The 42,515-nt window shown below is 58.7% G+C and carries 38 protein-coding genes and 1 tRNA gene; 23 read left to right on the top strand and 16 right to left on the bottom strand.

The window, feature by feature from the left end; genetic code table 11:
• Positions 1 to 279 precede the first annotated feature (279 nt).
• Complete coding sequence (locus ACB035_RS19650) at positions 280 to 1,329, bottom strand: porin (RefSeq protein WP_371167963.1); 1,050 nt, start codon at positions 1,327 to 1,329, stop codon at positions 280 to 282.
• Positions 1,330 to 1,724: 395 nt separating this feature from the next.
• Between ACB035_RS19650 and dinG the strand changes: the two genes are divergently transcribed.
• The 3 genes from dinG to ACB035_RS19635 all read left to right on the top strand — a co-directional run bounded on the left by dinG (position 1,725) and on the right by ACB035_RS19635 (position 5,677).
• Positions 1,725 to 3,797: an ATP-dependent DNA helicase DinG gene (dinG, locus tag ACB035_RS19645; RefSeq protein ID WP_371167962.1), complete on the top strand. Its 2,073-nt coding sequence runs from the start codon at positions 1,725 to 1,727 to the stop codon at positions 3,795 to 3,797.
• Positions 3,798 to 3,939: 142 nt separating this feature from the next.
• A complete protein-coding gene (locus tag ACB035_RS19640; RefSeq protein ID WP_058056075.1) occupies positions 3,940 to 4,599 on the top strand; it encodes a DUF2057 domain-containing protein in 660 nt (219 codons plus the stop codon).
• A 181-nt stretch (positions 4,600 to 4,780) separates the two neighbouring features.
• Entirely contained in the window at positions 4,781 to 5,677 is an 897-nt protein-coding gene (locus ACB035_RS19635; RefSeq protein ID WP_100654043.1) for a histone deacetylase, read from the top strand.
• Between the two features lie 157 nt (positions 5,678 to 5,834).
• Here ACB035_RS19635 and ylqF read toward each other — a convergent pair whose 3' ends face one another.
• Positions 5,835 to 6,785, bottom strand: a complete 951-nt coding sequence (gene ylqF / locus ACB035_RS19630; RefSeq protein WP_005334061.1) for a ribosome biogenesis GTPase YlqF — start codon at positions 6,783 to 6,785, stop codon at positions 5,835 to 5,837.
• A 323-nt stretch (positions 6,786 to 7,108) separates the two neighbouring features.
• Between ylqF and ACB035_RS19625 the strand changes: the two genes are divergently transcribed.
• The 8 genes from ACB035_RS19625 (at position 7,109) to ACB035_RS19590 (ending at position 15,785) form a co-directional block, all read left to right on the top strand.
• A complete protein-coding gene (locus ACB035_RS19625) occupies positions 7,109 to 8,506 on the top strand; it encodes an alkaline phosphatase (RefSeq protein ID WP_204478926.1) in 1,398 nt (465 codons plus the stop codon).
• Positions 8,507 to 8,517: 11 nt separating this feature from the next.
• Positions 8,518 to 9,909: an alkaline phosphatase gene (locus ACB035_RS19620; RefSeq protein ID WP_371167961.1), complete on the top strand. Its 1,392-nt coding sequence runs from the start codon at positions 8,518 to 8,520 to the stop codon at positions 9,907 to 9,909.
• Positions 9,910 to 9,981: 72 nt separating this feature from the next.
• Entirely contained in the window at positions 9,982 to 10,668 is a 687-nt protein-coding gene (locus ACB035_RS19615) for a hypothetical protein (protein WP_005359576.1), read from the top strand.
• 82 nt (positions 10,669 to 10,750) lie between these two features.
• A complete protein-coding gene (locus tag ACB035_RS19610; RefSeq protein WP_371167960.1) occupies positions 10,751 to 11,488 on the top strand; it encodes a substrate-binding periplasmic protein in 738 nt (245 codons plus the stop codon).
• Between the two features lie 245 nt (positions 11,489 to 11,733).
• Entirely contained in the window at positions 11,734 to 12,129 is a 396-nt protein-coding gene (gene rnk / locus ACB035_RS19605) for a nucleoside diphosphate kinase regulator (RefSeq protein WP_005334070.1), read from the top strand.
• Between the two features lie 192 nt (positions 12,130 to 12,321).
• The gene (gene uhpA / locus ACB035_RS19600; protein ID WP_371167959.1) at positions 12,322 to 12,912 is read left to right on the top strand and encodes a transcriptional regulator UhpA; all 591 of its coding nucleotides are present in this window, start codon (positions 12,322 to 12,324) and stop codon (positions 12,910 to 12,912) included.
• A complete protein-coding gene (gene uhpB, locus ACB035_RS19595) occupies positions 12,909 to 14,429 on the top strand; it encodes a signal transduction histidine-protein kinase/phosphatase UhpB (protein ID WP_371167958.1) in 1,521 nt (506 codons plus the stop codon). The genes uhpA and uhpB overlap by 4 nt, the downstream gene beginning before the upstream one ends.
• Positions 14,430 to 14,450: 21 nt before the next feature.
• The gene (locus ACB035_RS19590; protein WP_371167957.1) at positions 14,451 to 15,785 is read left to right on the top strand and encodes an MFS transporter; all 1,335 of its coding nucleotides are present in this window, start codon (positions 14,451 to 14,453) and stop codon (positions 15,783 to 15,785) included.
• 92 nt (positions 15,786 to 15,877) lie between these two features.
• Here ACB035_RS19590 and ACB035_RS19585 read toward each other — a convergent pair whose 3' ends face one another.
• On the bottom strand, positions 15,878 to 17,011 hold the full coding sequence (locus ACB035_RS19585) for a GGDEF domain-containing protein (RefSeq protein ID WP_194496711.1): 1,134 nt from the start codon (positions 17,009 to 17,011) through the stop codon (positions 15,878 to 15,880).
• A 520-nt stretch (positions 17,012 to 17,531) separates the two neighbouring features.
• Here ACB035_RS19585 and ACB035_RS19580 point away from each other — a divergent pair.
• From ACB035_RS19580 to ACB035_RS19560, 5 genes are all read left to right on the top strand, one after another.
• A complete protein-coding gene (locus ACB035_RS19580; protein WP_005334079.1) occupies positions 17,532 to 18,332 on the top strand; it encodes a transporter substrate-binding domain-containing protein in 801 nt (266 codons plus the stop codon).
• Between the two features lie 99 nt (positions 18,333 to 18,431).
• A complete protein-coding gene (locus tag ACB035_RS19575; protein ID WP_371167956.1) occupies positions 18,432 to 19,391 on the top strand; it encodes an amino acid ABC transporter permease in 960 nt (319 codons plus the stop codon).
• On the top strand, positions 19,375 to 19,497 hold the full coding sequence (locus ACB035_RS19570) for a hypothetical protein (protein ID WP_005350727.1): 123 nt from the start codon (positions 19,375 to 19,377) through the stop codon (positions 19,495 to 19,497). The genes ACB035_RS19575 and ACB035_RS19570 overlap by 17 nt, the downstream gene beginning before the upstream one ends.
• On the top strand, positions 19,481 to 19,603 hold the full coding sequence (locus ACB035_RS19565; protein WP_265324038.1) for a hypothetical protein: 123 nt from the start codon (positions 19,481 to 19,483) through the stop codon (positions 19,601 to 19,603). Before ACB035_RS19570 ends, ACB035_RS19565 begins: the two co-directional genes overlap by 17 nt.
• Positions 19,587 to 20,330, top strand: coding sequence for an amino acid ABC transporter ATP-binding protein (locus tag ACB035_RS19560; protein ID WP_371167955.1), 744 nt, complete (start codon positions 19,587 to 19,589; stop codon positions 20,328 to 20,330). Before ACB035_RS19565 ends, ACB035_RS19560 begins: the two co-directional genes overlap by 17 nt.
• 106 nt (positions 20,331 to 20,436) lie before the next feature.
• Here ACB035_RS19560 and ACB035_RS19555 read toward each other — a convergent pair whose 3' ends face one another.
• Complete coding sequence (locus ACB035_RS19555) at positions 20,437 to 21,228, bottom strand: ABC transporter substrate-binding protein (RefSeq protein WP_162516410.1); 792 nt, start codon at positions 21,226 to 21,228, stop codon at positions 20,437 to 20,439.
• Between the two features lie 168 nt (positions 21,229 to 21,396).
• Between ACB035_RS19555 and ACB035_RS19550 the strand changes: the two genes are divergently transcribed.
• Positions 21,397 to 22,236 (top strand): sterol desaturase family protein, encoded by an 840-nt coding sequence (locus ACB035_RS19550; RefSeq protein ID WP_371167954.1) that lies wholly within the window; start codon positions 21,397 to 21,399, stop codon positions 22,234 to 22,236.
• A 109-nt stretch (positions 22,237 to 22,345) separates the two neighbouring features.
• On the opposite strand, the gene ACB035_RS19545 is transcribed toward ACB035_RS19550, so the two are convergent.
• From ACB035_RS19545 to tadA, 9 genes are all read right to left on the bottom strand, one after another.
• Complete coding sequence (locus ACB035_RS19545; protein ID WP_371167953.1) at positions 22,346 to 23,761, bottom strand: basic amino acid/polyamine antiporter; 1,416 nt, start codon at positions 23,759 to 23,761, stop codon at positions 22,346 to 22,348.
• Positions 23,762 to 23,770: 9 nt separating this feature from the next.
• The gene (locus ACB035_RS19540; protein ID WP_129504297.1) at positions 23,771 to 24,673 is read right to left on the bottom strand and encodes a homocysteine S-methyltransferase family protein; all 903 of its coding nucleotides are present in this window, start codon (positions 24,671 to 24,673) and stop codon (positions 23,771 to 23,773) included.
• Positions 24,674 to 24,953: 280 nt separating this feature from the next.
• Positions 24,954 to 25,496 (bottom strand): hypothetical protein, encoded by a 543-nt coding sequence (locus ACB035_RS19535; RefSeq protein ID WP_206876211.1) that lies wholly within the window; start codon positions 25,494 to 25,496, stop codon positions 24,954 to 24,956.
• A 19-nt stretch (positions 25,497 to 25,515) separates the two neighbouring features.
• The gene (locus tag ACB035_RS19530; RefSeq protein ID WP_139406437.1) at positions 25,516 to 26,835 is read right to left on the bottom strand and encodes a hemolysin family protein; all 1,320 of its coding nucleotides are present in this window, start codon (positions 26,833 to 26,835) and stop codon (positions 25,516 to 25,518) included.
• A 190-nt stretch (positions 26,836 to 27,025) separates the two neighbouring features.
• Positions 27,026 to 27,736 carry a phosphate signaling complex protein PhoU gene (gene phoU, locus ACB035_RS19525; protein ID WP_005334097.1) on the bottom strand — a complete coding sequence of 237 codons (711 nt, stop codon included), beginning with the start codon at positions 27,734 to 27,736 and terminating at the stop codon, positions 27,026 to 27,028.
• An 85-nt stretch (positions 27,737 to 27,821) separates the two neighbouring features.
• Positions 27,822 to 28,640 carry a phosphate ABC transporter ATP-binding protein PstB gene (pstB, locus tag ACB035_RS19520; protein ID WP_064338281.1) on the bottom strand — a complete coding sequence of 273 codons (819 nt, stop codon included), beginning with the start codon at positions 28,638 to 28,640 and terminating at the stop codon, positions 27,822 to 27,824.
• Between the two features lie 133 nt (positions 28,641 to 28,773).
• Positions 28,774 to 30,423: a phosphate ABC transporter permease PstA gene (pstA, locus tag ACB035_RS19515; protein ID WP_201908322.1), complete on the bottom strand. Its 1,650-nt coding sequence runs from the start codon at positions 30,421 to 30,423 to the stop codon at positions 28,774 to 28,776.
• A 17-nt stretch (positions 30,424 to 30,440) separates the two neighbouring features.
• Complete coding sequence (locus ACB035_RS19510) at positions 30,441 to 32,678, bottom strand: ABC transporter permease subunit (RefSeq protein ID WP_069527165.1); 2,238 nt, start codon at positions 32,676 to 32,678, stop codon at positions 30,441 to 30,443.
• 204 nt (positions 32,679 to 32,882) lie between these two features.
• Positions 32,883 to 33,440 carry a tRNA adenosine(34) deaminase TadA gene (gene tadA, locus ACB035_RS19505; protein WP_371167952.1) on the bottom strand — a complete coding sequence of 186 codons (558 nt, stop codon included), beginning with the start codon at positions 33,438 to 33,440 and terminating at the stop codon, positions 32,883 to 32,885.
• 249 nt (positions 33,441 to 33,689) lie between these two features.
• On the opposite strand from tadA, the gene ACB035_RS19500 reads away from it, so the two are divergent.
• From ACB035_RS19500 to aceA, 4 genes are all read left to right on the top strand, one after another.
• Positions 33,690 to 33,766 (top strand) — tRNA-Pro (locus ACB035_RS19500).
• A 223-nt stretch (positions 33,767 to 33,989) separates the two neighbouring features.
• Positions 33,990 to 34,130, top strand: a complete 141-nt coding sequence (locus ACB035_RS19495) for a hypothetical protein (RefSeq protein WP_005334106.1) — start codon at positions 33,990 to 33,992, stop codon at positions 34,128 to 34,130.
• Between the two features lie 687 nt (positions 34,131 to 34,817).
• Positions 34,818 to 36,425, top strand: coding sequence for a malate synthase A (aceB, locus tag ACB035_RS19490; protein WP_371167951.1), 1,608 nt, complete (start codon positions 34,818 to 34,820; stop codon positions 36,423 to 36,425).
• A gap of 73 nt (positions 36,426 to 36,498) precedes the next feature.
• The gene (gene aceA / locus ACB035_RS19485; protein WP_005344572.1) at positions 36,499 to 37,812 is read left to right on the top strand and encodes an isocitrate lyase; all 1,314 of its coding nucleotides are present in this window, start codon (positions 36,499 to 36,501) and stop codon (positions 37,810 to 37,812) included.
• Positions 37,813 to 37,917: 105 nt separating this feature from the next.
• On the opposite strand, the gene hda is transcribed toward aceA, so the two are convergent.
• The 3 genes from hda to upp all read right to left on the bottom strand — a co-directional run bounded on the left by hda (position 37,918) and on the right by upp (position 40,517).
• The gene (gene hda / locus ACB035_RS19480; protein WP_013723920.1) at positions 37,918 to 38,619 is read right to left on the bottom strand and encodes a DnaA inactivator Hda; all 702 of its coding nucleotides are present in this window, start codon (positions 38,617 to 38,619) and stop codon (positions 37,918 to 37,920) included.
• 102 nt (positions 38,620 to 38,721) lie between these two features.
• On the bottom strand, positions 38,722 to 39,741 hold the full coding sequence (locus ACB035_RS19475; RefSeq protein ID WP_101529443.1) for a DUF2066 domain-containing protein: 1,020 nt from the start codon (positions 39,739 to 39,741) through the stop codon (positions 38,722 to 38,724).
• Positions 39,742 to 39,890: 149 nt separating this feature from the next.
• Complete coding sequence (upp, locus tag ACB035_RS19470; RefSeq protein WP_005334115.1) at positions 39,891 to 40,517, bottom strand: uracil phosphoribosyltransferase; 627 nt, start codon at positions 40,515 to 40,517, stop codon at positions 39,891 to 39,893.
• Between the two features lie 176 nt (positions 40,518 to 40,693).
• Between upp and purM the strand changes: the two genes are divergently transcribed.
• Positions 40,694 to 41,731, top strand: a complete 1,038-nt coding sequence (purM, locus tag ACB035_RS19465; RefSeq protein WP_042080181.1) for a phosphoribosylformylglycinamidine cyclo-ligase — start codon at positions 40,694 to 40,696, stop codon at positions 41,729 to 41,731.
• Positions 41,728 to 42,366, top strand: a complete 639-nt coding sequence (purN, locus tag ACB035_RS19460; RefSeq protein ID WP_371167950.1) for a phosphoribosylglycinamide formyltransferase — start codon at positions 41,728 to 41,730, stop codon at positions 42,364 to 42,366. The genes purM and purN overlap by 4 nt, the downstream gene beginning before the upstream one ends.
• The last annotated feature ends 149 nt before the right edge of the window (positions 42,367 to 42,515 follow it).

The raw sequence follows: 42,515 nt of genomic DNA, 5'->3' as shown, positions 1-42,515 counted from the left end.
GCAGGAAGCAGGAAGCAGGAAGCAGGAAGCAGGAAGCAGGAAGCAGGAAGCAGGAAGCAGGAAGCAGGAAGCAGGAAGCAGGAAGCAGGAAGCAGGAAGCAGGAAGCAGGAGAGATTAACCGAGACAAATGGTTTGCCAAACATCACGTAACACAGCAATCCGGCGATTCATCATGCGCCAATACGCTGTCGCCCAAAAAGAAAATGGCCGAGATATCATCTCGGCCATTCGTAGCTTGGTCAAAGACTCAAGCCTGGATATTACTCATGTGCAACTTATTAGAAGTTGTACTGCAGAGCAACAGTCCACTCGTCATCTTGCTTGTCGATGCCCTGGATCTTGTACTCGGTGTAAGCTTTCAGCTTCGGAGTGAAAGCGTACTGAACACCCAGCAGGGTCTCGTCAACCAGATCCTTGTAAGTAGAACCGGCAGCTTGAGCGTTGGCCTTGCCTTCTTTGAAGTTGTAACCAGCCAGGAAGGTCCAAGCATCTACGTTGTAAGAAGCAGCAAGCTCGTAGCCACGGCCATCATCTTTGATACCGTTGCTCTTATTCTTCACTTCACCTTCAGTGTAAACACCAGCAAAGTAGAAACCATTGATTGCGTAGTGTGCACCAACAGCCCACTCGTCTTTCTTACCAGTCTGTCCGTTAACTTTGTTTTGCAGGTCAGAGTAGGCATAACCGGCGTTGAAGCCCAGACCGAAGTCAAAGTCGTAGCCAGCAGCAACGGCATAAGCTTTCTTACGCTTTACATCAGTGCCCAAATAGGCATCTTCTTTAATTTTTTGACCTACATCAGTAATCTTGACAGCAACGTCATCGTTGGTTTGGTAGGAAACTTTACCTTTGAAACCACCAAAGGTGTTGGAGTAGATAACCTGCCCTTCCTGACGACCGTCATAGAAGTTACCAGCATCGCCCCACTCGTTGAAAATATCGGTCGGCTCGAGTACGTCGTAGAAAGCAGTGTCGGTCTGACCGAAGATGATTTTACCGTACTGGGTGCCGTCAAAGCCTGCATAGATATGACGAGCATCGAACTTGCTAGACTTACCGTCACTGCCCTTGTCGGAGTTTTCAGCAGCAACTTGCCACTCGGTCTTGGCAATACCAGACCAAGTGTTGTTCAGAGCAACTTTACCGGACCAGCCCAGACGGGAAGAACCAACCAGCTCGCCGTCGGTATCATCGTGCTCACCGTAGTAGTTAGCCTGTACACGGCCGTATACGTCGAAAGTGGTACCGTCTTTGTCATAGATCACTGCGGCGTTAGCGGCGGATGCAAACAGAGCCGGAATAGCAATAGCCAGAATTGTCTTTTTCATAGTTTCCAATGCCTACTGTAATTAAACACTAAGTTGTTGTTATTCCCTGTGTTAGCGATGTTCTTTGCATCACTATGCCGCCGAGACTAGCACCGGATTTTTTGAACCGCAATGAAAAAACTTGGAACTTTTTACGGAAACCATAGTCATGGAGGTAAAAATGTGAGCCAAGTCTCACCCGGCGGTAAGGCAAAAGGAAAACGTTTACAATGAATCCTGCTGATTATTTGGACTCAAATAGTCTATTTTGCATGCAAATGATGCTAACTACCTGATAAACAACCAAAGTGGTCTGAACAGCGTAAAACTGCCGTGATAATGGCTGTTGCCTCGACCTCACCAAGGGGTTGCGGGTATCCTTGTCCTTCGATTAACCCTTAACTGGCCTTATCTTCATGCTCTCTACTCGCCTTAAAGCCACCATTCGTCAAACCTATCGCCAGATTTCGGATGGATTACCCGGTTTTGTGCCGCGCAAAGAGCAGAACTTTCTGGTGGCAGAGATAGCCAAAACCCTGACCGGCGAGTACGACAAACAGCGCCGTATTTTGGTTGCCGAAGCAGGAACCGGTATCGGCAAATCTCTTTCTTATGCGCAGGGTGCCATCCCGGTGGCGCGGCTCACCCAGAAGAAGCTGGTGATCTCCACCGCCACAGTGGCCCTGCAAGAGCAGCTGATCCACAAAGACCTTCCTTTTTACCACCGCCATAGCGAGCTGCCGTTTCGCTTTATGCTGGTCAAGGGGCGTCAGCGCTACTGTTGCGAGCATCTGCTGGAGCAAGCAGCCAGTGGCGCCGAGATGGCCAACTTCGAGCTCGACTTTGGCAGTCTGAGCAAATCCAAGCCATCTGACAGCGACAAAGATCGCTACCTGGCCCTGTGGCAGGCCTACACCAATGGCAAATGGGACGGGGATCGGGACAACTGGCCAGAGCCCATTCCCGACACTTGCTGGGATCGCATCGCCGCCGACCGCCACACCTGCAACAAGGCGCTGAGCCATCACCAGCACTGCCCCTTTCATCGCGCCCGCAACGACATGGAGAGCGCCGATGTGCTGGTGGTGAACCATGCGCTACTGCTCTCCGATCTCACCATGGGCGGCGGCATCATTCTGCCCCCCCCCGATGAGTGTATCTATGTACTGGATGAGGCCCATCACCTGCCCACCATCGCCCGGGATCACGGCGCGGCGTCGGCCAGCGTCAAAGGCTCGCGTCGCTGGCTGGAGAAGCTGGTACAAAGTGCAGGCAAGCTGGCGCGGACTCTTAATAAAGAGAGCCTGCTCGACCCCCAACTCAAACTGCAGGATGCACTGGCCTCCATCCAGCCCGACCTGAAGGCGGTCGAGCAGTGGCTCAGCGCCAACGATCGGCTGTTTGGCACGGAACCTCACTACCGCTTCGCCGAAGGGGTATTGCCTGATCCCCTGCCCATGCTGGCGGAGAATCTCAAGGAGTCGAGCAAGAAGGCGCTGCGAGCGCTGGATCGGATGCAAGGGGCCATAGGTGAAGCGCTGAAAGATGGCGAGATCCGCCGCAAGGAGGCCGAACCCCTGCTGGCAGAGAGCGGTTTTCATCTGCAGCGGCTGGAGAGTTTCTGCGCCCTGTGGGAGATGCTGGGGCGCCATGTGCCGACCGGTAAAACCCCACTCGCCCGCTGGATGGCCAAGAGCGATGACGGCGATATCTGGCTGCACGCCTCACCGATTGAGGTAGGCTATCTGCTGGAGGAGTGGCTCTGGTCGAAATGTCTGGGAGCCGTGCTGGTCTCCGCGACCCTCACCGCCCTCTCTTCCTTTAGTTATTTTCGCCATCAGGTGGGGCTCAAGGAGCACGACGGCACTCGCTATCTGCGCCTGCGCTCCCCCTTTGATTATCAGAAAGCCGAGCTCTATCTGCCCAAGATGGAGCACGAACCCAACTCGCTGGCCTTTACCAACGAACTCATCAGCGTGCTGCCACGTATTCTGGCGGGCAAGGAGGCTAGTCTGGTGCTCTTCTCCTCCTACCGCCAGATGAATGAGGTGGCTGTTGGCTTGCGAGCCAAGGGACTGTCACTGCTGGTACAGGGGGAAGCCTCCCGCAATGCCCTGCTCACCCTGCATAAACAAAAATGCGATGGCGGTCAGGCCAGCATCCTGTTTGGTACCGGCAGCTTCTCGGAGGGGCTGGATCTGCCGGGTCACTATCTCACCAATCTGGTGATCACCAAACTCCCCTTTGCGGTACCCAACTCACCGGTCGAGGAGGCTACTGCCGAGTGGGTGGAGCAACGAGGCGGCAACCCCTTTCTGCAACTGACGGTCCCGGAGGCATCGCGCAAGCTTATCCAGGCCTGTGGCCGCCTCATCCGCAAAGAGGCCGATCGGGGACGGGTCACCATTCTGGACCGCCGCCTGCTGACCAAACGTTATGGCAAGGGGTTGCTCGACGCCCTCCCCCCGTTTACACGGCGGATCGAGTAAATAAGTCGGCCGCTATTGATAAACAAACTGACAGCCGCGCGAACATCGACCACCAGAAAGAGCCATTGCCGCAGTAGGCCAAACCTGTAAAAATGAGCCCCTGTTTTCAGTGGGCAATCGCCTGACTGTTCAAGGAGATGAAATGAAACTGACTGTTCTGGTACCGGCGCTGGCTGGTCTGTTGTGGGCCGGTAGCGCCCTTGCTGATGCCCAATTGGAAGTGACCACCCCGTATGTCGTCCAGCTGATCGATGGTCAATCCATCAACCCCAAGCTGCTCGACAAAACCAGCACCTTCCCCCTCTCTGCTGGCAAACACCAGTTGGTCGTCGCCTTTGAAGGCAACTACTCCAGCCGTAACGAAATCAAGCTGGTGACCGCCGAGCCGCTGGTGCTGAACTTCACCGCCGCCGACAACCAACAGCTGGTGCTGGACTATAAAAAGCCCCGCAACGAAGCCGAAGCCAAGCAGTTTGTCAAAGAGCAGAAAGTAGCGCTGAAAGACAAGGTCAGTGGTCAGCAAGTGAGTAGCGAACAGTTCGTGATGCCGAAAGTAGAGGGCTTCCAGCTGACCCGTGACTATCAGCAAGAGCTGATCAACATGGGGAAAGCCTTCAACCAGCCCAAAGCAGTGGCCGTCTCTTCTGCTGCCGTGATGGCTGCCGCCAGCGCACCGGTTCAAGTTGCCCCCAGCAAGGCTCAAAGCAATCCGGAAGCGCTGACCCAGTTGCAAAACTGGTACAACAAGGCCGATGCTGAAACCCGCAAAGCCTTCCAGATCTGGGTTATCCAGCAGCAATAAGCCGGGCTGAGTGATTGACTGAAAGGGGAGCCAAGCTCCCCTTTTCCATATCCTGCTGTCTCACTCACGACGCGTCTTGATTTATGCGCTGCCACTTCCCCTTTATATAGGGAGTACATATATGGATTCATCTGCTGATTTCATATATAGAAAGCGCCACCTTGCCAGGGAGAATGGCGCCATGTCGTTGCGCATTTTCTATCACCCCCTCTACTCCTCCCTGACGCTACCCGAGCGCCATCGCTTCCCGCTGGCCAAGTATCAAGGGCTGTTTGAACGCCTGCAGGTGCAGGGTTACCCCCTTGGCGAAGCGCCCGCAGCTACCCGGGAGCAAATCTGTCGCATTCACGATGCCGATTATGTCGCGGCGGCCCTGAGCGGTCAGCTTGAAGAGCGCGCCATCCGCAAGATCGGTTTTCCCTGGTCACCCATGCTGATGGAGCGCACCTTGCGCTCGGTCGGTGCCACTATTGCCGCCAGCCGCCATGCTCTTGAGCAGGGCTGCGGCTTGCAGATCTCCGGTGGCTACCACCACGCCCATCGGGATCACGGCAGCGGTTTTTGTCTGTTTAACGATTTGGTGATTGCCGCCCAGGCTTGCCTCGACGAGGGGCGTTGTGAACAGGTGCTGATCGTCGATCTCGATGTGCATCAAGGAGATGGCAGTGCGGCCCTGTGCGCCGGACGGCGCGATATCATCACCCTCTCCCTCCATGGTGAGCACAACTTTCCCCATCACAAAGCCACCTCTCACCTCGACTTTCCACTGCCAAGCGGCATGACGGACGATGCCTATCTCACCACACTGCAACAGGCGCTCTCACTGGCACTGCGCCTCTATTCGCCTGATCTCATCCTCTATCAGGCGGGCGTCGATGTGCATCATGCCGACGAGCTTGGTTATCTCTCCCTGAGCGATGAAGGGGTTCGCCTGCGCGATGCCATGGTATTTGACTGTGCTCTGCTGCACGGCGTGCCCATCGCGGCAGTGCCCGGTGGCGGCTATCGCCGCGACTGGCAACAGCTGATCCCGCTTCATATGTCGCTGTTTGAAATAGCGCGCCACCGTTTTGGCTGATGGCATGGCTTTATAGCGCGGACACCCCATCAGAAGTAGGCGGGCACTTCACCAGATACAACAGAAGAGGCGACCCTGGGGTCGCCTCTTCGTGTTTCGTCCTCTCGGTCACACACGCTCGCTCGTTGCCAGGCAAGCTCGGGACGCCTGAGGATAACTATTTCTGACGCTTGCGGGCGTACTTGCGACGGGCGCGAGCCTGACGCTCCTCTTCCCGCTCGGCCTTCTCTTTGGCTTTTTGCTCGGCTTCTGCGGCGGCTTCGACAATCTCGACGCTCACCATCTCCGGCGTCTCCAGCGAGATGCGGCCAAGCAAACCGGAGCGGAACTCGTTAATCAGGATCTCTGACGCCTTGTGCAGGTCGGCCAGCCCACCTTTGCGCATAAACGCCCGCTGGCGGGCGATCATCTCTAGCAGCTCGATCTCGGTCTCGGGCAACTCGTCAATCTGGTAACGCGCCTTGATCCGCTCCGGATAGGCCTTGATGAAGTAATCGGCGGCGAACATGGCGATATCGGCATAGTCGAACACCGTGTCCTTGATGGCCGCGGTGATGGCCAGACGATAACCGCAGGAGGGCGGATTGAGCTTGGGCCAGAGGAAACCCGGGGTATCGGTCAGGATGACGTTGTTATCCAGCTTGATCCGCTGCTGAGACTTGGTCACCCCCGCCTCGTTGCCGGTACGGGCGATGATGCGCCCCGCCAAGGTATTGATCAGGGTGGATTTGCCCACGTTGGGGATCCCCATGATCATCGCCCGCACGCCGCGCAGCTCAAAATTGCGCTCCGGCAGCATCTCGTGGCAGAGGGTCAGCAGTTGCTTGATCTTCTCCGGCTCTTGTTGTGTCAACGGCAGTGCCTTGATCCCCTTCTCTTTTTCCATGTGCGCCACCCACAGATCGGTGATCGCCGGATCGGCCAGGTCCGCCTTGTTCAGCACCTTGATCACCGGGGTATCACCACGCAGCTCGGGCACCAGCGGGTTTTCGCTGGAGAAGGGGATGCGGGCATCGAGCATCTCGATGATCACATCGACCTGGGGCATGACCTCGGCAATCTCTTTGCGGGCCTTGTGCATGTGACCGGGGAACCAGTTGATGGACATATCCGTTACTCTCTGTGGGGGCTGCGGGCGCGCGCATGGAACAACAGGCGCTCTGCCGCGGGCATCGAACGAAGGGGGCGCATTTTACCTGCTGCGGGCCTCTTTTGACAGGTCATTCTAACCATCACCTCATCAAATCAGCAAACCGCCGAGGCGGAGCAACCTTGCCAGAAGCGACCGGACCAACTCGCTCAATTGATAGATAACACATTGATATAGTGTAACATTTTCATCACTTTTTCACACAACCGTCACCGATAGTCAGTAAAAGTGTCATCTGCCCCCTCTAGGCTGCGCTCAGGTTTTACAAGGAGCGAACCCCAATGAGAAAAATGGCAGGACTTGCAGTGATGATCGGCGCCGCCCTGGCTGCCGGCTGCAAATCAGACAATGACACGGTGGCGACCAAACCCGCAGCCCAACCCACCAACGTCATCTTCTTCCTCGGTGACGGCATGGGCCTCAACACCCTGACGGCGGCCCGCATCTACGGTGTCGGCGAAGAGGGTGATCTCACCATCGATACCCTGCCAGAGACGGCCTTTATCAAGACCTTCTCCCACGATGCCCAGGTCACTGACTCGGCCCCCTCCATGGCGGCCTACATGACCGGGGTCAAGAGCAACAACGGCGTCATCAGCATGGACGGCGACGCCACCTATGAGAGTGACTGCAGCAAGAGCGCCGGCAAGCCGGTGACAACCCTGCTGGAGCTGGCCAAAGCCGATGGCCGCGGTACCGGTGTGGTAACCAGCACCCGGGTAACCCACGCCACCCCGGCGGCTACCTATGCCCATATCTGCAACCGGGATCTGGAAGCGGATATCGCCGTCCAGCTGGTACCGGGCGGCAAAGGCTACAACAGCGCCCTCAAGGAGGGGCTGGATGTGGTGCTCGGTGGCGGCAGCAGCTTCTTCCTGCCCAAAGCCGACAAGGGCAAGCGGGAAGATGGCCGCAACCTCATCAGCGAAATGCAGGCCAAGGGCTACCAGTTTGCCAGCAATCTGGATGAGCTGAACAAGGCCGATGCGGGCAAGCCGCTGCTGGGACTGTTTGGTTCCAGTCACATGAAATATGACCTGGACCGCCCTGCCAGCGAGCCGTCACTGGCCCAGATGACCCTGGCCGCTATCAAGCAGCTCAAGGGTAAGGAGAAGGGTTACTTCCTGATGGTGGAAGGGGGTCGCATCGACCACGCCCTGCACGACACCAACGCCAAGCGGGCGCTGCAGGACACTATCGCCTTCGACAACGCCATCAAGGCTGCTATCGACGAGGTGAAAAAGAGCGACCCCGAGCTGAAAAACACCCTGATCGTGGTCACCGCAGACCACGACCACACGCTCGTGCTCAACGGCTATGCCAAGCGCACCGGCAAGACCACCGCCGACAACCCCGGCGTACTTGGGCTGGTGAAGAACTACGAGACTGGCGAGCCAAGCAAGGATAGCGAGGGCATGCCCTACACCATCATAGGTTTTGGCAACGGCTACAACCGGGTGGATGGCCCGCGCAGCAGCGTCGCCCCGCTCGACGATGCCACCGTCTTTGCCAATGACTACCACCAGGAAGTGGTGGTCAAGGTGGGCGAGATCGGCAACGAGACCCACGGCGGCACCGATGTCTTCCTCGGCGCCATCGGCAAGGGGGCTGACAGCTTCCATGGCTCACTCGATAACACCGCCGTGTTCGGCAAGATCAAGGCTGCGGCCAAGCTGTAAGGAGCACTTTCATGAGCAAACAGATGAACACATCCATCAAGCACACGCTGGTCTGCGCCGCCCTGTTCAATGCGCTGGGCGCAACCTCCCAGGCACAGGCCGGTGATGCCAAAAACGTCATTCTCTTTATCGGTGATGGCATGGGGCCTACCGTGCTCACCGCCACCCGCCTGTTCAAGGTGGGAGAAGAGGGCAATCTGGAGATGATGAAACTGCCGCGCAGTGCCCGCATCAAGACCTTCTCCAACGATGCCCAGACCACCGACTCGGCCCCCTCCATGGCGGCCTACACCACCGGGGTCAAGATGAACAACGAGGTGATCGCCATGAGCAGCGACACCAAAGCCGTCGCCCCCGGCAAAGACGTCAATGGCAACAAAACCGTCAACAATTGCAGCAGCGATAACGGCAAGCCGGTGCCCACCATCCTGGAGCTGGCCAAGGCGGCAGGCAAATCGGTCGGAGCCGTCACCACCACCGAGCTGACCCACGCGACCCCGGCGGCTACCTACGCCCACATCTGCCATCGGGATGCTGCCTATGACATCGCTGCACAGGCCGTTCCGGGAGGAACTGGTTTCAACCAGGCGCTTGGGGATGGGGTCGATGTGCTGATGGGCGGTGGTGCCAACCACTGGACCCCCTACAGCGCCAGCAACAAGGGCGGTCGCAATGACAACCGCGACCTGACCGCCGAGATGAAGGCGCAGGGATACAGCTATGTCACCACCCAAAGTGAACTGGCCAAGGTCACCAGTGGCAAAGTGCTCGGTCTGTTCAGCAGCAAATCCCACCTCGACTACGAGCTGGATCGGGTCGCCAAGGGGGCTGCCAATACCCAGCCATCCCTCTCCGAAATGACCGCCAAGGCGATCGACCTGCTGAGCAAGAACAGTCAGGGTTACTTCCTGATGGTAGAAGGCGGCCGGATCGATCATGCCCTGCACGGCACCAACGCCAAGCGCTCGCTCACCGACGCGGTGGCTCTGGATGAGGCGGTCAAGACGGCGCTGGGTAAAGTGGATCTCAACAATACCCTGATCGTGGTCACCGCCGACCATGACCACACCATGACCATTAACGGCTACTCCGCCAAGGGCAATCCGGTGCTGGATCTGGTGAAAAATGGCGACGGCTCGACCCAGAACGACGTGGATGGCAAGCCCTTCACCACCCTGGTGTTCGGTAACGGCCCCAATCGTGCGGCCGTGCGCCCGGTCCTCACCAGCGATCAGGTGATGGCCAATGACTATCTGCAGGAGACCGGCGTCAAGCTGACATCGGAAACCCACGGCGGCGGCGATGTGATGCTGTTTGCCGATGGCGCCGGCAGCAACCGCTTCAAAGGCACGCTGGATAACACCAAGGTGTTTGGCAAACTGCGGGAGGCGCTCGGCCTGTAAGCAGCAGGGGCCCGGGTGCATCTGAGCAATTGACTCAGCGGCCCGGGCCCCGGCTCTTTCGAGCGACAGATGATGATGCGACTTTTGCTTTCGTTATGGCTGCTTGGCAGCACCCTCGCCTTCCCCCTGCATGCTGACGACACGCCCCCGGATCTCGCCGCCCGGATCAGCTATCACGACCGGAACACCGGCAGCGATGGCATCGCCAGAGAGAGTGTCTGGCAAGAGAAGTGGCTGCGCGTGGGCAATCAGGTGTGGAGCCAGCGGCTCATTCCCCTCCCCCTTGCCCGTGCCTATCACGCCACTCACGACGCCACCCCCGGCCACAAGCACTTTACCCACCAGATGGCGGCCCGCTGGGTCAGCCGCAGTGATGAGGGTGAACTTCAGCTGCGCTATGCCGACAGCTGGCACAACCAGCTGGTTGAAGTGCCGGTGGAAGAGTATGGCCAGGTGGCCTTCAAGCCCGACTGGCTGCGGATCCGCCATCTCGTCAACCCGGTGCTGATCGAGGGGATGACTCCACTGGATGAGGCAGCCCCCGAGCAGGCCCGCTGGTATGAAAAGCGCGAAGGGCAGCAACGAACCCGCATTCTCTGGTCGAGTCAGTGGCAGATCCCGCTGGTGGTCGAATCGGCCAGCCTCGATGGCTATCGCAGCTACCGGATGGAGGTAACCCTGCGCAAGCTGCCTGCTCAGCTCCCCTGGCAGCAACTCGCTGATTACGAAGTGCGCGATCTGCGGGATTTCTTCGACTGAGCTCCCAACCCATCAGCGGGCGCAACGACAACGCAGGCAGGAATGTTACACTCTGCATATTCGACTCTGGCTCACGACCTTGATGCGCGCTCTCTGCCTGCCCTTTTTTGCCCTGCTGTTATTGCTGGTACACACCGGTGCCCAGGCTATTGTGCTGGTGGCGGCCGAGTTGCCCCCTTACGTCATTCAGTCCTCCCATGGTAAACCCAGCGGGGTGGGTATCGAGATCATGGAGGAAGCAGCCCGCCGTCTAGGCGAGCCGCTTACCATCGAGTTGATGCCGCTTCCACGTGCACTGACACAGACAATTCATCGCCCCGATGTATTGATGATACCGCCCGTGCGAAGCAGTCAGCGAGAGCACCTCTATCAGTGGGTAACTCCCATCCTCGATGAGCAATTTTTGATCGTCAGCGATCGCCAATTTCACCCAAAAGCACTGAAAAGCAGCGATTTGAAGAACCTTGATGTGGGCGTGCTGCGCTACTCGTTTGGTCAACACCTACTCAAGCAACGCATCGGGATCCGGGGAGAGACAGTGGCAGATGAGCAACTAAACGCTCATAAACTCCATCGCGGTCGCATTGATGCCTGGGTCGCCGCATGGAATGTCATCCTGTATGCCCAACAACAAGACAAACGCTCATCACAACAGCTGGTTCGCGGGGAAGTGTTGATGAACACCCAACTCTTCCTGGCCGCTCACAAGGATTTCCCCTTCAAACAGGCGCAGCGCTGGCAAGCCGTCATCGACGAGATGCGCCATGATGGCACACTGGCGCGGATCATCCGTCAGTACAACTATCAGGCTCCTGAGTAGTCACTCAATCGCGGTTGCCAAGACCGGCCAGAATGGTTATGGTAGGCCTATGAAAATACTCGCTATTTCCTCGCATTTGCTCACACCCTGCTGAGCCCCCGCCTCGCTCCTTCGGCCGCGAGTCGCTTGGGGGCATGGCATTTTCAATCGATTGAACCTGTTGAATCCATTTTTGTAACACTTTGCGTGATGGCCAACCTGCACCCGCCGGTATGGGCCTATCCGCTATTGATAAGGAATATCTTATGAAACAACCTCATCTGGTTATCTCCAGCCTTGATCTGGACCGTATCGAACAACTGCTTGGCAACCACCCGCAACATCTGGCCCTGCAAGAGGAGCTGGACCGCGCCGAGATCCGCGAACCGGCCGACATGCCGCCGGACGTGGTCACTATGAACAGCAAGGTACGCTTCAAGATGCAGAGCAGCGGCAACGAGTTCTGCCTCACCCTGGTCTATCCGCGCGATGCCAAGGGCGACGAGAGCAACATCTCGGTACTGGCGCCGGTAGGCAGCGCCCTGCTCGGCCTGAAAGTGGGCGACAGCATCGCCTGGCCGGGCCCGGCCGGTCGCACCATCGAGGTCGAAATTCTGGAAGTGGTTTATCAGCCGGAGCGCGCCGGCGAGCTGCACCGCTGAGTCCCCCGGGCTGGTCATCCCCTGTTGATCAGCCCGCTTGCTCGCCCTTGCCAGCTGATCCCGATCAAGCTTTGCGCACCTTGCCCCCCGGTTTTTAGCCCCTTTTCCTGCTGCTGCTTGAGCCTGACTCGGGGGGCAGGTATCTTGTTGGCCGCGTCATGGTCATGACGCACCGAATTTCAGGCTGACATCATGATAAAAATTGCCCTCATCGACGATCACCAGGTCGTCCGATCCGGTTTTGCCCAACTGCTCAATCTGGAGCCAGACCTGCAGGTGGTCGCCGAATTCGGCTCCGCCAGCGATGCCCTTGCCGGCCTGCCCGGCAGCGGGGCGCGAGTCTGCGTCTGCGACATCTCGATGCCCGACCAGTCGGGACTGGAGCTGCTCAAGCAGCTCCCCTCCGGTCTGGCGGTGGTGATGCTCTCGGTACACGACAGCCCCGCCCTCATCGAGCAGGCACTGCAGACCGGTGCCAAGGGATTTCTCTCCAAGCGCTGCAGTCCGGACGAGCTGATCGCCGCCGTACGCACCGCCGCACAGGGGGGATGTTATCTGACGCCGGACATCGCCCAGAAACTGGCCAGCAGCAGCCGGGATCCCCTCACCAATCGGGAGCGGGAGATTGCCCAGTTGCTGGCACAGGGGCTGGAGGTGAAGGCCATCGCCGAGCAGCTCGGCCTCTCCCCCAAGACGGTGCACGTCCATCGCGCCAACCTGATGGACAAGCTCAAGGTCAGCAACAACGTCGAGCTGGCCCACCGCATGCTGGATAGCTGGTGATCTCCCGTTTTGCCAGCTATGTCGCCATCGCGCTGGCGGCCTGCTTCATCTTTGCCGCTGGCTGGTTTTGCCTCTGGAGCATCAGCCTGCATCTGGCGGGTGGCCCGGCGCTGGCGGTGCTGCTGTTCCCCTTCGGCCTGCGCCTCGGGTTGCTGCTGCAAAGTCCCGGCCACTACTGGCCGCCGCTGTTGCTGTGCGAAGGACTGCTGCTCTACTGGCTCAATCTGGAGGTGGGGCTGCCCCACTGGCCTTGGCTGGTCGCGGGCAGTCTGCTGACCCTGCTACCGCTGCTGATTGCCCGTCGCCAGCAGGTGCGCAACGACTGGCAACAACTGTTGCTGCTGCTCGCCACCGTCACGGCGGCGGCGCTGCTGCAAGCCCTGCTCTGGCATCTGGCCGGGGAAGATGGCCTCTCGGCCCTGCTGCTCAGCCTGACCGGCGGTCTGACGCTGACCTCCACCTGCATGCTGATCTGGCACTACCTCACTCGTGCCACCTGGGTGCCGCTGGGACCTGCGCTGGTGGATCAGCCGGTAGAGTGGCGCTTTCGCCATCTGGTCTGGTATCTGCTGCTGTTCGTATTGAGCCTCTGGCTGCAACTGGGATTGCCCAACTCGCTGGTGCGCTTCACCCCGTTTTGTCTGGCCATCCCCATCATCGCCATGGCGTGGCGCTACGGCTGGCAGGGGGCGCTGCTCGCCACCCTGATGAACACCATCGCCCTGCTGGCCAGTCAGGCCTGGCACGATCACCCGCTGGATCTGCTGCTCTCCCTGCTGGCCCAGAGCCTCACCGGCCTGCTGCTGGGTGCCGGGATCCAGCGCCAGCGGGAGCTCAATCAGGCGCTGACCCGCCAGCTCGCCCATAATCGCCAACTCACCGAGCGGCTGCTGGAGACCGAGGAGAGCATCCGCAAGGAGGTGGCGCGCGAGCTGCACGACGACATCGGCCAGACCATCACAGCCATTCGTACCCAGGCCGGGATCGTGCGCCGCCTCGCCCCCGATAACGCAGGTGTAGGTCAGAGCAGTGCCCTCATCGACACACTGTCGCTCGGGATCTACGACGCGGTGCGCGGCCTGCTCGGGCGGCTGCGCCCGCGCCAGCTCGACGACATGACTCTGGAACAGGCGGTACGGGCACTGCTCCGAGAGCTGGAGCTGGAGCGTTACGGCATCGTCACCCGGCTGGAGTGGCAACTGGCGGATGGGGATCTCTCCGATGCCCAGCGGGTCACCCTGTTTCGGGTCTGTCAGGAGGGGCTCAACAACGTGGTCAAACATGCCAACGCCCACTCGGTCACCATTCGCGCCCGGGCCAGCGGCGATCAGTTGCAACTGGTGCTGGAAGATGATGGCCGCGGTCTGCCGGAAAGCCGCCCGCAGCAGGGCTATGGCCTGCTCGGCATTCGCGAACGGGTACAGGCACTCGGGGGCAGTCTGCAACTCTCCTGCATCCACGGCACCCAGCTGACGGTCAACCTGCCCAGTCGCAGACGGGAAGAGAGTCATGGCTAATCACCACCAGAGGGCCTGCCTGTGCTGAGTTTTATGAGAAGCGCGCCGCCCCGGCCCCTTATCCGGGATCAGGCCGAGATCGATGCCACCTATCGCCACTGGCGGCTGCACCTGCTGCTGACCATGTATCTGGGCTACGCGGTCTTCTACTTCACCCGCAAGAGCTTCAACTTCGCCATGCCGGACATGCTGGCGAGCGGCATGCTGGACAAGTCCGATATCGGCATGCTCTGGACCCTGTTCTACATCACCTACGGCTGCTCCAAGTTCTTCTCCGGCATCATCAGTGACCGCGCCAACCCGCGCTACTTCATGGGTGTCGGACTAATGGCCACCGGCGTTATCAATATCCTGTTCGGCCTCTCGTCGGCACTCTGGATGTTTGCCGCCCTCTGGGTCGCCAACGCCTTCTTCCAGGGCTGGGGCTGGCCCCCCTGCTCCAAGCTGCTTACCAGCTGGTATTCGCGCACCGAGCGCGGCGTCTGGTGGTCGGCCTGGAACACTGCCCACAACGTCGGCGGCGCGCTCATCCCCCTTATCGTCAGCACCATCGCCCTGCAACATGGCTGGCGCTACGGCATGATAGTGCCCGGCCTTATCGCCATCATCGCGGGGTTATTCCTCTGCTGGCGGCTGCGGGATACCCCGGCCGCCATGGGGTTGCCGTCGGTGGGCGAGTGGCGCAAGGATGCGATGGAGCTGGCCCAGCAGACTCAGGATGCGGGGCTCTCCCATCGCCAGATCCTGCGCAAATATGTGCTGGGCAACCCCTATATCTGGCTGCTCGCCTGCTGTTACGTGCTGGTCTATGTGGTGCGCACCGCCATCAATGACTGGGGCAATCTCTACATGACCGAGCAGCGCGGCTTCAATCTGATGAGCGCCAACTCGGCCATCTCCATGTTCGAGGTAGGGGGCTTTATCGGCGCCCTAGTGGCGGGTTGGGGATCGGACAAGCTGTTCAACGGCAACCGTGGCCCGATGAACCTCATCTTTGCGGTGGGGATCCTGCTGGCGGTGGGGTCGCTCTGGCTGATGCCCTTCTTCAGCTATGTGATGCAGGCGGCCTGCTTCTTTACTATCGGCTTCTTCGTGTTTGGCCCCCAGATGCTGATCGGCATGGCAGCGGCGGAGTGCTCCCACAAAAACTCGGCGGGAGCGGCCACCGGCTTTGTCGGTCTCTTTGCCTACATGGGGGCGGCGCTGTCGGGCTATCCGCTGGCCAAGGTGATGGAGATCTGGCACTGGAACGGCTTCTTCGTGGTGATCTCGGTGGCGGCAGGCGTCTCGGCCCTGCTGCTGCTCCCCTTCCTCAAGGCGCAGGCACCGAGAGCCGCTCAAACGAATGCAGAGTAGCAGGTGGCAGCTGACGAGCCATACCCAGCAAGCAGAAACAGACAGGGCGCGGATCACCGCGCCCTGATTTTATTCCTGAACCGATTCCTGCATCAGGCAGCCTGACAGACCCGATTTTTTCCTTCCCGCTTGGCCCGATAGAGAGCGTCATCCGCACGGCTGAACAGGCTGTCAAAGTGCCACTCCCCCTGCCAGTGAGCAATACCAATGCTGACGGTGATATGGATCCCATCTACCTCGCAGGCCGCAAGCTGAACCCGCAGTGACTGACAACGGGCGATCGCCTCCTCTGCGGTGGCATGGCGAAACAGCAGCACAAACTCCTCGCCCCCGAAGCGACTGGCCAATACTCCTTCCAGCTCGCGCAGTGCCAACCCGACCCGCTCCAGCACCCGATCCCCCACCTCATGACCATGCCGATCGTTGATCTGCTTGAAGTCATCCAGATCGAGCACCGCCAGCGCCCCCTGCTGTGCAGGGCGTCCACGGGCCAGACGTTCCATAAAACCACGGCGATTGAACAAGCCGGTCAACGGATCATGACTGGCCTGATAGCGCAGCTCCAGCGCCCGGTGCTGGTTGCAGAGCAGCAGTACCCCGAAGGTGAGCATGGAGCTACCCACCAGCATGGAGACATAGGGCAACACGTTGAACAACTGACGCTGGAACGGGCTTTCGATCACCTCGCCCCACACGGTAAACATCCGCATCAGGGTCATAGCGATCAGCACCAGATTGAGGCCAATCAGCACCCATACCGCCACCTGATAATCAGGGCGGCCGTGACGCCAGAGCTGCCAGATGATGAGCGAACTGAGCATGAGGAAGGTGGCGCTGCTGATCATCACCCGCACCGCAATCCGGCCATCGATGGCGACCGACCAGGTCATGACGGCGGCAAACAGCAGGATGAATCCCCAGCAGACAGGCCAGCCCGGCGATTGCCGGAAGAAACAGCGCTGGGCGACCAGCAATAACGACACATGAAAAATCAGGAAGACATTGCCAACCCAGGAGCCATAGAGGGTGGGTGTCAGCAGCAGACTGGCAAATCCCGCCTGACCCAGCATGGCAAACAGACTGGACCACCACCAGACCCCGACGCCGGGAATATCGTTGTGGGTAACGCGAATGATGGTAAGAGTGAGGAAACCGAGACAATAGCCACACAAGGCCATGACCATCAAGGTAAAAATATCCAGCTTAAGCAGTAGTGAGGCGTCCATACCAAAGCCATGCAGAGAGGGTAACTGAGTATATGAGAAGCGTTTGCCAAGACCCAGTGCGACTTGATGGTTTTCACAATAAAGCCCGTTCGTTTGCTGACAAACAGAGCAATGCGTGTGATATCCCACCAATACGTATACGCATCAACCCCATAAAAAGCCTCTTACGGAGCCCGTCAACTCAATAAGAGCCGCAAGCGGCGCCCTGACTTTGTAACAAAATGTCTTGGGGATAATTTGGGCTTGAACCCACTCAATTAGATAGATATGTTGTTTTCGTGTGATTTTATGAATGAAGCCATGAGCAATAAATGTCTCTAACCTGTTGAGTCTTCTGACACAATCTGTTTTTGGTACATTTTTCACTCAACCACTATTCATAGCATCTCATATGGGGCTTTTGTCCCGCTCAAGACATTCATCCTGTCTTGCCTGTTGCCGGATGCAGCAGTCTCTTGTGCCACGGAGTCGCACGGGATCAGGTTCAAGGCCGAACACACCACCGACAGAGACGTCACTTATGATCAAAAAACTGATTCTTTCTACCCTGCTGTTTTGCGGGATCGCCACGGCGGCCCCGACCCCTGCCCCCACCTCCACCCTGGATGCCGTGCTCGAACGCGGCGTGCTGCGAGTCGGTTTCGATGCCGGCTATCAACCCTTCGAGATGACCAACAAGCAGGGCCAATACATTGGCTTTGACGTGGATCTCGCCAAGATGGTCGCCAAAGAGATGGGCGTGAAGGTCGAGTTCGTCAACACCGCCTGGGATGGCATCATTCCGGCGCTGCTGACCAACAAGTTCGACGTCATCATGGGCGGCATGACCGTCACTCCCCAGCGCAACCTGCGAGTCAACTTCGCCGATCCTTACATCGTGGTCGGCCAGACCATAGTCCTGCGCAAAGAGAAGGCGGGCGAAATCAAATCCTTCACCGACCTCAACGACCCGAAATACAAGATCGCGGTCAAGCTCGGCACCACCGGCGAGCAGGCAGTCAAGCGCCTGATCCCCAAAGCCACCCTGCTGCAGTTTGAAACTCAGGATGACGCCAAGCTGGAAGTGATCAACGGCAAGGTCGATGCGTTCGTCTATGACCTGCCCTACAACGCTATTTTCGCCTCCCAGAATCAGGGCGCCGTGGTGCACCTCGACAAGCCGTTCACCTTCGAACCGCTAGCCTGGGCTATCCGCAAAGGAGATCAGGACACCCTCAACTGGTTCAACAACTACCTGCGCCAGATCAAGGGCGATGGCAGCTACGACCGTCTCTACAAGAAGTGGTTCGAATCCAACGCCTGGCTGAACCAGCTCAAATAACCTCCGGGGGGCGGCACATGCCGCCCCTGCACCACGCAGCTCCCCACACAATAACGAGAAGAGGTTGTGACTGTGCACACACCCAAACCGACAAGACAGATGGAAAAACAGCCCAATCAGCTACTCTGGCATGGGGTTTTCCTGCTGATGCTGCTGGTTGCCGTATTCGGCATCTACAAGGCTGTCCAGTCAGTGGATTACACCTGGCGCTGGGAACGCATTCCCCAATACATCGCCTATCAGGCGGAGCAGAAGAATCTGGCCGAATTTGACGGCACCGTGATGGCGGGCACCAGCGAGGCCGAGAAAGGCAAGCTGTTCCTGCAAGACGATCTCGATCCCAATGTGCGGCAAGCCATCGCCAGCACCGGCGTACAAGTCGCCGAAGGGGATACCGTTTTTCGTGGCGATACCCTCGACACCCAACTGAGCTGGACCGCAGGCCCCATCGCCTGGGGCGTCTGGGTCACCGTCAAGCTCTCGCTGGTAGCAGGCATCTTCGCCATCCTGCTCGGCACCCTGGCCGGGCTGGCGCGCCTCTCCCCCAATCCCGCCCTGCGCAATCTGGCGGTCACCTACGTTGAGCTCATCCGCGGCACGCCGCTGCTGGTGCAGATTTTTATCGTCTACTTCTTTATCGGCACCGTGCTGAACCTCGACCGCTTCACCGCCGGGGTCGTCGCGCTGGCCGTCTTTACCGGGGCCTATGTGGCGGAGATCGTCCGTGCCGGTATCAGCTCCATCCACAAGGGGCAGATGGAGGCAGGCCGCAGCCTGGGTATGACCTCCGCCCAGACCATGCGCTACGTCATCCTGCCGCAAGCGTTCAAGCGGGTGCTGCCACCGCTGGCGGGCCAGTTCATCAACCTCATCAAGGACTCCTCGCTGGTCTCGGTTATCTCCATCACCGATCTGACCAAGGCGGGGCGCGAGGTGGTGAGCTCCACCTTCAGCCCGTTCGAGGTATGGTTCACCGTGGCCCTGCTCTATCTGGTGCTCACCGGCACCCTCTCTTTCCTGGTACGCCGTCTCGAGGTGAAATATGCACGCAGCAACTGATCCCATCATCAAGGTGCAACAGGCGTCGAGAAGTGCAGCCATCACCGACACCCTCTTCGCCTTCCCGGTTCGTTTTCTGGAGGTGAAATATGCACGTAGCAACTGATCCCATCATCAAGGTGCCACAGGTGTCGAGAAGTGCAGCCATCACCGACACCCCCTTCGCCTTCCCGGTTCGTTTTCTGGAGGTGAAATATGCGCGTAGCAACTGATCCCATCATCAAAGCGACCGGCGTAGAGAAGTTCTACGGCAGCGAAGTGCACGCCTTGAAAAAGGTCAGCACCCAGGTCGCCGAAGGGGAAGTGGTGGTGATCGTCGGCCCCAGCGGCTCGGGCAAATCCACCTTCCTGCGCACTCTCAACCAGCTGGAGACCATCAACGACGGCAATATCGTGGTCGACGGTATCTGCCTGACCGAGCCGGGCGATGTCAACAAGCTGCGGGAAGAGGTGGGCATGGTGTTCCAGTCCTTCAACCTCTTTCCCCACCTGACGGTGCTGGATAATATCTGCCTCGCTCCGCAGAAGGTGCGTGGCCTGTCGCGCCGTGAGGCCGAAGACAGAGCCAAGGCGCTGCTGCTGAAAGTGGGGCTGTCGGTGAAAGCGGCCAGCTATCCCTCCCAGCTCTCCGGCGGTCAGCAACAGCGGGTGGCCATTGCCCGGGCACTCGCCATGCAGCCGCGCATCATGCTGTTTGACGAGCCCACCAGTGCGCTGGACCCCGAGATGGTGGGGGAAGTGCTGGATGTGATGAAGGGACTCGCCCGCGAAGGGATGACCATGGTGGTGGTGACCCACGAGATGGGCTTTGCCCGCGAGGTAGCGGATCGGGTGCTCTTTATGGAGAGTGGCGAACTGCTGGTGGATGAAAAACCGGCCGATTTCTTCGACAATCCCCCCTCGCCGCGTCTGCGCCAGTTCTTGAGTCAGGTGCTGTAGCCAACATGCTCTGCTGGATAAACGAAGAGGGACCGCAAGGTCCCTCTTCTTGTGTGTCACGCTGGCAGGCTTAACCCAGCTGAACCCGAGTGCCCATCTCATCGGCTCAGCGCGGGGACTTTCCCAGATAGCGCTCCACGATCACTTTCACCCCGTCACGTTTTTTGAGCTGATAGAGCTCCTTGTCAAACTGGTCGATAAAGGCCTGTTTGTAGGGGTACTCCCCCTTGCGGCTATAGCCGAGAAACCCCTGCTCCTTGCTGAGCACCGGCCCCTGTTTGAGCAGGGACATATCGGCCACCGCCAGCTGATCGGCCTTTATCATGTTGAGCAACTCATAGAGCAGGGAGAGGCGATCATTGATGGTGCAATCGACCCGGCCGCGGACAATCTTGAGCAGGTTCTCCCGATTGCTTTTCACCTCCTCCACGTCGATCTGCTTCTCTTTTACCGCCTGCCAGAAGGCATCGCCGCCGACGGCAAAACCGGCGTTCATACCAAAGCGCAAACCGTGATAGTCGAGCGGAAAGCTGGCCTGCGGGGTATTGGCCGCCACACTGGCGCCGCACATCACCACCAGCTCTTCATCCAGCATCGGCTGGGAGTAGGGCCACATGTAAGGGCGGGTGTCGGGCATGTAGTAGGGTGGAAAAATGGCGAAGGCAGCCCCCTGCTCCACCATGCTCAGACCGCGCCGCCACGGCATAGGCTTGAGCACCACCTCATAGTCAGGCATGGCAGAGGTCACCTCGCGGATGATGTCGGCATAGATCCCCCTGACCTCCTCCCCTTCCTGCCAGGAGTAGGGAGGATAGGCGGCATCCGCCAGGATCTCGACCCGGGTCTTGGCGTGCGCCATCATGCACAACCCCAGCAACAAGCAACACCAGACGCGCATAAGCCAGCACCTCCTGAAAAAGCCTGCATCAAGCATAGCCATCCAGCGCACCTTCCTCTGCTGGCGCGCCATATTTCATGCCATCTCTTCGTTGGCAGAAAAATGTTAATGAATTATTAAACCCATCCTTTATGCTGGAGAGCAATTGCTCTGAATGGATGGCCGCATATGGATGTGCAACTGCTTTTGCTCTACCTCTCCCCGATTTTTCTGGCCTTTATCGGCTGGGAGATGCTCTACCTGCGCAAACATGGCGCGGCCTTTCCAACCGCCACCTACCAGTGGCGGGATCTGTTCGCCAACGCAGCCCTGGCCCTGATGCACCAAGGGGGCGATGCGCTGGCGGCCATCGCCATTGCTTATCTGTATGACACCCTCTGGGGCTGGCGACTGTTCGACATCGACCTCACCTTCTGGAGCGTATTGCTGCTGTTCCTGCTGCAGGATCTCTGCTATTGGCTGTTCCACTTCACCAGCCACCATGTGCGCTGGCTGTGGGCCTCCCACGTGGTGCACCACAGCTCGGAGCGACTCAATCTCTCCACCGCCTTTCGCCAGAGCCTGATGTATCCCATCTCCGGCATGTGGCTGTTCTGGATCCCGATGATTGTCATCGGCTTCCCGCCCGAGGCGGTGGTCGCCACCGTGCTGCTGAGCCTGGGTTTTCAGTTTTTCGTCCACACCCAGGTGGTGGGCAAGCTCGGCTGGCTGGAGTGGATCTTCAACACCCCCTCCCACCACAGGGTGCACCACGCCAGCAACGCCAAGTACATAGACCGCAACTTCGCCGGGGTGCTGATCATCTGGGATCGGCTGTTCGGCACCTTTGTCGAAGAAGATCCGGCCGAGCCATGCCGCTTCGGCATCACCAAGCCGATCCACAGCTTCAACCCCCTCACCCTCACCTTCCACGAGTGGCGCGACATGCTGCATGACGCCCGTGGCCTACCCTGGCGACAAAAACTCGCGGTGCTGTTTGGCAAACCGGCTGGGCCTGCCAGCCGCTGAGCCTTCGCATCAAATAGCAACTCCCGGATAGTAAGCCCCTGATAACCAGTCCCTGATAACAAGAGAGCGCCACAGTGGCGCTCTCTTATGGTCAGTCACCTCTTCGATGTCAGAGATGGGCGAACGACCAGACGGCGGGGATCAGGCTCAGCAAGGTCACTCCGGCCAACAGCCGCTCGCGGTCACTCAGGCAAAGATCTGCGCCCAGCTGACGACGGCTGTAGAGAAACAGCAGCAGACCCGGCCCGTAGAGCAACAACGACAGCAGCAGATACTCCACCCCGGCGGCATAGAGCAGCCAGAATCCGTAACCGCTCGACACCAGTGCCACTGCCCGCATCAGGCCTCGGCCCTGCCCACTCTCTCCCTCCTTGCTGAACGAAAGCTTGAGCAAAAACAGCCCGATCAGCAGGTAAGGCACCAAAATCATAGAGGTCGATATAAGCAGCAAACTGGTGTAGCCCTTGCCGAGCAGCCATACCAGCAGCAGGCAAGTCTGCACCGTCAGGCTGGTGAGCCAGAGCGAGGCGATAGGCGTCCCATTGCGGTTCTGGCGCCGGAAGATGGCGGGAAACGCACCGTGGCGGGCCGCGCTGAACGGCACCTCCGCCGAGAAGAGGGTCCAGCTCACGTAGGAGGCGAGCACCGAGACGATCAGGCCGACGCTGATGAGCAGTTTGCCCCATGAGCCGGTCATCTGGGCCATCAGCCCTGCCATGGAGGGGTTGGGCAGCGCCGCCAGCTCGGGCCGACTCAATATCCCCAGCGCCAGCACCGAGATGAGCACATAGAGCAGCAACGCCAGCACGACCCCAAGTACGGTGGCCGTGCCCACATCCCGCCGGTTTCGGGCGCGGGCCGACAGCACCGCTGCCCCCTCGATACCGGTGAAGACCCAGAGAGTGATCAGCATGGTATTGCGCACCTGCTCGGAAACCGGCTCCGCCAGGCTACTGCCCTGCTGATCCGCCGCGAAGGTGACCGGATCGAACAAGTAGCAGGCAAACAGAATAAACAGCAGCAGCGGCAGGCTCTTGGCCAGGGTCGCCACCAGATTGAATAGCGCCGCCTGCTGCACGCCGCGGGCCACCAGCAGGTGCACCGCCCAGAGGATGCAGGACTCGCCGACAAACGCCGCCAAAGTGTTGCCCTCACCAAACCAGACCTGCTCGGGGGTGTCGATAAAGCTGCCCAGCGCCGCAAAGGCGATCACCAGATAACCCACCACGCCGATGGTGGCGCAGAGCCAGTAGCCCCATGCGGAGAAGAAGCCCACCAGATCGCCAAAACCGGCGCGGGCGTAGCTGTAGATGCCGCCGTCGAGATCCGGTCTGAGTCGCGACAGATAGAGAAAACTCATGGCGAGCGCCAGGATGCCCACCCCCGTCACGCCCCAGCCGATCAGCACGGCGCGGGCGCCTGCCACCTCGGCCATGTTCTGGGGCAGGCTAAAAATCCCCGCCCCCACCATGGAGCTGAACACCAGCGCGGTGAGAGACCAGAGCCCAATCTTGTTCTCTTTCATGGGGACTCCTTAGCGCAGCCGGCTGCTCAGCGCCTGAATATGCTCGGGGCCGATACCGCAGCAACCGCCGATCAAATTCGCCCCGGCCGCACGCCAGCGCTCGGCCCAGCCGAGATAATCCAGCGGCCCCAGATCGGCGCGGATCTCGTCCAGCCCGTCGTTGGCGGTGGCCTCCTTGGGTTGCGGCGGGAAGGCGTTGGCATAGGCACCGAGGCGAATGTCAGCGCGGCCCAGCGCCTGCAATCGGGCGCGAGCAACCTCGAGGGCCCCCTCGATCACCTCGGGCTGACAGCAGTTGAACAGGATGGCATCGACCCCGGCCGCCACTAACGTGGTCACCGCATCAGCCACCTGCTCGCCGGAACGCAGTCGCGGTTCGTTGCCCGGCGCCTCATCTTCCAGCGTGAAGGAGACCCAGAACGGCTTGCCATCGTCAGGCAACAGCGCTTTCAGGGCCAGTGGCTCGGCAATCAGGCTCATGGTCTCGGCCAACCAGATATCCACATAGGGGGATAGCGCCCGGATAAGCGGCGTCGCCAGCTCGCTCACCCGGTCCGCCTTGAACAGGTCGGCACGGTAGGAGCCAAAGAGCGGTGGCAGAGAACCCGCCACCTGCACGGCGCCCTTCTGCGCGTCAGCCACCTCACGGGCCAGCTGACCAGCCAGTGCTGCCAACCCCTCCCCGTCGGCAAAGAAACGCTCATCGCCGATATGAAACGGCACCAGCGCATAGCTGTTGGTGGTGATGACCCGGGCACCGCTCGCCACATAGGCCTGATGCACATCACGCACCGTCTCTGGCGCCTCCATCAAGGCCAGCGCCGACCACTCGGGTTGACGAAACGGTGCCCCCCGCCGTGCCAACTCGCGCCCCATGCCCCCATCCAGCACCCACAATTCCCTGGTTTTCATCTGTCGTGTCTCTTAGTTATGTGCGTATTTATCTGTTTGTTTTGTTGATCTGCGGTTTCGCATCGAATCGCTGCAGATCGTCCCGCTTCATCCTGGGAAGCCCTTCTATTACACAGCCATAAAAACATATAGATGCCCAGATGGCCAAAGCAAGATAAAACAAAGTGCCACGGGCGGCAATCAGTATCAGCAGAAATCAGCGTGCAAACGGCGAGGCAAACGCAGAAATGCAAGAGGCCACCCGAAGGTGGCCTCATCACAATCCTGAGCCGCTGGTGGCTTAACGCCCGGCCAGCACTCGCTTGATCTGCTTGACCCAGTCGGAGACCCGACCCTGCTGTGGCAAACCGCGCCAGATCTGCTCCCACTGGGCAGGGCTGAGCGGACGACCGAGGCGACGCTGCACACCCGCATAGAGGTAGTCATGGGCCGTGGTGACCGCATGCTCGGAGGTGAGGAATTTGGAGACCGGATCGGTCAACCGCACATCCCGCATGCCGAGCAGCGGATAGTCGTTGTGCACCGCTGCCAGCATGGTCTCGCGCATGGCGGACTCGATGTAACCACGGGCAAACAGGGCGGTCACCGACTCCAGCGACCCCTGATCCGGGCCGTGGTACTGCTCATCAAAGACCGGGCTCGGCTCGACCATGCCGCTTTGCACCACCGCGTCGGGATCCGGCTGCGGCACCACCACGGCAGGCTTGGGGGCAACCGGCTTGGCTGCCACTGTGGCTTTGCGCGGCGCACTCTGGCTACAGGCACCCAGTGCCAGGGCGAGCGCGACACAGGCCAGCGCACGGGAATGAGACTGCATCTTCATGACTCTTATGTCGCTCCTTTTACGATTCCTGAGCTGGCTTCTCGGCCATAGCCGGTTCGACCCGGGTAACCAGCAGCTGATCAATCTTGTAACTGTCGATATCGACCACTTCGAACTTGTAACCGGCGTATTTGACCGAGTCAGTGCGCTTGGGGATCTTGCGCAGCATATACATGATAAAGCCGGCGATGGTCTCGTAGTTCTGGTTCTCGGGGAACTCTTCGATATCGAAGGCGCGCATCACGTCGGAGATGGGGGTGACCCCGTCCACCAGCCAGGAGTTCTCGTCGCGCTGGACGATCTGCTCTTCCACCACGTGGGTGGCCCACTCGCCCATGACGGTACTCATCAGGTCGTTCATGGTGACAATCCCCACCACCAACGCGTACTCGTTCATCACCACGGCAAAGTCGCCACGATGATTCTTGAAGTACTCCATCGCCTCATAGAGGTTCAGGGTATCGGGGATGATGATGACGTTCTGCACCAGGTTGCCACCGATCAGGTCGATGCTCTGGCCGCCGATAACGCGGATCAGCAGCTCTTTTGCATCGACAAAGCCCTTGATGCTGTCGAGGTTGTGGTCACAGACCAGAAACTTGTTGTGGGGATGTTCGGCGATCTTCGCCTTGATGCTCTCTTCACTCTCTTGCAGGGTGAAGTAGATGAGGCTCTCGCGGGCCGTCATGGCAGAGGTGACACCAAGGGACTGCAACTCGAACACGTTCTCGATGAGCTGATGCTCCTCGCGCTGGATAACCCCCGCCTCGGCACCGGCATCCATCACCGCATAGATATCGTCGGAGGTGATCTCGTCATTACGCACCGTGGATACGCGCATCAGACGGAACAGGGAGTTGGCCAATCCGTTGAAGACCCACACCAGCGGCATCAGCACGGTGACGAAGAAGAGCATGGGGCGCACCACCACCACTGCAATCTGCTCGGGCATGGTCATTGCCAGACGCTTGGGCATCAGATCAGCGATCAGGATAAACATGCCGGTGACGAACACGAAGGAGGCACCGGAGCTGATCTCGCCAAGCCAGGGCCCTTGGTAGAACTGGGAGACAATCCCCTTGATGGCGGGGTTGAGGGCAGACTCACCCAGGATACCGCCCAGAATGGCGACGGTATTGAGGCCAATCTGCACCACGGTGAAAAAGTTGCCCGGCTGGGCCTGCAGGGCCAGCACCTTTTCGGCCTGGCGATTACCTTCATCCGCCATCACCTGCAATTTGATTTTGCGAGACGCGGCGAGAGAGATCTCGGAGAGGGAGAAGAACACACTGCCGCCAACCAGCAGCATTAAAAAGAACAAACTATCGGCAAAACTCATGATTAACCTATTGCTACACCCGCCTTAGCACAAGACGGCAAACTGGGCCCGGGAGACCGGACCGTGAGCCCATCCGCGACTCACACAGGGGGAGTATTCTATCAGAAAACAGCCAGATGGGGGCTTTATCTTACTCCGACCAGTTATGCAACAAAAAAGGCGCTTCACGCGCCTTTTTATTCACTTCCGGTTAGCCCTTGCCCAGCAAGGTGCCCAGATCGTCCGCCTTGGTGTGGCGCACATCCTTGCCTTTCACGTAGTAGACGATGTACTCGCAGATGTGCTGGCAACGATCGCCGACCCGCTCGATGGCCCGCGCCGCCCACAGGACGTTGAGCACCTGGGGGATGGTGCGGGGATCTTCCATCATATAGGTCATCAGCTCACGGATGATGGACTCGTACTCCCGGTCTACCTTGTCATCTTCCTTGTAGACCGCCAGCGCCGCATCCAGATCCATGCGGGCGAAAGCGTCGAGTACATCGTGCAGCATCTTGATGGTACGACGGCCCATGTTCTCCAGCGACACCAGCGGCGGCTGCGGCTTGTTGGCGTTGTCGGTCAGCATGCGGGCGATCTTGTCGGCCACGTCGCCAATGCGCTCCAAATCGGTGATGGTCTTGATGATGGCCATCACCAGTCGCAGGTCGGAGGCAGTCGGCTGACGCTTGGCGATGATGCGGGTGCACTCCTCGTCGATCGCCACTTCCATCGCGTTGACCTTGTGGTCGTTGGCCACGATTTTGCGGGCCGCATCGAGATCCTGATCGTGGATCGCCGCGATGGCGTCGGTGAGCTGCTGCTCCACCAGACCGCCCATCACCAGCACCTGGTTGCGCACGCTCTCTAGCTCGGCATTGAACTGACCGGAGATGTGTTTATTGAGGTTCATATTGTCCATACAAATAATCCTTGATTGCTCCGATTATGCCTTAGCCGTTGAACCGACTGCCAATCTGTTTGCTGAGATTCATCCTCTCCTCTCCTTAGCCGTAACGACCGGTAATGTAATCTTCGGTCTTTTTCTTGGCCGGGGTGGTGAAAATGGTGTTGGTATCCGAGTACTCGATAAGCTCGCCCATATACATGAAGGCAGTCTGATCCGACACTCGCGCAGCCTGTTGCATGTTGTGGGTCACGATCACCACGGTGAACTGGCTCTTGAGCTCGTTGATCAGCTCCTCGATGGTGAGGGTGGAGATGGGGTCGAGCGCCGAGGTCGGTTCATCGAGCAGCAACACTTCCGGCTCGATGGCGATGGCACGGGCGATCACCAGACGCTGCTGCTGACCACCGGAGAGACCGAAGGCGTTGTCATGCAGACGATCCTTCACCTCGTCCCACAAGGCCGCACCGCGCAGGGAGCGCTCGGCCGCTTCATCCAGAGTGCGACGATCGTTGATCCCCTGCAGGCGCAGACCATAGACCACGTTCTCGTAGATGGACTTGGGGAACGGGTTCGGACGCTGGAACACCATGCCCACCTGACGGCGCAGGGCGGAAACATCGACGTTCTTGTCATAGATGTTGTGGCCGTGCAGCTGGATTTCCCCCTCGATGCGGCAGATCTCCACCAGATCGTTCATCCGGTTGATGCAGCGCAGCAGGGTCGATTTACCACAGCCTGACGGGCCGATAAAGGCGGTCACCTGCCCTTTGGGGATCTTCATGTTGACGTTGAACAACGCCTGCTTGCTGCCGTAGTACAGGTTGAGATCCTTCACCTCCAGCGCGGTCTGCTCCGGGGTCAGGTTGAGCAGGTCCAGCGCAGTGTGCTGGGTAGACGTGGTCGTTACGTTGATCATCTGTTACCTCAAAATCTATCTGGAGTGGCCGGACAGCTGCCGGCGCCCCTCACGTATTGGTGCAGAGAGATGGCGGCTCGCGCTCGGCCGCTCCTCTGTTATCTCACTCTTGTATCACTCATGCGGCGCCGGATTAATGCTCCAGCGACCGGAATTTCTCGCGTAAGTGGTTACGAATGCCGATTGCGGTCAGGTTAAGGCCCACGATCACCGTCACCAGCAGGAAGGAGGTGGCGTAGACCAGCGGGCGGGCAGCCTCGACGTTGGGGCTCTGGAAGCCGACGTCATAAATGTGGAAGCCCAGGTGCATGAACTTGCGCTCCACATGCAGATACGGGAAGTTGCCATCCATCGGCAGGGTCGGTGCCAGTTTTACCACCCCCACCAGCATCAGCGGCGCCACTTCACCAGCTGCACGGGCAATCGCCAGAATAAGGCCGGTCATGATGGCTGGGCTCGCCATCGGCAGCACGATGCGCCACAGGGTCTCGGCCTGGGTGGCGCCCAGTGCCAACGAGCCCTGACGGATGGTGCTCGGGATCCGCGCCAGACCCTCTTCGGTAGAGACGATCACCACCGGCAGGGTCAGGATGGCCAGGGTCAGCGCCGACCAGATCACGCCGGGTGAGCCAAAGGTCGGGCTCGGCAGCGCTTCCGGGTAGAACAGCTGATCCAGCGAGCCACCGAGTGTGTAGACGAAGAAGCCAAGACCAAACACGCCGTAAACGATGGAGGGCACGCCCGCCAGGTTGATCACCGCAATGCGGATAAGCTTGGTCAGACTGTTCTTGCCCGCGTATTCGTGCAGATAAACCGCTGCTACCACCCCCAGCGGGGTCACGATGATCGCCATCAGGATAACCATGAAGACGGTACCGAAGATGGCCGGGAACACCCCGCCCTCGGTGTTGGCTTCGCGAGGCTCACCGGAAACAAACTTGCCAATCTGATGGAACCAGTGACCCACCTTGGCCAGCAGGCTCATGTCGTTGGGCCATACCACGTCCAGTACCTTGGACATCGGCATGGTTACCAGCTCGCCACGCATATCCTTGACGGTGATGGCGTCGCGATCGGCTTGGCTACGCAGAGAGAAGAGCTCTTTTTCCAGCACCTGATAACGATCGTTGAGGGCCTGACGCTCACTGGCCAGCTCCGCTTTGAGCTGATCGGTCAGCTCATTTTCGAGCTCTGCTTTACGTTCCTTGAGGCGCAGCTTCTCTAATTGGTAGTTGATGGCGCCAATGGGGCCTTTTTGCAACTCGTTGGCTTGTTCAGACAAACCGTTGCTTCGAGCCAGCATCCGCTTGAGCACTTTGTGCAAATCTTGCTCATGCACGACGCCATCTTCCTTGGCCTCTACCACATAGCCATAGAAGTTGCCGTTGGTAGTACGCTCTATCATTGCCATCTCGACAGGAAGAGCCTGAGACTTGATATCAGTCTCCAGAACCCAGCGAAAATCGAGGTCAACGAACTCGCGGTTGCCGGTCTTGACCAGATAACGGGTCAACACCTCACGTTCTTCACCTGCCAATGGCAATCCTGCGGCTCGCAGGCGTTCAACCGGCACCAGCTCACTGTCATTGATTTCACCAACCAACACACTCTTGTTACCGCTGGCGTCTTCCAGCTGCCACTCATAGATAGGGTGGGGCCAGAAGTAGACCAGACCACGCCAGCCGATCAGCAACAACAGACCCAGTACCGCCACCAGGCTCAGGCTGACGGCACCGCCTGTCATCCAGATCCAGGGGGCCCCTGATTTAAACCACTTACCCATTGTCGATTCCTTGCCCGTTACATGGAGCTGTATTTTTCACGCAACCGCTGGCGGACAAACTCGGCCAGGGTGTTGAAGAAAAAGGTGAACACAAACAGTACGAAGGCCGCGAGGAACAGCACTCGATAGTGGGAACTGCCCACTTCCGATTCCGGCATCTCCACCGCGATGTTGGCGGCTAGGGTACGCAGCCCCTGGAACATGGAGAAATCCATGATGGGGGTGTTGCCGGTAGCCATCAGCACGATCATGGTCTCGCCCACGGCGCGGCCAAGGCCCATCATCACCGCAGAGAAGATGCCCGGGCTGGCGGTGAGGATCACCACCCGGCTCAGGGTCTGCCACGGGGTGGCCCCCAGCGCCAGCGAGCCCTGAGTCAGATGCTTGGGCACCGAGAAGACCGCATCTTCAGCGATGGAGAAGATGGTGGGGATGACCGCAAAGCCCATGGCGATACCGACCACCAGCGAGTTGCGCTGGTCAAATTTGATCCCCATTACATTGGTGAGCCAGCTACGGGTATCACCACCGAAAAACGCATTTTCGACGACAGGACTGAGAGTAAGAGCCATCCAGCCAATCAGAATAACGACAGGGATCAGCAAGACGGCTTGACTGCCCTCAGGCACACTTTGCTTGAGAGTGTCAGGCAACAGATGCCATAGCAGAGCTGCAAGCAGCATCCCCATCGGCAACATCACCAGCATCATAAAAATGCCCGGCAGGTAATCTTCCACAATGGGAGCAAGCCACAAACCAGCCAGGAAGCCGAGGATGACGGTTGGCAATGCCTCCATGATCTCGATGGTCGGTTTAACAAACTTGCGCATCCCCGGAGACATGAAGTAGGCGGTATAGATGGCACCGGCAATCCCGAGTGGTACAGCAAACAACAGCGCATAAAAAGCGGCTTTGAGAGTACCAAACGAAAGGGGTACCAGACTCAGCTTGGCTTCAAAGTCGTTGCTGGCGGAGGTGGATTGCCATACATACTGGGGCTCCGGATACCCTTCGTACCATACCTTTTGCCACAGGGCAGACCAGGTCACTTCGGGGTGATCATTCTCAACCGTAAACAACTTGAAGGTGTCGCCTTGCTGCATCAACAGTGCATTGTGGCGTGGAGAGATGGCCAGGGCAGAAAGTTCCCCCCCTTCTACTGTCTCGGTCAACAGCTTGGTCTCGCCGGTGGCGTGGAAGAAGCTGATGATGCCGTCCTTGTCGGCACTGATGAAGCCTTTGCGAAAGTGCTCGGGAGTCAACAGATCCACAGCGCCATCACCCTTGAAATCACGGATCTGGGTGAACTGACGTTTGCCATCCTTTGCCACTTCAAACCACTGGGAGATGACGCCGTTGTCATTACCTACCAGCAACGAAGAAGCGCCTGCCAGCAGCTCGACCCGGGTCACGTTGGCGTTGGTGGCATTGATCTCCAGCACGTTGCGCAAGGAGATCTCGCTCAGGTTATGAATGTCATAGACGGAGAGACGATTACCCTGACGTACAAAGAGGATCCGCAGATTGGGGGTCAGCAACATCTGATCCACATGGCGCGGCAGGGAGGGAATCGTGTAGTTTTCACTGCTCCACTCAATCTCCCCGGAGATGAAGTTCTCCTCGCCGCTCATCACAGTCATCACGCCACGACCATCTTCGGTCACGGCAGCGGTCGCCATCTTGTCCTTGGTGGCTTCGAACACCATCCGTTGCAGCGCCTTCCCTTGCGGGTCGATCACCACCGGCTCTTCGCCGAAGGGATATTTCAGGCTGGGTTCAATCACCCGCACATCGTTGGGATAGGAGACCTTGAACGCAGGCTGGACAACCAGTGCCTTGCCATCGGCAAAGCCGTAGGCAATCAGCTTTTGGCCCGGCGCCGGCGTTGTGGCCGTGCTGATGTCGCCAGCAACCTGGGCTTGGCCCAGTGACTGGCCAACCTTGATCTTGTCATCTCCTTGTAGCGCGAAGAAGTTGACCTGACCTTTATCGCTGAAGCGATAGCCGATCTCGTTCTGCTCTTCCATGCCGAGCCAGGCTGTCTTCCCTGCGACGGGCAGGGTAAACGAGGTGGCCGGCTCCATGGAGGCGCCATTGAAGATGGGTTTCACCACATAGAGCAGATAAAAGAAGATAAGCAGCAGCGCCACCAGTACCAGGGCTCCGCCTGTGGTGACGCCATATTTGGCCAATTTATCCTTGATCCGGCGTTTTCTACTGCCCGCCATGACCAGGTTTAACGATTCCGATGACATGCAAGACCTCAATGTAAGCTAGGCTTCGCGGCATTATATGGCGGTTGCATGACAGTTTTGTTACATCGAGAGCGCTTTAACAGAGGTTGTTAACGGAAAAATGGGCGGGGATCCTTTCGAAGGAAGATGGACGCAACATGTTGTTTATAAAGGGATATTTATGAGGATAATCAGCAAGGGCAGCCTGCGCTGCCCCCGAATGATTCAGGAAAGGGTATCGTTTGATTGTTGCAGCGCCAGTTTGGCCGCCTTTTTCTCGGCGCGGCGGCGCTTGAAGAAGGCCGACAACTGAGCCGAGCAGGCATCGGCCAGCACGCCGCCGGTCAGCTCGACTCTATGATTGTGGCGCGGGTCCTGCAAGATCTCGAACACCGACCCCGCGGCACCGGTCTTGAGATCTCGGGCGCCGTAAACCACCCGCTTGACCCGGCTATGGATCAGCGCACCGGCACACATACAGCAGGGCTCCAGCGTCACATAAAGAGTGGTGTCGAGCAGGCGGTAGTTCGCCAGCTGCTTGCCCGCCGCCCGGATTGCCATCACCTCGGCATGGGCACAGGCATCGTGTTCGCTGATGGAGCGGTTCCACCCCTCTCCCACCACCTGACCATCCAGCACCAGTACGGCACCGACCGGGATCTCGCCAATCCCTTCGGCCCGGGCGGCCAATGCCATGGCATGGCGCATCCACTGTTCGTCCTGCTCGGTTTGGCTCTGTGCCTGACTCGGTATTTCTGGGACCTCTGATGGTTTCACGCCCATCCCCTCTTTATATTGTTCAATTGTGCTGTTTACATTCCAGCTATCCATACCTGTCAGATGAATCCATAGATAGCAGGCATGATAGCTCGCAGTGACAGGGCGGCGATTATGCCAAATCTGCACGTCAGACCCAAGCCGCATCCCGACTGAGCAATAAAGAAGCAATCGGCATCTCTATGATAAAAAAGGAGTTGCACCCGTTTGGCCATGCTATTAGACTTCCTCCCCGTCAGCCGAGTCTGACTCCGTCGGTGTGTAGCGCAGCCAGGTAGCGCATCTGCATGGGGTGTAGAGGGTCGGAGGTTCGAATCCTCTCACACCGACCATTTTCCCCGAGAATAGCCCAGTCAAACGACTGGGCTATTTTTTTGCCTCCGATTTATCCTCCTGACAACGCCAGCCTACCAAGAACAAAAAACACTCAGAACCACTTGAATCTTTTTGCCGAACTCATTAAGATGCGCAACTTTCCGCCGGTAGACAACACAGGGAGGTGGAAACACGAGTTAAGGGATCACTGTCCGGCTTGCGTGCAACACAGGACCAGGCATGAACCAGAACACCGATTTCGCACCCGCCATTACGCTTTATTCCGTTCCTCACGACACCCCTTGCCACACCGAAAGCGAAAATGAACAGGTCATCCAGCTGGATGTGATCGATCTGGCCGAACCGGATGATGACTATTGAGCCCTTCCAGATGGCCGCTCATCACCAGCACATCGCCTGTTCAACGCTCTCCGTTTCAGGCCCTTGGCGAGAAATCTGCAAAAAACGACAAACTGCTAATTCTATCAAGGATGGCAGTATTATTGACTGATGTATCTCCCCCTTTCCTCCCCGGCATTCCCCCCGACAACTGATACAAACCTACGTTATTGCACTTCACTTTCCATCGCTGCAACCGCTGGTACCAACAGAGCCTGCATCACCACACCAAGTTTAAAACGCACGTTCACCAATCAGGTCTAGCATTAGCAAAACATTCATTGCCACATTCAAACGCGCTTTATACGGCTGTTTTGGCAAAGCCTGGAGTTAGGTCGGGATTTGTTTTTGCATTTGTAATTTTATTACGTAATAACTTACAAAGCGAGGGGCAGGGTAACGGACCAAATTAGCCGTTGTCCGATGGGAAAAAGCAGGAGCATAACCATCTGCGTAGAGCTTTTACACCAACCAAATAAAGCAATAAAAAACATCAACTTAACCATATCCAAAAAACAAGCGTTTAAAAAAAACTGTTGACGTACTCAACAATATTTCGCACCTTATCAATCGTGTTATCCCGTTGTTGCGGGAACGTTTCAGGAACAGGGATTCGACTTTAGTCGTAGTTAGTAAGTTCAAAATGTAATTCTCAAAGGAGTGAACCTTATGTCGGCACCGGCTCAGACCCACTGCAGCGCCCGCCTTCGCATCCAGGGCGAGATGCTACCCGAATACGCGCAAATTCTGACGCCGGACGCGGTGGCTCTGGTCTCCGAACTGGTGGAACGTTTTGCTCCCCAAAGAGGGGAATTGCTGAAACAACGTGTGGCACGTCAGGCCCGTATCGATGGCGGCGAGCTGCCGGACTTCCTGCCGGAAACCGCCCACATCCGTGAAGGTGACTGGACCATTCGCGGCATTCCCGCCGACCTGCAAGACCGCCGTGTGGAGATCACAGGCCCGGTCGAGCGCAAGATGGTGATCAACGCCCTCAACGCCAACGTCAAAGTGTTCATGGCGGATTTCGAGGATTCACTGGCCCCCGCCTGGAATAAGGTGATCGAGGGCCAAATCAACCTGCGCGATGCGGTCAACGGCACCATCTCTTACACCAGTCCGGAAGGAAAGGCCTACACCCTGACCCCCAATCCGGCGGTACTCATCTGCCGGGTACGCGGTCTGCACTTGCCGGAAAAACATGTCACCTTTGATGGCGAGCCGATCCCCGGCGGTCTGTTCGATTTTGCCCTCTATTTCCTGCACAACTACCAAGCGCTGCTGTCCAAAGGCTCGGGCCCCTACTTCTACGTGCCCAAGTTGCAGAGCCATCTGGAAGGGCGTTGGTGGAGCGAAGTGTTCGCCTGGACCGAGGACAAGTTCGGTCTGCCCCGCGGCACCATCAAGGCCACCGTGCTGATCGAAACCCTGCCGGCCGTGTTCGAGATGGATGAGCTGCTCTATCAAATGAAGGATCACATCGTCGCGCTGAACTGCGGCCGCTGGGACTACATCTTCAGCTATATCAAAACCTTGAAGAACCATCCGGATCGGGTACTGCCTGATCGTCAGGTGGTGACCATGGACAAACCGTTCCTCTCCGCCTACTCGCGGCTGCTGATCAAAACCTGTCACAAGCGCGGTGCGCTGGCGATGGGGGGTATGGCCGCCTTTATTCCGGCCAAGGACGCGACCGTCAACGAACAGGTGTTTGCCAAGGTCAAGGCCGACAAAGAACGCGAAGCCAACAACGGCCACGACGGTACCTGGGTCGCCCACCCTGGCCTCGCTGATACCGCCATGGCGGTGTTCAATGCCACCATTGCGGCTGGCGCCAAGAACCAGATCGGCGTACTGCGCGAGCAGGATGCCCCCATCACTGCCGCCGACCTGCTGGCCCCCTGTGAGGGCGAGCGCACCGAAGCAGGCATGCGTACAAATATCCGGGTCGCCCTGCAATATCTGGAGGCCTGGATCAACGGCAACGGCTGCGTGCCCATCTACGGTCTGATGGAAGATGCCGCCACCGCCGAGATCTCCCGCACCTCCATCTGGCAGTGGATCCGCCACGGCAAGAGTCTGTCGAATGGCAAGGTGGTGACCAAAGAGCTGTTCCGCCAGATGCTGGCCGAGGAGTTGGAGGTGGTCAAAGCCGAGGTGGGTACTGCGCGCTGGCAGGCAGGACGCTTTGCCGAGGCAAGCGAGCTGATGGAAGAGATCACCTGCGCCGATACCCTGATCGATTTTCTGACGCTGCCCGGTTACGAGCGGCTCTGAATCACGGGCCCCCAGCGGGGCTCGCCAATAACAAGTCAATGGAAACGTGAAATCAATGAAAGAGGGAACTGATATGGCACTGACCCGTGAGCAACAGATCCAGGCTATCGAGAAAGACTGGGCGGAAAACCCCCGCTGGAAAGGGATCAAGCGCGGCTACAGCGCCGAAGATGTGGTGAACCTGCGCGGCAGCTTGCAGCCGGTGCACACCCTGGCTCAGCGCGGTGCCGACAAGCTGTGGGGCCTGATCCACGGCGACGCCAAGAAAGGCTATGTCAACTGCCTCGGCGCCCTGACCGGTGGTCAGGCGGTGCAGCAGGCCAAGGCGGGGATCGAGGCGATCTACCTCTCCGGCTGGCAGGTGGCGGCGGACAACAACTTGTCCTCCACCATGTATCCGGATCAGTCCCTCTACCCGGCCAACTCGGTACCGTCCGTGGTGGAGCGCATCAACAACTCCTTCGCCCGTGCCGACCAGATCCAGTGGGCCAACAAGGTAGGGCCGCAGGATGAGGGCTTTATCGACTACTTCCTGCCGATCGTGGCCGATGCGGAAGCCGGTTTCGGCGGCGTGCTGAACGCCTTCGAACTGATGAAGGGGATGATTGAAGCGGGCGCCGCCGGCGTGCACTTCGAAGATCAGCTCGCTTCCGTCAAGAAGTGCGGCCATATGGGTGGCAAGGTGCTGGTACCGACTCAGGAAGCGGTGCAAAAGCTGGTTGCCGCCCGTCTGGCAGCCGATGTGTGCGGCACCACCACTCTGGTGATCGCCCGTACCGACGCCAACGCCGCTGACCTGTTGACCACCGACGCCGACCCGTACGATGCAGACTTCCTGACTGGCGAGCGCACTGCCGAAGGGTTCTACAAGGTACGTGCCGGTATCGATCAGGCCATCGCTCGCGGTCTGGCTTACGCACCCTACGCCGACATGGTGTGGTGTGAAACCGCCAAGCCTGATCTGGACGAAGCACGTAAATTTGCCGAAGCGATCAAGGCCAAGTTCCCGGATCGCATCCTAGCCTACAACTGCTCCCCGAGCTTCAACTGGAAGAAGAATCTGGACGATGCCACCATCGCCCGCTTCCAGCAGGAGCTCTCCGACATGGGCTACAAGTATCAATTCATCACCCTCGCGGGTATCCACAACATGTGGTTCCACATGTACGAGCTGGCCTACCAGTACGCCCGTGGCGAAGGGATGAAGCACTACGTCGAGATGGTGCAGGAGCCGGAATTTGCCGCAGCCAGCCGTGGCTACACCTTCGTGGCCCACCAGCAGGAGGTCGGTACCGGTTACTTCGACAAGGTGACCACCGTCATTCAGGGTGGCCAATCATCGGTCACCGCGCTGACCGGCTCCACCGAAGAAGATCAGTTCCACTAATAAGAGAGCTGCCTTGAAATAGCAAAACCCCGGCCTGAAGCCGGGGTTTCTTTTTATCTGCCATTCAAACGAAAGTCAGGCCACAACCGCATACCACCGAGAGGATCAGAGCTCGAGGATCTCTTTGACAAAGGGGATAGTGAGCTTGCGCTTGGCGCGAAATGAGGCGTTGTCGAGCTGATTGAGGGTGGTGAGCAGGGTGCGCATATCGCGGGATAGTCGGTTGAGCAGGAAGCGGCCCACATCGATGGGCAGTTTGAAGCCCCGCAGCTCGGCACGCAGCTGCAGGGCACTGAGCTTGCCTTCGTCATCCAGCTCTTCGAGATGGAAACTCACCCCCCAGTCAAGGCGCGAGGCGAGATCCGGCAGTTGCAGCCCCAGTTTGCGCGGCGCGCTGCAGCCAGTGACCACCAGCGTCCCCTCGCCCTTCTCCTGCCAGCGATTGTAAAAGTCGAACAGGGCCCGCTCCCACACGGCATTGCCGGCGATCGCCTCAAGGCTGTCGAGACAGACCAGCGGCAGGCTTTCGAGGGCATCGAGCATGCTGGGATCGAGTTGTTCAAATTGGTCGAGGGAGAGATAGGCCGCCGCCGCATCGCGGGCGTTGACCTCGGCACAGGTGGCGTGGAGCAGGTGGGAGCGCCCGGAGCCCTTGGCTCCCCAGAAATAGAGGAAAGGCGACCCCTGACCGATGGCCGCATTCTTGAGGGCGGTGATCAGATGAGCATTGTTGCCGGGATAAAAACTGACGAAGGTTTCATCATCCGGTAGTTGTACGGCTAAAGACAGTTGGGCCGGTTGCTTCACTCGTTGGGCTTTGACTGTGACATTTGTGGCTAAGTGTATCATCGCAAAGGCAGATAGAGAACCGCCCGGACAGGCCGGGCGGTCTACAAAAGCCTTATAAAATCAGGGCTGCGACCATTGGTAACGCAAACCGCTGCCATTATCGTCAACCTTGCGCAAACGACTCTCAAGTTGCAGCGCCCGCACCAGTTCGGCCTGATCCCCTTGCAGGGTAAAGTTGAAGGTGACCTGGTCCCCCTCCAGCTTGCCGATCGCCACCTTGCTGACGTTGGCCATCCCCTGCAGCATCTTCTGCACGGCGATCATGCTGTCCACTTCGGAGAGGCCATCCACCACCAGGGTCTGGCTGGTTGCCGGACCCGAGATACGGGCACCGTAGTTTTTCACCAGCCAGGCCGCCAGGGTATCAGCAAACCCTTGCGCCACTTCGGCCTGAGTGCCGGTGCTATTGCCACGGGTCAGCTCGGTCACTTCACCGGCCGCTTTGGGGCCGTAGAGTCCCCAATCGATGCTCCATTTGTCACCTTCCGGTGTCAACTTGCCCAACACCACCATCTCGGCGCCATAGCGCTGGCTTGCCTGCAAAATCGGGTCGGCAAAGCGTCCCCAGACGTCGGTGGCACTGACCGCCATGTTGTCATCGAGATCCATCAGCGGAATGCTGATGGGCAGCCCCAGCGTCTGGGCCTGCTCGCGCAAGGCTTGCGCCCAACCATCGCTGGATTGATCCGCCAGCAGGCGACGCTCCCCCTGATCCACCACCAGCCAGATGGCCATTTGGGGACGAGCCGGGCCAAGCAGGGCAAACTGGCTCTCGGAGACCAGGCTGTTGACCTTGTCACTCTTGAACTCGGCTTTCAGATACTTGACGGAGCCCTGATCCTGATAGCCATAGCTTTTGACATAGTCGCCCGGAGCCGCCAGCGCCTTGACAACCACCGGCTGGGTGAGGATGTCGCGCTTGCCGGTCACCTTGATCAGCACCTGACCCAGTGCCTGCCCCTGAGCAGCCACCATGTCACCACTGGTCGGGGCCTTGCCCTGATAGAGGTCGGTCACCTGAGCGGCCGAGGCCATAAATGACAAGCCGCAGCAGAGGGCGGTCACAACACGTTTGAACATGAACAGAGTCTCGAAATGGGAGAGTGTGCTTATGGTAGCGGCAAGGCGCATCCTGCGGCAAGGCTGGCACAAGCGGCCACAAACAGCAGAGCCGGCGATGCGCCGGCTCCGATCACCCTTCCACATGGGAAGCGGGTCAAGGCATTAACTTATTTGGTACCGAAGATCTTGTCGCCTGCATCGCCCAGACCCGGCACGATGTAGCCTTTCTCGTTCAGCCCCTGGTCGACAGAAGCGCAATAGAGCTCTACGTCAGGGTGAGCGGCTTCCAGCGCCTTGATGCCTTCCGGCGCGGCAACCAGTACCAGCACCTTGATGGATTGGCAGCCTTTCTTTTTCAGCAGATCGATAGTGGCGATCATGGAGCCGCCGGTGGCCAGCATCGGATCGATGACCAGCGCCAGACGCTCTTCGATGTTGCTGACGATCTTCTCGAAATAGGGAACCGGTTGCAGGGTCTCTTCATCGCGGTAGATACCGACCACGCTGACGCGGGCGCTCGGCATGTGCTCCAGCACGCCATCCATCATGCCAAGGCCAGCACGCAGGATGGGTACGACGGTTACCTTCTTGCCTTTGATCTGGTCAACTTCTACTGGCCCATTCCAGCCATCGATGATAACCTTCTCGGTTTCGAAGTCAGAGGTCGCTTCATAGGTCAACAAACTGCCCACTTCTTTGGCCAGTTCACGGAAACGCTTGGTGCTGATATCGCCTTCACGCATCAGACCGATCTTGTGTTTGACCAGGGGGTGTTTGACTTCAACGACTTTCATTATTATCTCCTCTAACCTGCCGCAAAAAAATCGCGGAATCATACAACAAAAGCCGCCGCTTGTAGAGCATTTCCGCGCAAAAACGCGCAAACGATTTCCTTTCTGGTTTTTCACCGCCACTGTTAGAATACGCCCCGAATTTTACCCTCCACTTCTTTACATGACGGGGAATACTCGTGACTGACAAAACCTCACTGAGCTACAAGGATGCTGGCGTAGATATCGATGCCGGCAATGCACTGGTTGAACGTATCAAGGGCGTGTCAAAGCGCACTCGTCGTCCTGAAGTCCTTGGTGGTCTTGGCGGCTTTGGGGCCTTGTGTCAAATCCCTGCGGGCTACAAGGAGCCGGTACTGGTCTCCGGTACCGATGGTGTGGGCACCAAGCTGCGGCTGGCCATCGACCTGAAGAAGCACGACACCGTGGGCATCGATCTGGTGGCCATGTGCGTCAATGACCTGATCGTACAGGGCGCCGAGCCGCTATTCTTCCTCGACTACTATGCAACCGGCAAGCTGGACGTGGACACCGCGGCCGCGGTGGTCACCGGGATCGGTGCCGGTTGCGAGCAGTCAGGCTGTGCCCTGGTGGGCGGCGAGACCGCCGAGATGCCGGGTATGTATGAAGGGGAAGACTACGACATCGCCGGTTTCTGCGTCGGTGTGGTGGAGAAGAGCGAAATCATCGACGGCAGCAAGGTCGGTGAAGGGGATGCCCTGATCGCCCTGGCCGCCAGCGGCCCTCACTCCAACGGCTTCTCCCTGATCCGTAAAATTCTGGAAGTCTCCAAAGCCGACGTGCATCAGCCGCTGGGTGACCGCACCCTCGCAGATGCCTTGCTGGAGCCGACCCGCATCTATGTGAAACCTGTGCTCAAGCTCATCAAGGAGTGCGAGATCCACGCCCTGTCCCACATCACAGGTGGCGGCTTCTGGGAGAACATCCCCCGCGTATTGCCTGCCAATACTCAAGCGGTGATCGACGAGCAGAGCTGGCAGTGGCCGGCGGTGTTCAGCTGGCTGCAGCAGGCTGGCAACGTCACCCGTCACGAGATGTATCGCACCTTCAACTGCGGTGTCGGCATGATCATCGCCCTGCCCGCCAACCAGCTGGAGAAGGCGCTGACCCTGCTCAAGGCGGAAGGCGAGAACGCATGGCACATCGGTCATATCGCCAAGGCAGCAGACGGTGAGGAGCAGGTCGTCATCAAATGATGCGGATCCTCGTCCTAATCTCTGGCAGCGGCAGCAACCTGCAGGCGATCCTCGACCACTGCGCCAGCGGCAAGATTGCCGGTGAAGTGGTCGGCGTTATCAGCAACAAGGCCGATGCCTATGGTCTGGTTCGCGCCAAAGAAGCAGACGTGGCGACCTCCATTCTGGCCCAGCAGCAGTTTGCCAGCCGGGAGGAGTATGACGCCGCCCTGCTGGCGCTGATGGCAGACTATCAGCCGGATCTGGTGGTGCTGGCCGGGTTTATGCGGATATTGAGCGGCGATCTGGTGCGCCATTTCGCCGGCAGGATGATCAATATCCACCCCTCCCTGCTGCCCAAGTATCAGGGCCTGCACACTCACCAACGCGCCATAGATGCCGGTGACAGTGAACACGGCGCCAGCGTCCACTTCGTGACCGAAGAGCTGGACGGGGGCCCGGTGATCCTGCAGGCCCGCGTGCCCATCTTTGAAGGGGACACTGCGGACGAGGTAGCAGCACGGGTGCAGACGCAGGAGCACAGCATCTACCCGCTGGTGGTTCGCTGGTTCTGCGAAGGTAGGCTGCAGATGGTAGATGGCGCCGTGCAACTGGATGGCGCCCTGCTGGGCCCCGCTGGTTACGCCTGCGAGTAAGCAGACGTCTTGTCGAAATGTGAAAAAGGAGGCCGATGGCCTAATGCCGATCAGTTAAGGATCCATTGACCGATCCTTCTGTTGTGTGAAAATCCGAAACCTGTTGATTGGTTTCGGATTTTTTATGCGTATCGCTCAAGCTCTCGACT

The organism is Aeromonas sp. S12(2024), from assembly GCF_041402305.1.
In the GTDB taxonomy this organism is placed as follows: domain Bacteria; phylum Pseudomonadota; class Gammaproteobacteria; order Enterobacterales; family Aeromonadaceae; genus Aeromonas; species Aeromonas veronii.
The sequence above is the reverse complement of the archived record's forward strand: the minus strand, read 5'-3'. Positions and strand labels throughout refer to the sequence as shown.

Excerpts from the sequence above, each read along its gene's own strand:
- ACB035_RS19625 (WP_204478926.1), top strand. The coding sequence starts at position 7,109 with ATGAGAAAAATGGCAGGACTTGCAGTGATGATCGGCGCCGCCCTGGCT.
- purN (WP_371167950.1), top strand. The coding sequence starts at position 41,728 with ATGATGCGGATCCTCGTCCTAATCTCTGGCAGCGGCAGCAACCTGCAG.
- ACB035_RS19535 (WP_206876211.1), bottom strand. The coding sequence starts at position 25,496 with ATGAAGATGCAGTCTCATTCCCGTGCGCTGGCCTGTGTCGCGCTCGCC.
- ACB035_RS19530 (WP_139406437.1), bottom strand. The coding sequence starts at position 26,835 with ATGAGTTTTGCCGATAGTTTGTTCTTTTTAATGCTGCTGGTTGGCGGC.
- ACB035_RS19615 (WP_005359576.1), top strand. The coding sequence starts at position 9,982 with ATGATGCGACTTTTGCTTTCGTTATGGCTGCTTGGCAGCACCCTCGCC.
- ACB035_RS19540 (WP_129504297.1), bottom strand. The coding sequence starts at position 24,673 with ATGAAAACCAGGGAATTGTGGGTGCTGGATGGGGGCATGGGGCGCGAG.
- ACB035_RS19570 (WP_005350727.1), top strand. The coding sequence starts at position 19,375 with ATGCACGCAGCAACTGATCCCATCATCAAGGTGCAACAGGCGTCGAGA.
- aceB (WP_371167951.1), top strand. The coding sequence starts at position 34,818 with ATGTCGGCACCGGCTCAGACCCACTGCAGCGCCCGCCTTCGCATCCAG.
- ACB035_RS19545 (WP_371167953.1), bottom strand. The coding sequence starts at position 23,761 with ATGAAAGAGAACAAGATTGGGCTCTGGTCTCTCACCGCGCTGGTGTTC.
- pstB (WP_064338281.1), bottom strand. The coding sequence starts at position 28,640 with ATGATCAACGTAACGACCACGTCTACCCAGCACACTGCGCTGGACCTG.
- ACB035_RS19635 (WP_100654043.1), top strand. The coding sequence starts at position 4,781 with ATGTCGTTGCGCATTTTCTATCACCCCCTCTACTCCTCCCTGACGCTA.
- ACB035_RS19475 (WP_101529443.1), bottom strand. The coding sequence starts at position 39,741 with ATGTTCAAACGTGTTGTGACCGCCCTCTGCTGCGGCTTGTCATTTATG.
- ACB035_RS19610 (WP_371167960.1), top strand. The coding sequence starts at position 10,751 with ATGCGCGCTCTCTGCCTGCCCTTTTTTGCCCTGCTGTTATTGCTGGTA.
- ACB035_RS19510 (WP_069527165.1), bottom strand. The coding sequence starts at position 32,678 with ATGTCATCGGAATCGTTAAACCTGGTCATGGCGGGCAGTAGAAAACGC.
- ACB035_RS19580 (WP_005334079.1), top strand. The coding sequence starts at position 17,532 with ATGATCAAAAAACTGATTCTTTCTACCCTGCTGTTTTGCGGGATCGCC.
- phoU (WP_005334097.1), bottom strand. The coding sequence starts at position 27,736 with ATGGACAATATGAACCTCAATAAACACATCTCCGGTCAGTTCAATGCC.
- dinG (WP_371167962.1), top strand. The coding sequence starts at position 1,725 with ATGCTCTCTACTCGCCTTAAAGCCACCATTCGTCAAACCTATCGCCAG.
- ACB035_RS19550 (WP_371167954.1), top strand. The coding sequence starts at position 21,397 with ATGGATGTGCAACTGCTTTTGCTCTACCTCTCCCCGATTTTTCTGGCC.
- rnk (WP_005334070.1), top strand. The coding sequence starts at position 11,734 with ATGAAACAACCTCATCTGGTTATCTCCAGCCTTGATCTGGACCGTATC.
- tadA (WP_371167952.1), bottom strand. The coding sequence starts at position 33,440 with ATGGGCGTGAAACCATCAGAGGTCCCAGAAATACCGAGTCAGGCACAG.
- ACB035_RS19560 (WP_371167955.1), top strand. The coding sequence starts at position 19,587 with ATGCGCGTAGCAACTGATCCCATCATCAAAGCGACCGGCGTAGAGAAG.
- ylqF (WP_005334061.1), bottom strand. The coding sequence starts at position 6,785 with ATGTCCATCAACTGGTTCCCCGGTCACATGCACAAGGCCCGCAAAGAG.
- uhpA (WP_371167959.1), top strand. The coding sequence starts at position 12,322 with ATGATAAAAATTGCCCTCATCGACGATCACCAGGTCGTCCGATCCGGT.
- ACB035_RS19585 (WP_194496711.1), bottom strand. The coding sequence starts at position 17,011 with ATGGACGCCTCACTACTGCTTAAGCTGGATATTTTTACCTTGATGGTC.
- pstA (WP_201908322.1), bottom strand. The coding sequence starts at position 30,423 with ATGGGTAAGTGGTTTAAATCAGGGGCCCCCTGGATCTGGATGACAGGC.
- ACB035_RS19620 (WP_371167961.1), top strand. The coding sequence starts at position 8,518 with ATGAGCAAACAGATGAACACATCCATCAAGCACACGCTGGTCTGCGCC.
- ACB035_RS19575 (WP_371167956.1), top strand. The coding sequence starts at position 18,432 with ATGGAAAAACAGCCCAATCAGCTACTCTGGCATGGGGTTTTCCTGCTG.
- ACB035_RS19640 (WP_058056075.1), top strand. The coding sequence starts at position 3,940 with ATGAAACTGACTGTTCTGGTACCGGCGCTGGCTGGTCTGTTGTGGGCC.
- aceA (WP_005344572.1), top strand. The coding sequence starts at position 36,499 with ATGGCACTGACCCGTGAGCAACAGATCCAGGCTATCGAGAAAGACTGG.
- ACB035_RS19495 (WP_005334106.1), top strand. The coding sequence starts at position 33,990 with ATGAACCAGAACACCGATTTCGCACCCGCCATTACGCTTTATTCCGTT.
- ACB035_RS19650 (WP_371167963.1), bottom strand. The coding sequence starts at position 1,329 with ATGAAAAAGACAATTCTGGCTATTGCTATTCCGGCTCTGTTTGCATCC.
- ACB035_RS19565 (WP_265324038.1), top strand. The coding sequence starts at position 19,481 with ATGCACGTAGCAACTGATCCCATCATCAAGGTGCCACAGGTGTCGAGA.
- ACB035_RS19555 (WP_162516410.1), bottom strand. The coding sequence starts at position 21,228 with ATGCGCGTCTGGTGTTGCTTGTTGCTGGGGTTGTGCATGATGGCGCAC.
- upp (WP_005334115.1), bottom strand. The coding sequence starts at position 40,517 with ATGAAAGTCGTTGAAGTCAAACACCCCCTGGTCAAACACAAGATCGGT.